We start from the raw sequence: 54299 nt of genomic DNA, 5'->3' as shown, positions 1-54299 counted from the left end.
TAAATGATAAATGTGTTTATTCGATTTGTCGAGGAGCTTGTGGATTTATTGACCTCATATTGAGTTTGATACTATATTATGGAAAACATGTTCTGAATTTTGATATGGATTGCGTTGGCTTGCGTCAGCGCCGGACGGGAGGGAGTTGCATGCCCAGCGCTGCAGGAACGATAGATAGGACCGCATTATTCGGATCGTTGGACCTTGGCGAGATCAAGCTGCCGAACCGCATCATCATGGCCCCGATGTCCCGTATGCGGGCACAGGCCGATGGAGTGCCGTCCGAGCTCAACGTCGTCTACTATGCGCAGCGGGCGTCGGCGGGGCTGATCATCGCGGAGGCGTCCTGTGTGTCGCGGCAGGGGCGCGGCTATGCGAATTCCACTGCCATATACAGCGACGAGCACACCGGGGGATGGCGCAAAGTCTGCGATGCGGTTCACGCGGCGGGCGGCCGGATTGTGCTGCAGCTATGGCACGTTGGCCGCATCTCGCATTCCTCTCTGCAGGACGGAGGCGCGCTGCCGGTTGCGCCGTCGCCGATAGCGCGCAGCGGAGAGATACTGACGCCGAACGGTCCGATGCCCTACGAAACGCCGCATGCGCTTTCAGTGGACGAAATCCACGCAGTGGCCGAAGACTATCGGCGAGCGGCGGCCCGCGCCAAAGACGCTGGTTTCGATGGTGTCGAGGTGCAGTGCGCCAACGGATTTCTGCTCGAGCAGTTCCTGAATGACGGCACCAATCACCGCACAGACCAATATGGCGGAAGCATGGAAAACCGCTCGCGCATTTTGTTCGAAACCCTCGAGGCTGTATGCTCGATCTGGCCGTCGGGGCGTGTCGGAGTACGCCTCTCCCCGTTCAGCACTTCTCACGAATGCACTGATAGTAATCCCGAAGCGCTGCATAGCCATGTCGTTTCACGCTTGGCCGCCCTTAACTTGGCATATCTGCATTTCTACGAGCCGCGAGCCGGCGGCGCGGGTCGCAGCGACGAGTTCACTGCGGGCGTGCCTTTTGTGTCGAAGCTGATGCGTAAGCACTACTCCGGTCCGATCATCGCCGCCGGCGGCTTCGACCCCGACTCGGCGGCCGTGGCGGTCGAGCAGGGCTCTGTGGACGCCGTGGTGTTCGGGCGCCACTTCGTATCGAATCCCGATCTGCCGGCGCGCATCCGCCATGGCCTTACGCTGACTCCTTACCATCGGCCCACTTTCTACTCGGGCGGCGTGTCGGGTTATACAGACTATCCATACGCTCAATGTTCGCAGTCGTAGCCGGGATGCGCTCCTGGGTCCAGCACTAACATGCTTCCATAACGGCTGGCTTGTCAACCAGGAAGCCCCGTTGCGCTCCACGCCCGCAGTTCCTCTTCTTCCAAGCCATACAGCCAGGCCAGGCGAGGCACGGTCAGCAGGGCGGCGGGAGCATCGGTGGCGTGCAAAGTGCCGTCTTTGAACAGCGCGACGCGGTCGGCCAGGCGGGCCGCGTGCTCGGGCTGGTGGGTGCACAGCAGGATGGCAAGCCCTTCCTGCTTGAGCCGGCGGATTTTTTCCAGCACGCGGAGCTGGTTGCCGAAGTCCAGGCTGGCCGTGGGTTCGTCCATGATCAGGATGGACGGCTGCTGGGCCAGGGCGCGGGCGATCAGGGCAAGCTGGCGTTCGCCGCCGCTGATGTGCGTGAACGGCTCGGGGGCGAGCGCGCGGATGCCCAGGGTGTCCAGGCTTTCGTGGGCGATGCGGCGGTCTTCGGCTCCGGGGACGGCATATCGCGGCATATGCGCCGTGCGGCCCATCAGCACGATCTCTTCCACGGTAAACGGAAATTCGCCGCTGTGGGCCTGGGGCACGTAGCCCAGCTGGCGGGCCAGCTCGCGGCGCGGCCATTGGGCCAGCGGGCGGCCCAGCACGTCGACGCTTCCGGCATGCGCCGGCAGCAGGCCCAGCAGGGTCTTGAGCAGGGTGCTTTTGCCGCTGCCGTTGGGGCCCAGCAGGCAAAGAATCTCGCCTTCGGCAAGCCGCAGCGTGATGTTGTGCCCGACCTGTTTCTGGCCATAGCCTATGCCCAGGCCATCGGTTGCGATGGCCGCGATGCGAACATTGCCCGCATCGGCTTCGGTGGCGGCGAATGAGGCCTGGCTCATGTCAGCTGCTCTGGGTCCATGCCGTTGATGCCATCCAGGAAGATGCGCACGATCATGCCCGACAGTTCACTGGCATTGATGGAGCCCGAGGGCTTGTACCAGACGTGGATCCAGTTGGTCATGCCGAAATACAGCATGGCCATGGCGGTGAGCTTCTTGCGCGTGACTTCGACGTCGGGGCGCAGCGCCTGCACCAGCAGCACCATGCGGTTGATGATGCGGTGCTGGATCTGCGATATGGAGCTTTTCGCTGCCGCGTTCAGGTGGCGCGGCATGGTCAGCAGCACCGTGATCTCGTCGGGAACGCGCAGATATTCGTTCACCAGCGTGGCCGTCATGGCATGGAACTGCTCTTCGGGCGTGCCGGCGGCTTCGACCGCGGCGTCCACTTTCCAGGCCAGGTCCTCGATCTTCCATTTGATCAGGCCATACAGAATGGCGTGCTTGGAGCGGTGGTAGTGATACAGCGATGACTTGCCGATGCCGCATTGCTCGGCGATGTCTTCGAGCAGCGTCTCGTTGTAGCCTTTCTTGGCGAACATGACGGCCGCGGCGCGCAAGATATCCTGCTTGCGGACTTCATAGTCCAGGGCCTTGGGACGCGCCATGTCAGCCGCCTTTCGCCGCGGCGCGTTCGGCCTTGATGCGGCGCGAAGTTTCGCGGCGGTCGGCTTCGGTCCGCGCGACGCTGGGGCGTTCGGCCAGGCGCTGCAGGTAGGGGGCGAGTTCGGGCGCCTGCTCTTGCAGAAAGGTCTTGTGTCCCGCGATGGCCACGGCCCACTGAATGGTACTGAGGTGAACCCAGGCCGCGCTGTCGGCGTGGGTGAATTCGTCGCCGCAAAGCCAGGGGTTCAGGCTGGCGCGCCGCAGGAGGATGCACAGGCCTTTCTTCAGATCTTCCAGGGTGCGCTCGAGCAGGCCCTCCGGCATTTCCTTGCCCCAGAACACCGACTGATAAATGGGCCGCATCGGGGCGTCCAGATACAGCTCGAGGTACAGGATGAGCTCGCGGCACCGGGCGCGCTGCAGAGGGCCGGAGGGAAACAGCGAAGGCATCCCGCCTGCGCGGATGTCCTCGAGATATTCGACGATGGCCTGGGATTCGTAGACGTACTCGCTGCCGCGGCGCAGGAAGGGAATCTTGCCGCTAGGGCTGCCCGAATCGGGCCACTGCCCCGCCCCGGGCAGGACTTCGATTTCTTCGAAGGGCAGGTCCAGTTCGATCAAGGCGATCTTGACCTTGTTGTAATAAGTGCTGATGGGCGAACCATACAGATGTAGCGAATCAGGCATGCCGGGTCTCTACTTGGAGTCTCGTCTGGAATCGAACACGAGGCAATCATTGCCGTCTGCATCCGCGCAGTATAGACGCTGCAGGGCCTCGCTGCGCAGCGTGAGCACGCCGCGCTGGTTGATGTGCCCCTTGTCGGTGATCTCGCCGGCATCGATGCTGGGCGGGCTGTCCAGCAGCATGGCGCGCGCGATGCGCGTGCTGCTGCCGGGAAAGCGCGCGTTGTAGTCCCGAATGCCCTGTGCGATGAGCTGCTTGAGCGGCTCGTGGCAGGCGATGTCCTGTTCGGACAGCGGCGCGCAATCGGGCAACTGCTTGCGGACCCGATTGAAATCGATGAACAGCATGGCACCCAGCTCGTGCTGGTTGGGCGCCGCCAGCACGGCGTCGGCCACCCAGGGGCGCAGATGTTCCAGCAATTCCGTGCGCACCGTCGCCACCGAGACCCAGGTGCCGGTCGACAGTTTGAAATTCTCGGCCAGCCGTCCCGCGTAGATCAGCCCGTGCTCCGGCCGGTCCGGATCGGCCCAGGCGACGGCGTCGCCGGTCTTGAGGAAGCCCTCTTCGTCGAAAGTGTCCTGGTTGGCCTGGGGGTCGCGATGGTAGCCGGGAGTGATGTTGTCGCCGCGGAAACGGATCTCGAAGCGCTCGCCGTCGGGCACCAGCTTGGCCTCGACCCCGGGCGCGGGCAGCCCCAGCGTGCCCAGGGCATGCGGCGGCCACCAGATCAGCGTGGCGGGCATGGTGGTTTCGGTCGAGCCCAGAGACGAGCTGATGGGGATGCGCCGTCCCGTCGCTTGCACACTGAAATGCTCGAGCTTGTGCAGAGTGGCGGGGGACAGCGCCGCGCCGCCGTAGACGATGACCTCGAGATTGGGAAACAGGTCGTCTGCGATGGCGGGGTCGGCCTCCATGCTGGCCACCAGCATGTCCAGGCCGCGCGGCACGTTGACCATGACGTTGGGACGCAGTTCGCGCAAGTGGGCGATGCTGCGGTCCATCAATTGGGGCACGGGCTTGCCGTCGTCGATGTACAGGCTGCCTCCATGCCTCAAGGCCATGCTGAAAGTGCCGTGGGCGCCGGCTGTATGGTTCCAGGGCAGCCAGTCGAGCAGGACGAGCGGCTGCTCGGCCAGGAAGGGCCATACCTGGTCCCACAGCACGCCCGACGAGATGATGTTGCGCTGGGTCATGATGACGGCCTTGGGGTTGCCGGTGGAGCCCGAGGTGAGCAGCAGGCGGGCGGTGTCGTCCAGGCCGATGCGATCGTAGCGCGCTTCGAGTTCGGGCGTGGGCGCGGTGCCCAGCCCGTCCTCGAAGACCATGTCGATCAAGCCTGCTTCGGGCGCATCGGCCAGCAGCAGGGCGTCTCCCAGCGTCTTGGCCAGGCGCAGGGCGTTGCCGTAGCGGCCGGGGTCCGAGGCGTAGATCAGCGAAGGCTGAAAGCGGCGCACCAGGTCGCCCACTTTGCCGCAGGTGCGCGACATCAGGCTGTAGGCGGTGGAAACCGGCATGACCGGAATACCGATCTGCATGGCGGCCAATTGCAGCAATGCGTGGTGGATGCTGTTTTCGCTCAGCACCATGATGGGCCGATCGTCCGGCAAACCCAGGTTCAGCATCCATTGCGACAGTGCGTCGGCCTTCCGGCGCGCCTGGGCATAGCTGAGCCGCGTCCAGCGGCCGCGGCCGTCGGGTTCGGCCAGGAACGTCTGTTCTGGCCGTTCGCGGGCGTGGCGCCGCAGATAGTCGCCGAGCTGGCGCACGGGCAGCGCGCCCAGAGGCTGCCGGTTGCTGACCAGGACGACCCCGTCGGGCCGCTGCTGCACGTCGATCTCGACGGGCGCGAAGTGGACGGGGCGGAAAGGCGCGGTGGAGCGCTCCGGGGAAAGGACGGCGGGCGCTTGCTGTACGGTGGTGCTCATGACGCGAACTCGGTTTGAAAAATGATTGCGTTGATCAGGCAAAACTCAATACGACCTTGGTGCCGCGCGGGGCCGATGAGAATCGGCTCCATGCCTGCTGAAAGTCATGGGCGGGCACCAGCTCGTGCGGCGAAGCGGTCAGCACCCCCGAACCCATGAGTTCGAGCATGGCTGCCAGCTGCCTGGTGAAGGCGTCTGTTTCCTGGATGAGGAGGCCGCCGCAATACACGCCCAGAATGCCGCAGCCCTTGAGCAGAAGCAGGTTGGTGGGTATGTGTGGAATGTCGCCGGCGGCAAATCCCACCACCAATAGCCGGCCGCGCCAGGCCAGGTTGCGCACCGCGGCCTCGGTGAAGCGGTCGCCCACGGGGTCGACCACGACGTCCGCGCCCTGTCGGCCCAGCAGTTCGCGCAGGCCCTGCTTGAGTTCGCCGGCCGGAACGGTTCGGCCGTGGTCGCCGCCCTGTCGAGCCAGGCGAAAGGTATCGCCGTCGCCGCGGACGACGGTATAGACCTCGGCGCCGGCATGCCCCGCGATCTGGACGCAGGCCTTGCCGACGGCGCCGTTGGCGCCCAGCACCAGCACGCGCTCGCCGGCTTGCAGCCGGGCGCGGTCGAGCAGCCCGTGGTAGGCGGTGAGATGGGAATTGATCGAGCCCACGGCGTCGGCCAGGCCGACCCGGTCCGGCACCGGGACCAGCCGATGTTCGGGCGCGGCCAGGCGGGTGGACCAGGCGCCCACCACGCCGCTGGAAATGACTTTGTCGCCCGGCTTGAAGCGGGCCGCCCGGGGGCCGGCCGAACGCACCACGCCGGCGGCGTCCAGGCCCGGCACGAAGGGTGTGGGCGGCCGTTCCTGATAGCGACCCTGCACCAGCAGGTGGTCGGTGAAGTTGAAGGCCGCGCAATGGACGTCGATCAGGACTTCATCGGCCTCGAGCGGGGCGGACGGCTCCAGTGCCTGGCGCTGGATGTCGGGGGGATTGCCGTATTCGCGGCATACGAGGGCGAAAGCCTCCCCGTCCGGAACGGATGCTGTGGTGTTCATGTGCTGCCGGGAAGAGAGCCATGGCCGCCCAGGGCCTGTTAACAGGTCCTGGGCCATGGCTTGAGGGTGGAATGCGGGCGGATTACTGGATCAATTGCCAGTTGCCGTCCTTGACGGTGAGCAGCTCGACGCCGCGCTCGTCGAAGCCGCTGTGGTCTTCGGGGGTCATGTTGTAGATGCCCTGGGTGCCGGCCAGGTCCTTGACCTTCTCGAGCGCGTCGCGCAAAGCCACGCGGAACTCTTCCGTGCCCGGCTTGGCGCTCTTGAGCGCTTCGGGGATGGCCTGTTGAAGCAGCAGGCCGGCGTCATACATATTGCCGCCGAAAGTGGCCGGTTCGCTGCCGTGCATGGCTTTGTAGGCATTGATGTATTCCAGCGCCACCTTCTTGGCGGGGTTGCTGTCGGGCGCCTGGTCGGGCACGAGCATGACGCTGCCGGCCACGATGGTGCCTTCGACCTTCTTGCCGCCCAGCTTCAGGAACTCGTTCAGGGCCGCGCCGTGCGTCTGATAGAAGGTGCCCTTGTAGTTCATGTCCTTGAGCGTGGCCTCGGGCAGCACGGAGGGACCGCCGGGCGCGGCGATGAGGACGGCGTCGGGCTTGGCGCTGAGCACGCGCAGGGCCTGGCCGGTGACCGAGGTATCGGGCCGCTTGAAGCGTTCGTTGGCCACGATCTCGATGCCCGTGCCCTTGAGCTTGTCCTGCATGACCCCGTACCAGGTTTCGCCGAAGGTGTCGCCGGTGCCGATGAAGCCCAGTGTCTTGACGCCGTTCTTGACCATGTGGCCGACGAGCTTGTCGGCGACCAACCCGTCGTTCTGAGTGGTCTTGAACACCCATTTGCGCTTGTCGTCCATGGGCAGCACGATGGCGATGGTGCCCACCGGCGCGAGCAGGGGCATCTTGGCCTCGGCCACGAAGTCGAGCGCCGCCATGGCGTTGGGCGAGCTCGAGGGGCCGACGATGGCATCGACCTTGTCCTCGGTGATGAGCTTCTTGACCAGGGTGACGGTGTTGGAAGGGTCGCTGCCGTCGTCATAGGCGATGTACTGGACCTGCTGGCCGCCGATTTCCTTGGGCAGCAGCGGTACCGTGTTTTTCTGGGGAATGCCGATCAGCGCCACCGGGCCGGTATTGGACGATATGACGCCGATCTTGACTTGGGCCTGGGCCGCCGCCGAAGTCGCCGCCAGGGCCAGGCCCGCGGCCAGAGTCGAGAACAGTTTTCGGTAGTTCATGCTTGTCTCCGATTTTTATACTGAAATGAAGGAACTTCGATCAAGTACTGCTTTAAAAGGGTGTCCTAGTGATCGGCGTCGCAGGCCATGGCGGTGGCGTAGCCGCCCCGCCAGTAGACCAGCGGCCGGCCGTCACGGTGTTCGAACTGCTTGACCGTACCCAGGACGATATCATGGTCGCCCGCCGCGATCATCGAATGCGTCTCGCATTCGAAGGTCGCCAGCGTGTCGCTGATGATGGGCAGACCCGACGAAGATGCATGATACGGCACGCCGGCGAAGCGGTGTTCGATCGGCCCCGTCATTTGCTGGGCGACGTCGCGCTGGTGCTTGGCCAGGATGTTGACGATGAAGCGGCCGGCCCGGCTGATGGTGGCATGGGCGGTCGAGCCGCGGATGACGTTCCAGCTGATCATGGGCGGCGCCATGGACACGCTCGAAAACGAATTGACGGTGAGGCCGTAGGGCCTGCCGTGCTCGTCCAGCGTGGTGATGACGGCAATGCCGGTGGCGAAGCGCCCGAAGGCGTGGCGCAGCTCGGGCTTGGGCTGTGCCGCGGGCGCGGGCATGGCGGTCTGGGCTTGTAGCATGATGGTCGTCTCTCGCCGTGGCGAGCCTCCTTCGGTTCGTGGCCGGCGGCCGCTCAGTCGCGTTCGCCTTCGTTGTAGAGCAGGCCGTGGCCCAGCCTGTCGATGCAGATTTCCGACGTCCAGGGCAGCATCAGCGCGCCGCAGCGGCTGTCGCGGAACATGCGCTCGAGCGGAAAGGTCTTGAGCATGGCCTGGCCGCCGCAGACGCGCACGGCGGCCGAGGCGATTTCGGCGCAGTATTCCATGATGGTGTGCTGGCAGGCATAGGCGCGCATGCGCTCGCCGCGCGATGGGTTGGCCTTGAACTCGGACGTCACGCGATGGAACAGCGCCCAGGCCTGCTGCAGCTTAATGTACATCTGGGCGATGCCCACCTGCTTGGTGGGGTACATGCGTCGCTTCACGTTCACGCCCTCGACTTCGCCGCGCAGGTAGGCGACGGAAAAGTCGTAGGCGGCCTGGGCCAGCCCGATATAGCAGGGCGTAAGCGTCATGAACATGTGCGGATACCGGGCGGCGGCCTTGATGTACACGCCCCGGGGCATCATTTCGGCGGTGTCGGGCACGAATACGTCCTTGAACAGCAGCGAGCGCGAAACGGTGCCGCGCATGCCCAGCGGATCCCAGTCGCCCACGATGGACACGCCCTGGGCGTCGGCCGGCACGGCGATGAACATCGTGTTGGCATAGGTGGGCTCGGACACGTCCTCGGTGCACAGCACGCCATAGTAGTCGGCCGACCCCGACAGCGAGGCGAAGATCTTCTTGCCGTTGATCAGCCAGCCGCCGTCCTGGCGCTTGGCGATGGTGCCGAAGGGATGCTTGCCGGCCGCGGCGCCGCTGCCTTCGGAGAAGGGCTGAGAGTAGATCTTGCCCTGCAGCATGTTGCCGTAGTGCAGAGCGCGGTTGCGCTCATGGCTGGCGCGTTGCTCGTCGGTCAGCCTCATGTCGTCGACCATGTCGGCGGTCCACAGCGAGTTCGCATTGTGCATGTTGAAGGTGTTGGCCGTGGAGCCGCAGTAGTAGGCGATGCGCGAGGCGACCAGCATGTAGGTCCGGTAGTCGGCGCCCAGGCCGCCCAGCCGTTCGGGTACGCACAGCCCCAGAAACCCCATTTCATGCAGGTCTTTGTAATTGTCCATGGGGAAGCTGGCTTCGCGATCGTGCTTGAAGGCGCGCTCGGCCCAGGCGATGCCGTACTCGTCCACCTTGGCGATCAGCGCTCTTTGCTTGTCGGTAAGCGCGGCGCCGTCGAACAGGGTGCTGTCGTCGGCGGACTTGGCATATTGCTGGAGGTAGCTGCTGTCCATGAAGGGCTCTTTTTGAATATTCATGACTCGGTGACCTGATGTTGCGCTGCCAGGAATGCGTCGACAGCTTGGTTGAATGTGCCCGGCGACTCGATGTTCGCCATGTGGCGCAGGGCGGGCAGTTCCTGGAAGCGCGCGTTGGCGCCGCTTTGCGCCAGCCGCTGCATGCCTTTGGGCGGCGCCTGGGTGTCGTGTTCGCCCGCCAGCAGCAGCACGGGAACGTCGATGCGCTGGAAGTCGGCCCGGCGGTCGAAGGTGACCAGAAGCCGCATGGCGTCGAGGTAGCGCTGTTTGTCGATGCCGCTGGCGGAAAGTTCGGCCAGCGCGCGCAGGGCGGACGGCGTGGCGGGGTTCATGAAGCCGTCCAGGAGCGTGGGGGCGGCATCGGCAAAGTGCTCGTAGGGCTGCATGGCGTCGGTGCGCTGGCGCAGAAACGCTTCTTTCCAGGCGGCGTCGGTGCTGCCGAATGCGGAACTGGTGGCCGAAAGAACGAGGCTTTGCACGCGTTGCGGATGGCGGTGGTAGAACTCCTGCGCGATCATGCCGCCGATGGAATGGCCCAGGATGTGGGCCCGGCCGATCTCCAGGGCATCCAGCATTGCGCGCAGCGCGTCGGCCAGGCCTTCCCAGCTTGGCGCCGCGGATGCGGGCTCGGGTCCGTAGCCGGGCATGGTCCAGGCCACCGTCAGGCGCGTGCGGCCGAAGTGTTCGAGCTGGGGCAGCCAGATGCTGGCGGTCGACCCCATGCCGTGCAGCATGACCAGCGGGATGCCGCCCCGGCCGCTGGCCAGCCAGGCGGGCAGGGCGTTCACTCGAACACCTCGCACAGCTTGCCCGCATCGACCAGGGTCAGCCCGTCCAGGGCGACGGTGCAGCGCCGCAGGGGCAGGTCGAAATGCCCCTGCGTGTGGCGTCCCGCCATGTCGTTGGCGCCGGTCGAATACAGGAAATTGCCTGCGAAGGCGCGCAGTTCCGTGCCGTTGGTGTCGTTCTTGTCGAACATCTGCAGGGCGTCCCAGCGCGCCATCGGGTTCATGCCCCAGCCGACGTGGCTGACGGCATAGGCGTCCCGGTCGTTCCAGGCTTCCAGATAGCTGCGCATGAGTTCGGCGTCCAGATTCCTGCCCTCGATGCGGGTGATGTAGTCGTTCTCGATATGCAGGGTGATGGGGTTTTCGAGGTAGCGCTTGAAGGTGAGGTTCACATCGCCGACGTCCATGACCAGCGTGCCGTTTACGGCTCCCGCCTTGGGAAAGGCCAGGCACAGGCCGCCGGGCCAGTGCTGCACCAGCCCGGGCCGGTCGGCGCCGCCCCATACCCCGCCCACCCTTGCGCCTTCGAGCCGGATGTCGAGCCGGGTGCCCGCCTCGGAAGCGACGGTCATGGCCTTGGCGCCGGCCAGCATCCGCACGCCGTTCTTGACCTTGCGGGTCATGTCCAGGTCGGTGGTGAGGCGCTCGAGGATCTCGGGATGTTCGTTGCTGATCATGATGAGCCGGGCGCCCGACTCCAGGATGGCGGGCAGCTCGGGCGCATGCAGCAGCCCCTCGACGGTCAGGTCGACCACCAGGCCGGGCCCCGACAGCGCCTGCATCACCGGCGCCATGTTGCGGATGACGTGCGACGCCCCGGTGGAGCGTACCGGCACAGGGGTATCGACGGGCAGCGAAGGCACGGTGATGCGCACCGGCACGGCGCCCAGCCGCGCCAGGGCCAGTTCGGCCAGATGCAGGTTGATGGCGCGGCTGTCGGTCTCGGCCAGAATGCGCACGACCTCGTTCGCTTCCACCTTGCAGCGGCGGAAAATCGTTTCGAAGGTCTTGATCCACTTCTCCTGCGCGTTCATGTTCTCTCCGGGCTGCGCCGATCTCATTTAATTAATAGACTCATTGGTCGAATAATAGTTGCGGGGAGTATGCCGGGTCAAGAGGAAAATAGCGATATTCCATGGTATTAGGGGAAATACTAGGGTGATTCCAGAATCTTTGCTGGGTAAAGGTGTTTCTCCTTAAGCGATCGATGAGTCGGCTAATTGCGGCTCGCCCAAGCGGGAAACGGGCGAAGCGGGCGGCCCGGAGCCGGAAAAGAACGGAAAGGGCCTGTTTATGGCGTCTATTCACCGTGGTCCTGAGGTTGCAGCCCGTAGTATCTTGTGTCTTTTGCAGCGATTGGCTTTCATTACGCGCTTTGGGGGGTAGGGATGAGGATACGGGCACGCAACGTCACGGCCTGGGCGATGGCGGGCATGGTCATGTTCGGCGCCGCCGCCGCGCACGAAACATCGCAGCCCGCCGGCGAACCCGATGCATCCGCCGCGCAGGCCGCCGCCGGCGCTACAGCGCCGGCGGCGTCGGGCATCCAGGTCGAAACGCTGCTCAAGGCCGACTCCTCGTGGGACGGCGTCGCTTACGCGGCTTATCCCGAAGGCCGGCCCGAACTCACGGTGGTCAGGCTTACCATCCCGCCGCACACCACCTTGCCCTGGCACACCCACCCCATGCCCAATGCCGCTTACGTGGTGTCGGGCCAGATCGTCGTCGAGAAGCAGGCCGATGGCCGGAAGCAGACCCTGGGCGCCGGACAAGTGCTGGCCGAAATGGTCGACACGCCTCATCGCGGCATCACCGGCGACGAGCCCGTCGTATTGATGGTCTTTTATGCGGGTGCGCCCGATATGCCGCTGTCCGTAGGACATTGAAGGGCGAGCCCGGGCGCGTCGTTCGGGCACGGCGGCAGCGGGGCAAGCGGCGCTAGACGCTGGCGGCGCCTCCTCGGCACAGGCCGCAGCCGGGTGTATAGTGTTCCCAAGGAGGTCCAGCCATGCAGCTACAAGGTTCATGCCATTGCGGCGCGGTGCGGTTCAGCCTGGAAAGCACCACGCCCCATCCCTATCAGCGCTGCTATTGCTCCATCTGCCGCAAGACGCAGGGCGGCGGAGGCTACGCCGTCAATCTGGGCGGCGACGCCCGATCGCTCAGCGTCAGCGGCCGCGACCACATCAGTGTCTATCATGCGAAGATGGGCCCGCCGGGGCAGGCAGACGCCAAGATCAGCACCGGCGAGCGCCACTTTTGCAAGCTGTGCGGCAGCGCGCTGTGGCTGTACGACCCCAGCTGGCCCGAGCTGATACATCCTTTCGCCTCGGCCATCGACACGCCCCTGCCCGTCCCGCCCGAGCACACGCACCTGATGCTGGAGTTCAAGGCGCCCTGGGTCGAGGTGGACGAGCGCGCCGGCGACCAGTATTTCGACGGCTATCCCGAGGAGTCCATCGCCCAGTGGCACCAGCGCCTGGGCTTGGGCGGGAAATAGCGCATTGCCCCGGCCGGCCGGGCCGCGGCGAGGCGGCGCAGCCGGCACCGTGCTTCAGGACATCACCTTGCCCGGCAGCCAGGTGGCGATGGCGGGTACTTCGTAGATCAACCAGGCGACCAGCAGGATCAGCACCCAGTAGGGCGCCGCGCCCTTGAATATCTCGCCGATGCGTATGTTGCGGTCGGGGATGGCCGCCTTGACGACAAAGACGCCTATGCCGAAGGGCGGAGTAAGTACACCGGCCTCGATGACCAGGATGCCGATCAGCGCGAACACGATGGGATCGAAGCCCAGGGCGGTGGCGATGGGCCAGAAGATGGGCACGGTCAGCAGCATGATGGAAATACTGTCCAGCAGGGCGCCGAGAACGAACCAGACCACCGCCATGAACAGCATCGTGCCGGCGGGCCCCAGCCCCATTTCCTCGAGCAGGTACTGCACTTCCTGCGGCACGCCGTTGAGCGCCATGAGCTTGCTGTAGATGACGGCGCTCATCAGCAGCAGCATGATGGGCGTGACGGTCTGGCCGGCGGTGATGCAGGCATGGAACAGGCCGCGCACCCGCATGCCCTTGGCGACGGCGAGCACCGCCGCGCCCAGCAGCCCCACGGCGCTGCCTTCCGTGGGCGTGAAATAGCCCCACCAGATGCCGCCCAGGGTGACCACGATCAGTACGCCCACGCCAAGCGAGCCCAGCACATTGGAGCGGGTCAGCGGCGAATTGTCCTGGTCGCCGGACCCTTCGCCGGCCGCGGCGGGGAACATCTTGGCGTAGACGATGCAGTACAGCGCGTAGAGCAGGGCCAGCACGATGCCCGGAAATACCCCCGCGGCGAACAGGATGCCGACGGACTGTTCGGTAAGAATGGCCCACACGATCATGAACACCGACGGCGGTATCAGCAGGCCCAGCACGGAGCTTCCTGCTATGCATCCCACCGCGAAGCTGGGCTGATAGCGATGGTCGCGCATGACGGGATAGGCGACGTGGCTGAAGGCGGCGGCCGCGGCCACGCCTACGCCCGTCACGGCGGCGAAGACGGCGTTTCCGCCCACTGTCGCGACTGCAAGCCGCCCCGGTATGCCCTTGAGCAGGCGGTTCACGACCCGGAACAGGTCGGTGGCCGCCCCGCAGTGCGCGATGAGCATGCCCATTACGGTAAAGAGAGGGATGACGACGAAGTTGTACTCCCTGATGCCGGAGATCGCCGTGCGCTCTAGCAGGCTGATCGTCGGCTCGAAGCCGCCCAGCACGAAATACAGGCCGAAGCCCGCCGCGGCGGCGAAAGAAAACACAACGGGTATGCCGATCAGCACGCAGACGAACAGCGCGATCAGACCTCCCCACATTCCCATATCCATCGTTGTTCCTTATTCTGGTAGAGCGTCGTCGTCTTTCCGGGTGAGCCTGCCGCGCAGGCCTTCGGCCACGAAGCCGATGCAGACCAGGCCGCTGATGATCCACAGGATCAGCGTGCCGAAGCGCAGCGGCCATGCCGGGACCCGGAAGGCATCGTTGCCGTAGAACTCGCCGGACGCCCAGCCGACGAGGGCGGGCTCCCACGACACGAGGGCCATGCCGATGAAGAACACGCCGCCGAACAGGTAGGCGAGCGCATTGAGCTGGCTGCGCAGCGCCGCCGGCACGCGGTCGATGAAGAAGGTGACCCGCAGCAGCTTGCGATGGCGGATGACGTAAGGCGTCTGCAGATAGGTGAGCAGCACCAGCCCCACGCCCGCCACTTCGGCCGTGCCGGCGAACGGCCGGTTGAAGAACAGGCGGCCCGCCACGTCATAGAAGATGAGCAGCGTCAGCGCGATGAGCAGGCATGCGCCCGCCACGTGCAGCCCGAGCAGGGCGCGATCGATCCATTGCTTCATGTGTACCCCTGTTGACCCGTTGATGGCGCCGCCCCGGCTCAGAGCTGGTAGTCGACGGGGAAGGTGTAGCCGGCCTCTTCCAGAAAGCGGATGTAGGTCTTGAACACCTCGGTGGCGGGAAAGCCCTTGCCGTCGAGTTCTTTGGCCGCCCGGACGGGAAGGTCCTTGACCGCTTCAGCCCATTTGCGGCGCTCTTCGAGCGGCAGCGTGTTGACGGTGATGCCTTCGCTCTTCAGCTTGGCCTCAACGTCCTGATCGCGCTGCTTGCTGAGCTCGCCCACCTTGACGGCGGCCTCGAGCGCGACTTCGTCGATGATGGCCACCACTTCATCGGGCAGCTTCTCGCGCGTGCTCAGGCTCATGAAGGCGACCAGGGTGCTCAGCGAGCCGAAGCCGGACTTGTTGAAGTACTTGGCCACTTCCTTCAGCTTGAAGGCTTCCATGCCCGAGATGTAGAACAGGCTGCCGTCGGCCAGACCGGTCTGCATGGCCTGGTAGTGCTCGCCGATGCCCAGCGTGACCGGCACGGCGTCCACCGCCATGAACAGCGGCGCATTGGTGCCCGCCAGCGCGATGCGCTTGCCTTTCAGGCCTTCCACCGTGTTCCAGTCGAAGGTCGTCGCCGTGCCGTAGGCCTCGGACACCATGGCGCCCAGCACGTAGCTGTTGTAGCGCTTCATGCTTTCCTGCAGGGCGGGGACCTCTTTGATCATCCGGTTGGACACTGCCGCCTGCACGGTGGGGTCGGGCGTGGTGAAGGGGATATAGGCGCTGTAGTTGAGCAGGCCGGCGCGCGATTGCTCGAAACCGATGGGCGAGAGGCCGATGTCCAGGGTGCCGTTCTGCACCGCCTCGATCGCGCCGTCCACCTTGGCGACGCTGCCGCCCCAGGCCTTGATGAAGCGGACCTGGTGCCCGGTGCGTTCCTTGACCCGCTTGCTGACTTCATCGGCGAAGAAGGTGTCGTACACCTTCACGTAGGTAAGGCCGGTGGTGTGCCCGCCGCCCATGCGCAGGCGGAAAGTGTCGGCATGGGCGCTGGACATTGCGACAGAGAGGGCGGCGGCCGCCAGACAGTAAAAGGCTTTCATCGATGTGTCTCCAGTAGTGTTCGCGTACTTGTGTACTTGTGTTTATGTTTGCTTTCAGCTTGCGCAGCGCAAGAGCACTGCTTCGTATCCCTCTGGATTGAGCAGGTGGGGATAGTGCCCGCCCCGTTCGAGCGTCGTGTGCCGGGCTTCGGGATAGTTCGAACGCAGCCGGGCGCGCGCGGCCGGCGGAATCAGCGGGTCGTCTTCGCAGTCGAGCACGGTGATGCGCGAGGCCGGAATCGGCAGCGCCGGGCTAGGCGTGGACCGTACCACGCCCAGAAAGCGGGCGTGCAGATTCTCGGCGCTTTGCCGTTGAGCCAGCATGACCTCCTGCAGCAGCGCCAGTTCGGAGGCGGGGGCGCTGCGGATGCGTTCGAGCCATTGCGCATGCAGCTCGCCAGGCGCAACATGCTCGACGTACTGGCGATCGAAGAGCGGATTCTCGGCCAGGTCCGAGCCGTCGGTGAAGCCGTTGCCGATGACCAGGGAGCGCACCCGCTGCGGATGACGGAGCGCGAAATGCTGCGCCCAGTAGGCGGCGAACGAAGAGCCGACGATGACGGCGGCGGGCAGGTCGATGTGGTCCATCACCTGTGCCAGGCCGTCGGCCAGCGCGGCCGGATCGGCTTCGGCCGGATAGGTGACGGCCACCAGCCGCAGCCGCTCGCCCAGCGACAGCAGGGTCGAGACGAACATGGCCCCGTCGCCCACTGAACCGGGCAGCAGCACCACGGCATTGCCGGCGCCGCCCGTATCCAGCCAGCGCCATTCATGGCCATCGACCGTGAGCGTGTTCCATGCGTAGCGGGACTCCAGGTCGGCGAGCTTGTCGAGCAAGGTGGCGCTCATCGGCCCGATTCCTCTTGAAGATAGCCCTTGTCGCGCAGCTCTTCCATGGAGCCGGGCGAGAACTCGGCCTTGGGCGCATTGCCGCTGACGATGACGAGCAGCCAATGGGTGTTGTCCGGCTCTTCGTGCGTAATGTTCTCGAACCGGCGGTTGACGCCGGCGGGGAAGGAGATGGTGTCGCGGGGACCCAGTTCGAACGACTCGGTCCGTCCGTCGACCTCCCATGAACAGCGCCAGCGGCCGGAGAAGGGCATGAAGGTTTCGTTGGTGTCGTGGTTGTGCATCATCGGGCCCTTGCCGGGCGCCGCTTCGACGAAGCCGAGGTTGAATCCTTCGTTCACCTTGATGGCCGCGCTCTTGGCGGCTTCGTCTCCCAGCGGCGAGGTGACGCTGTGATTGTCCGCCTCGGGCGGCTGGAAGCCGAGAATGTTGTACAGAGTGCGCTTGGCGCTGGGATAGGTGCTGTCCGGCAACCCTCCGTCGAACCCCTTGAGCTCGCTGAACAGCGCGACGCGCTTGCGCATTTCTTCACGGGTGACGCGAATGGTCGGAATACTCATGAGTGGCTTGCTCCTGAAAAAAAATGACTGTCCATCGGTCATCCGGCTCGGGTGCTCGATGTCCTGGACTGCAGGGTGCGGGGGAAACAGCGGCGGTCGCCGCTGTGCTTGTCTCCGCGATCGTTATCTTTATGCGCCGCTTTGAGCGGCCTGAGAAAATTAAACCCCAGCACCGGGCTTGCTACAATTCGTCCCGCCGATAGTCGATATCGATTCCTCGTTGGTGCGGCGCACAAGCGTCCTGCCGCCTGACGGCCGCGAGGGCATCAGGAGACCGACAGTGAACCTTCGGGGTACCGATCTGAATCTGCTCGTGGCGTTCGATGCGCTCATGCGCGAATGCCACGTCACGCGCGCCGCCTACCGCCTGGACATCAGCCAGTCGTCGATGAGCCTGGCCTTGTCAAAGCTGCGCGTGATGTTCCATGACCCCTTGCTGGTCAAGTCGGCCAAGGGCCTGGTGCCCACGGAACGGGCGCGCTACCTGATGCCTCAGATCGAAGAGATACTGCGCAGCCTGGACATGCTGATCCACGAACAGCAGCCCTTCGATCCGGCGCTGGCGCGCGAAACCATCACCATGATCGTGATCGACTACATCGATTTCGTCGTCATGCAGCGGCTGATGAACGAGCTGCAGCGGCAGGCCCCGAATGTGTCGCTCAGCATCGTCGGCCCCAATCCCCGCCGGCTGGCCGAAGTCATGAGCAGCGGCGAGATAGACATGGCGCTGACCTACTTTCCCGCGCCGCCCGACAATGTGCGTACCCGGCCCCTGTTTTCGGACCGTATGGTGGGCATTGCGCGCGCCGAACATCCGCTTTTCGAGCGGCCCTTGTCGCTCGAACGCTATTGCGAATGCGCCCACGTGGCGGTCAAGCCCGCCGAAGGCGCCGACATGTACAACGCCCTGATCGACGGCGCCATGCGCAATGCGGGCTGCCAGCGCCGCATCGTGCTTTCCAAGCCCACCTTCATGGGCGTGCCTTTCCTGATCGCCCAGTCGGACATGATCGCGACCTTGCCCGAACGCATTGCGCAGAAGTTCATCGACCTGGCGGCCATACGCATCTTCGAGCCGCCGCTCAAGCTGGCGCCGATCAATGTGGTGCTGATGTGGCACGACCGCACCCACAACAATCCTCTGCATCGCTGGTTGCGCGACCTGATCGCCGACGTGTGCGAGCACAGGATCAGCGCGCCGCTGGTAAGGCCCGTCCCGTCCGGCTCTTGAGCGTTGCTTTATTGCTTGTCGATAGTTTCTTTGGGTCCTTGAGCGCCCCGATCCAGCGGCTCATGTTTGGGCAAGCCCTACAGGCCGGCAAGCCGGCCCCCTGCGATCAGGGCGTATCGAAAGCATATCGGCTTTCCGTTGCGTTCGTGGTGAGCCGTCAATGCAAGCTGCTGGAGGCGATGCTGTTTAGGCCAGGCGTTGGAGGGCGCTGCCTCGGACCGCCCGACCGCCTGGCCTAAACAGCATCGCCTCCGGCAGCGCTTAAAGAACCAAATGCCCCGGGCGAGCAGGAGTTGACGGCCCTAGTAGCCGCCCTTCCGATCAAGTGGCCGGCTGTGGCGGAAGATGGGCGTCGACCAGTTCTATCCAGTGGCGCACCGGCACATGGGCCGCGCCCGCCAGATGCGTCTGGCAGCCGATGTTGGCCGTGGCGATGAGTTCGGGGCCGCCGCTTTCCAGCGCATCGACCTTGTTGCGGCGCAAAGTGTTGGAAAGCTCCGGCTCCGTAATGGAGTAGGTGCCGGCCGAACCGCAGCACAGATGCGCATTCGGCACCGGCGTCAGATCGAAGCCGAAGCGGCTCAGGATGTCTTCCACCGCGCCGCCCAGCTTCTGCGCATGCTGCAGCGTGCAGGGACAGTGGAAGGCGATCCTGGCTGTGCCCGAACCCAGGTCTTGGGTCGGCTCGGCGCGCAGCACCTCGGCCACGTCCCGGGCCAGTTCGCTGACCCGCCTGGCCTTGTCCGCATAGGCGGGGTCGTGGCGCAGCAGATGGCCGTATTCCTTCACGAAGGCGCCACAGCCGCTGGCGGTCTGCACGATGGCCTCGGCCCCGGCCTCGATGGCCGGCCACCAGGCATCGATGTTGCGGCGTGCGCGGTCCAGGCCTTTTTGCTGGTCGTTCAGGTGATAGTCGGTGGCGCCGCAGCAGCCTGCGCGATCCGCATCGACGATGCTGATGCCGAGGCGGTCGAGCACCCGGGCCGTGGCCGCGTTGGTGTTCGGTGAAAGCGAAGGCTGGACGCAGCCCTCCAGCATGAGCATGCGGCGGGCGTGGCGCGGCGCGGGCCGGTGTCCCGGCGCGGGCGCCTGCGCGGGCACCTTGGCCCGGATAGCGTCCGGCAGCAGCCCTCGCACGGCCTGGCCGAGCCGCAGCAGCGCGCCGAATACCCGGCGGCGCGGCACGACCTGGCGCAGGCCTTCGCGCAGCAGGCGCTGGGGCAGGGGCCGCCGCACGCGCCGCTCGATTTCCTCGCGGCCGATGTCCAGCAGCGTGTGATACTCCACGCCCGAGGGACAGGTGGTTTCGCAGTTGCGGCAGGTCAGGCAGCGGTCCAGATGCTGTTGCGTGCGGGCCGTCGCCTCGCCACCCTCCAGCAGGCTCTTGATCAGATAGATGCGTCCGCGCGGGCCGTCCAGCTCGTCGCCCAGCACCTGGTAGGTGGGACAGGTGGCGTTGCAGAAGCCGCAGTGAACGCAGCTTCGCAAGATGCGTTCCGCTTCGTCGGCGCGCGGCAGTTTCTTCGACCGTTCACTCAGATTGGTTTGCATGGTGGTTTCTACAGGCCGGCGTACATGCGGCCGTGGTTGAATATGCCGTGAGGGTCCACCTGGGCTTTCAATCGCCGATGAAAGCGCACGAGGACCTCGGGCAGTGGCTGGAACGGGGTGTCGTCGATGCCGGGCGTGTAGCAGGTGGCGTGGCCGCCGAGCGCGGCGGCGACCCGCCGGATGCTTTGGGCCGGCGCATCGCTGGCCAGCCATCGCTGCGCGCCCGCCCAGTCGAGCAGCGTGTCGCCGGGAAGCGGCTCCAGTCTTGTCTGCCAGGGCACGGAAAGACGCCAGAGCGGAAGGCTCGTGTCGAAAAAAGCAAGCTTGCGTTCGCGCAGATCGGTCCATATGGCGGGGTCGATTTCATCGCCGCCCAGGCGCGCGCGGGCGGCGTCCACGGTCGCCTCGCCGCCTTCCAGGCGGACATGCAGGCGCTGCTTCCAGTGGAAAGCGCCGCTGACGGGCAGGTCGTCGCGGCGCCACCGCGTCAGCATGTCCATTGCCGTTGCGGCATCCACGTCCAGGGCCAGGCTGCATGCCCGGCGCGGCAGGGGCAGCACTTTGAGCGATACTTCGGTGATCAGCCCCAGGCAGCCGTGGCTGCCGGCCAGCAGCCGCGAAAAGTCGTATCCCGCCACGTTCTTCATGACTTCACCGCCAAAGCGCAGGTGCCGGCCCTGCCCGGTGATGACGCGGGTTCCGAGCACAAAGTCGCGTACCGAGCCGGCCCAGGGGCGGCGCGGCCCGGCCAGCGCACTGGCGACCATGCCGCCGACCGTGGCGCGGCCGTCGAAATCGGGCGCTTCGGGCGGCAGGTTCTGGCCTTCGGCGGCCAGCAGCGCATTCAAGTCGCTGACGCGGGTGCCGGCCCGCACGGTGACGACCAGCTCGGTGGGATCGTAGTGGACGACGCCGCTGTGCGAGCGGGTGTCGAGCTCTTCGGCGTCGACCCGCCGGCCCAGGAAGGCCTTGCTGTCCGCGCCGCGGATGCGCAGGGCTCGGCCGCATTGCATGGCGCTGCGTACCTGCTCGAGCAGATGCGCCGTGTCGTCGTGCTGGGGGATGGCGCTGGACATCAGAATCGCTCCAGTTCGGGGTGGGGCAACTGACCCGCGTGGATGTGCATGGAACCGAATTCGGCGCAGCGGTTCAAGGTGGGCACGTTCTTGCCCGGGTTGAGCAGCGTGTCGGGGTCGAACGCGGCTTTGAGGCTGTGGAAGAACTCCAGCTCCTCGCTGTTGAACTGGGCGCACATCTGGTTGATCTTCTCGCGGCCCACTCCGTGCTCGCCCGTGATGGTGCCGCCCACCTCGACGCATAGCTCCAGGATCTTGGCGCCGATCTTCTCGGCGCGGTCCATCTCGCCGGGGGTGTTGGCATCGAACAGAATGAGCGGATGCAGGTTGCCGTCGCCGGCGTGGAAGACATTGGCCACGCGCAGGCCGTAGGTCTCCGACAGTTCGGCGATGCGCGTCAGCACCGTGGGCAGGGCGCGGCGCGGAATCGTGCCGTCCATGCAGTAGTAGTCGGGCGATATCCGGCCCACTGCGGGAAATGCATTCTTGCGGCCCGCCCAGAAGCGCTGGCGCTCGGCTTCGTTCTGCGCCACCCGTACTTCGACGGCGCCCGAGTCGCGCAGCATCTGCTCGACCCGCGCAACGTCCTCGTCGACGTCCAGTTCGGCGCCGTCCAGCTCGCACAGCAGCATGGCCTGCGCATCCACGGGGTAGCCCGCGCCGATGAAGTCCTCGGCGGCCCGGATGGAAAGGTTGTCCATCATTTCCAGGCCGGCGGGGATGATGCCTGCGCCGATGAGGCGGGCCACCGTGGCGCCCGCCTTCTCAACGCTGTCGAAGCTGGCCAGCAGCACTTTGGCGCACTGGGGCTTGGAAAGCAGCCTGACCGTCACCTCGGTGATGACGCCCAGCAGCCCCTCCGACCCCGTGAACAGAGCGACCAGATCGAAGCCCGGCGCATCGAAAGCCTCGGAGCCCAGGACGAGTTCTTCGCCATCGATCGTCAGCACGGTGACCTGCAGGATGTTGTGCAGGGTGAGTCCGTACTTCAGGCAGTGCACGCCGCCGGCGTTCTCCGCCACATTGCCGCCGATGGAACAGGCGATCTGCGAAGAAGGATCGGGCGCGTAATACAGGCCGTATGCGGCGGCCGCCTCGGAAATGGCCAGGTTGCGCACGCCCGGCTGGACGCGTGCGATGCCGGCGTCGGGGTCGATCGACAAGATGCGATTGAAGCGCGACATGACGAGCAGAATGCCTTTTTCGAGCGGCATCGCCCCGCCCGACAGGCCGGTGCCCGCGCCCCGCGTGACGATGGGAACACCGTGCTCGGAGGCGAAGCGCAGTACGCCCCGGACCTGCTCTATGGTGTCGGGCAGCACGACCAGCATGGGGGTGCTGCGATAGGCCGACAGGCCGTCGCACTCGAAAGGGCGCAAGGCCTCGGGCTCATGCAGTATCTTCAGGCCCGAAACCGCGCTGCGCAGGTCTTCCAGGACACGCTGCTTGTCGACATGGGGAAGTGCGCCGTCCACGCGCTCATCGTAAAGATAGCTCATTGCCAAACCTGGTGGAAAAGCCTTGCGGAAAGCGGCGGCTGCCGCAAGACTCATTCAGTGTTGTAAACCTGAATCGTCGTGCATGGCGGGGTAAAAGTCTATCGACAAATATACTGGTCAGACCAGTTTTTATGAGAGCGGGAAGCGGTCTATACTAATTTAAACGCTTAATATCAAGGATAATAGACCTGTGCAGATTGCAGATATCTGCGTTGCATCGAACTTGTCATACCAGTTATGAATACTACGAAACAGCCGGGCTCGCCCGAGGGAAGCCGCGTCGCCGACAGGGTGGCCGAACGCATCGAGCGCCTGATCAGCGACAGCGTCCTGAAGCCCGGCCAACCGCTGCCTTCCGAGCGTTATCTGACAGAAAGATTGGCCGTATCGCGTTCGGCCCTGCGCGAGGGCCTCAAGCTGCTGCGCGGCCGCGGGCTGATCCGCACAGCCCAGGGCAAGCGCTCGGTGGTGGCCAATCTGCTGGCCGAGAACGGCCAGACCCCCATGCTGCACCTTTTGACGACTCAGCCCCGCACCTTGTACGACTTGCTCGAAGTCAGGGAATTCCTCGAGGCCGAATCCGCCGCCCTGGCTGCGGAGCGCGGCACGCAGGCGGATCATGTGCTGATCAAGCGCCGCTACGAAGAACTCAACGCCGCGGGCGACCAGGATACCGACGCCGCCGAGCATGCGCGGCTGGACCACGCATTTCACCTGGCTATCTGCGAGGCCTCGCACAACCCGGTGCTGGTGCACACGCTGGGCTCCTTGAACGATCTGATGCTCAGTTCGGTGTTTGCGTCGATCAGCAACCTCTATCATCGTTCGGCCCACAAACGGCAGATCGATCGCCATCACGCCCGCTTGTTCAAGGCGGTGACGGGCAGGCTGCCCGACGCCGCCCGGCGCGCCGCGCGTGAACACATCCGCGGCATACGCCATAGCCTGCTGGAAATCGAGCAGGAAGAGCAGCGCCTGTTCCGGGCTACCTTGCGACTGCGCAGCGACGAAATATTGTGAGCCGGCGCCCGGCGGCGCCGAAGTCGGCGGGTACAAAGCCGTTTGTATGAAGGCGCTATGGCCGCTTGAAGCGCTTGCGGGCCTGGTCGACTTGGGCCCTGACCACGCAGTCGTGGGCATGGTCATTGACCAAGCCCATCGCCTGCATGAAGGCATAGACCGTCGTGGGGCCGACGAACTTCCAGCCCAGTTTCTTGAGCTCTTTCGACAGCGCCACCGACTCGGCTGACGTGGACACGGTTTGCGGCTCGGCCACGCCGGCGGCCGCGGGTTCGTAGCGCCAGAGGAACGCCGCCAGGGAACCCTCGCGCCGGACCATCTCCTGGGCGCGGCCCGCATTGTGGATGGCGGCCTCTATCTTGCCGCGATGGCGGACAATGCCGGCGTCCTGCAGCAATCGCGTCACGTCGCGTTCGCCAAACCGGGCCACCCGGTCGAAATCGAAGCCGTGAAAAGCCGCACGGAAATTCTCTCGCTTGGCCAGAATGGTGCGCCAGCTAAGCCCCGACTGAAACCCCTCCAGGCACAGCTTTTCGAACAGGCGCCGGTCGTCGTCCACGGGGAAGCCCCATTCGGTATCGTGATAGTGGAAGAATTCCGGTGCCGCCGCGCACCAGCGGCAGCGCGGCCGGCCATCGGGGCCCGGAACAGTCGTGCTCATGGTTTCTGCCTTCAGGGATCAGCCGGGCAGGACGGGAAATCGTCCTGCTGGATGCTGGATCATAGGGCAAGCGGCATGTGCGATCAAGAGAGCGGCCTTATCCCGACGAGGACACCCGCTGCGCCCTCCATGCCTGTTTCCCATCGACCGTGCCCCGCATTTCGTCGCCTCGGACCTCGCCTTCGTAGTGCTGGCCGTTCATATCGAACGCCACCTTTTCGCCGTCCATGCGCGCGTCGCTGAGGGGCATGGAGCGATCGCCGTCGCGCAACTCGCCTTCCAGTTGCTGGAAGGTCTGGGCCAGCACGAGCTCTTTGCCGTCCATATTCCAGGTGCCCGCCACTTTGGCGGGGACGACCCATTTGTAGGCGATGCAGCGGCCGGTGCAGTCTTCGTTGACCTTGCGCGTTTCATCGGGCGTCCAGTCTTCCATCGTGAAAGAATTGGATATGACGCGGGTGCCCGGCGGCATGTCGAGCAGGGTGGGGCGCAGGCGCATGTTCAGCCTGGGCAGCAGAAAGAGCGTGACGACCGTCGCTTCGGAAAAATCGGACTCGAAGATGTCGGCCTGCTCGAACGAGGCGCGGTCCGCTACGCCTTCTTGCTTGGCCGCGCGCTGCGCCAAGGTGACCAGCTCGGGGTTGTATTCGATGCCGCGGGCCGTAATCCCCCGTTTCGCGGCCGAGATGACGGTGCGCCCGTCGCCCGCGCCGAGGTCGACCAGTTTGTCACCGGGCTTGAGTTCGGCCATATCGAGCATGGTGTCGACGAGGTCCTGAGGCGTGGGCACCCAGACGACGTCCTTGCCGACCTGCCCCACCGTGGGCGTGTAGCTGGACGCTTCGGCATCGGGGGACTGCGCCCATGCGGGCTCGCCGGCAAGGAAAGCGCTCAATGAAGCGCATGCCAGATAGTCGAGTAGACGTCTTCTCATTGCGGATCTCCTGGAACGGGTTTCAGTGTCTGAGATGGGCGGCCGTGTTGTTGCGATCGGCCGTTTCGCCGGTGGGCGCGGCGTCGTTCTTGCGTTTGAGCAGAAGAATGGGCAGGCCGGCCAGCAGCACGGCAAGCCCGACCCAGGCCGAGGCGCCCGTGTGCCGCAGGCTGGCATGCAGCATGTACAGGCAGGTCAGGCAGAACAGGGCGGGTGTCAGGGGATAGAGCGGCACCCGGAACGGCAGCGTCTGCCCGGGGTAGCGCCAGCGCAGAATGAACAGGCCCAGCCCCACCATCAGCAGAAAGCCCCAGAATACCGGCGCCGTGTAGTCCACCATGGCTTTGAAGCCGTTGGGCGTGGCCGCCCCCATGCCGATCAGGGCGAGCGCGAACGCGGCCTGGGCAAGCTGCCCGTTGACCGGGGCCTTGCCGCGGCCGTCCCATTTGCCCAGCCAGCGCATGACCGCGAGGTCGCGCCCCATGGCATAGAACACACGGGCGCCGGTGAAGATCGTTGCATTCAGGGTGGAGACGGCCGCGACTACGATGGCCAGGGTGACGAGGATCTCGCCGGGCGGCCCGGCCACGCTGCGCATCATGTCCGCGGCCACCGCGTCGGAGCCTTGCAGCCCTTCCAGGCCGAGTATCTTGAGCATGGCCAGATTGGCCAGCGTATACAGAACGACGAGGATCAGGGTGCCCAGGGCAAGCACCTTGACGATGTTGCGCGGCGCATCGTGAAGCTCTCCCGCCAGGTAGGCGGCTTCGTTCCAGCCGCCGTAGGTCAGCAGGACGAAGATCATGGCCATGCCCAGCGCGGCGGTTTCGGAGGGAATGTGGGATGCCGGCGGACCGGCTTCTCCGGGGGAGCCCAGGAGGCCGAACAGAATGATGGCGGCGATGGCCGCGATCTCGATGAAGGTGACCGCTACCTGCAGGTTCTTGCCCTGGGTGGTGCCGATGACGTTGACGCCGGTGAACAGGATGACGGCAATGGCCGCATACAGCGCCGAGCTGTGCGGGCCCAGGGGGGCGACCTGGGTGAGATAGTCGCCCAGCATGAAGGCCACCCCGGCGATGGCGCCGGTTTGAATGACGGTGCAGCGGGCCCAGCCGAACATCATGGCCACCGACCTGCCGTAGGCGCGTGAAAGGAAGTGGTATTCACCGCCGGCGTTGGGGTGGGCTGCGGACAGTTCGGCATAGCAGAGGGCGCCGATCAGCGTCACCAGCCCGCCCACCACCCAGACCGCGATGAACATCCATTCTGTATCGACGCTGCCCGCCACGATGGAGGGCGCGCGGAATATGCCGATGCCCACGACCAGGCCGACCATGATCGTGACTGCGTCGAAAACGGACAACTGGGCCTGCGGCTGGGATAGGTCGCGGACGGTCATGCATTCCTTGCAAGGACGAGGAGCATCGATCGCATGAGCGCGGCGAGCGGGCCCATGGGCGAGAGGCTGGACGTGAACGATTCAGCTGCTGCAACCTTTGGGACTGCACGCCGGCGAGAAAGTTCAGCAAGGCGTCAGCTTGACGGTCCCATTACGCAGCCATCGTTGCGCCAGCAACCTACGTGCCTCGACGAGAGAGCATGGGCGCCGGCGTCCGGTCGGCTCCCGAACCGCTCCGGACGCGCGCATCGCTCAAGGCTTCACGAAACGCCATTTTCCGTCCCGGACCTCGATGAGGACGCGGCCGCGCTCATCCAGTCCGATGTGATCGCTGGGGCTCATGTTATACACGCCGTTCACGCCCACCATGTCGCGGGTGTTCTCCAGGCTGTCGCGCAGGGCGGTGCGAAACTCGACGGTGCCGGGCCGGCCCTTCTGAAGCGCCGCGGGGATGGCGTTTTGCAGCAGCAGCCAGGCGTCCCAAGTGGAGCCGGCAAAAGTCGAGCGGGACCCCGGCCCGTACTTGTCCTCGTAGGCCGTGTTCAGATCGACGCCCACCTTCTTGCTGGCCATGTCGTCCGGCAGCTGGTCGGCCACCAATACCGGCCCGACGGGAATGAGGGCGCCTTCGACGTTCTGGCCGCCGACCCGCAGAAAGTCCTTGCTGGTGACACCATGGGACTGGTAGATGGGGCCCTTGTAGCCGCGCTGCCGAAGCTGGGCCTGGGGCAGCGCCGCCGGTGCGCCCGAAGCGCCGACGAAGACCGCGTCCGGCTTGGCGGCCAGGATTTTCAGCACTTGTGCCGTGACGCTGGTGTCCGGACGCTGGTAGCGTTCGTTGGCGACTATCTCGATGCCGGCCGTGTCCGCGGACTTCTTCAGTTCGTTGTAGGCGGTGTCGCCCCAACTGTCGGAAAAGCCGATGTAGCCCACGGTTCTGGCTTTCCGGTCGGCCATGTCCTCGACGATGCGCGCCACCATCAGGCCGGCGTCCTGCGTGGATTGAAAGACCCAGTGGCGCTTGTCTTGCGGAGGAGCATAGGGCGCAATCAATACGAGGGGGGTCTTGTTTTCGGCCGCCACGGGCGCCATGGCGGCCGAGTTGGGCACGGTGTTGGGCCCGATCACGGCATCGACCTTGTTTTCGTTGATCAGCTTGTGAATGTTCTTGACCGCTGTGGTCGGGTCGGTGGCATCGTCCAGAAAAGTGTAGTTCACCTTCTGGCCGGCGACTTCCGCGGGCATCAGCCCGACGGTGCGCTGGATGTCCGTGCCCAGGGCCGCGGCGGGCCCCGTCGCGGAGGCCACGATGCCGATATTGATGTCCGCCCGGGCGGCGTGCGCAAGGACTGCGCAGAACGCCAGCGCCAGGTATCTGCTGGATGCCTTCATGGTTCGTCTCCTTTGGTTTGTTTATATGCACATCAACGACATACTGCGCCTTGCAGTGTGGCAAAGCCGGCTATCCATTCAGGAATCGCCCGATAATATTCCGGGCGCACGCGGTATTGGCCGCCGGTCCCCGCGGCCATTGCCGAGTTGGCCGCTATCCAGGATTTGACTTCATGCCCCGAGTTGCCCGCTTTGGCCGTGATCTCCGCGTTAGACAGGGCGTCCAGTGCGGCCATGTCCCGCTGCGCCAGGATGTCGAGGAAGTCCCTGTCCCATTCGGGGTTGATGGGGAGCAGGTCCGACTGGCCCGCCGCGAACCGCCGCGCCGCGTCGATCGTCCGCGCTTCGCGTTCGCCGCGCTGTTCCGGGGTGATGTGGCGCCCGTCTATCAGCCGTTCTGCGATGTCCGGGGGCGCCGTCGCAAGGGTGGGCACAGGCGGGTTGTGCGACAGCCCGCCCGAGGCCATGAACACGGCGCGCCGGTCGAGCGAGGCGGCGAAGCGGCCCACGGCTTCGCCCAGAAGCCGTGCCCTGTGCGCCGAGGGAAGCGGGGCCGCTACCGAGTTGATGAAGATGGGCACCACGGGGTAGCGGTCCAACCCGCCCGTCAGCAGCTGCAGCGGCTGGGCGAAACCGTGGTCGACGCGCATGCGGTGGGAGATCGCGCAGTCCACGCCATGGGCCAGCACGGCTTCCGCGCACTGCACGGCGACATCGGCCGGCACGTTCAACGGCCCCTTCGGGCATCCATAGTCGCCGATGGACGAGGCGCTCGCGCCGATGCAGAACGGCGGCATCAGGTCGTAGAAGAAACCGTTGAAGTGATCCGGCCCGAACAGGAATATGACCTCGGGCTCGAACTGTGCCAAGGACTCGCGCAGGCGCTGTATGGCCTGCTTCACCTCGTCCTCGATGTCCCGGCCGGGATGCAGGCGGCCCATCAGGGGCGTATGCGACAGGCATTGCAGAAGCATGGGGTTCATGGGCGTCCTCCCTCGTCGAGTTTCAACGCCGCCCGAAGGGCCTGGGTCGTCGCGTCGATCTGCTGGGGTCCGCACAGGGCGGCGATGAAACGGTCCGGGCGCAGGAAGACCACGCCGCGGCCATGCCGGTCGAACCAGGCTTTCAGGCGGCCGGAAACATCGGCGACGGGCTGCACGCCGGGGCCCTCGCGCGCAAGCTGGTAGCCAAGCTGGGTGGCGGGCCAGACCGAGATCAGGCGGGCGTCCAGCTTCTTCCATAGCGTCCGCGTCTGCTCCGACATCCAGTACGACGGATCGATGCCCCAGCACAGTATGGCGAAAGAATCGCCCAGCACCTCGTCCAGAAGCACCGGCTCCTCCGCGGGCGCCGGCGCGACGCGGGGCTGAATGAACAGGGTGCCCACCGGCGAGTTCATGTCGACGCCGTTCGGGTAGACCAGGGCGCCATGGCGATACCTGGGCATGGGCTTGAACCGCATGCCCACGATGTAGCGCTTGACCGGCGGAATGATGTTCAGCATGAGGAAAAAGGCGTCTCGCAGCGCGGCGGCCGCAGGGTTGGTGATGGACAGGACCTTGCCCGCCATTACCGAGAGGCCGATCATCGCGTTCGCGTGCGCCCTGCGTTCGTCCTCGTAGCTGTCCAGCAGGCTGTCGCCGGCGATGCCCTTCAGCACCAGCGCCAGCTTCCACGACAGATTGGTGGCGTCGCGTATGCCGCTGTTGTAGCCCTGGCCCTGCCAGACGGGCATGATGTGGGCCGCGTCGCCCGCCAGCAGAATGCGGCGGTCGCGAAAGCGCGCGGCCAGCCGGCCGCTGTGCGTATAGACGCGCGCGCGGATGATGTCGACCCGGTCCGGATCGCAGCCGGCCTCGGCCAGCATGGCGCGCAGAATGGGTTCGGGCACCGTGTCGCCCTCGGCTTCCTTGTCGAAGAGCATGAACTCGAAGCGCCGCACACCATGGGGCAGGGCGATCGAGACGTAGGGACGCGACGGCTTGCAATAGACCCAGGCATGGGGCGTGGCGAGTGGGTCGTTGTTCAGGTCGACCACGATCCAGCGGTTCGGCTCGGTCTTGCCCTCGAAGGGTATGCCCAGCGCTTTTCTGACTGTGCTGCGTCCGCCGTCGCAACCCACGGCGTAGCGGGCGCTGAAGCGGTGCCGGACGCCGTCGGCTTGCGTGGTAATGGCCACGCCGTTCTCGTCCTGCTGCACTGCTTCGACTTCGTGCCCGAAATGCACGCTCACGCCGGGGTAGCGCGCAAGCCCGTCGAACAGGACGCGGTCCACCAGCGGCTGGATGAAGCCGTTGCGCCGGGACCAGCCGAATTCATCCGTGCCCGGCTCGAGGGCGGCCAGGGTGCGGCCCCTGCCCGTCACGAACCGCAGCCAGTGCAGCGGCGTCGTATGCGGCAGCACGGCCTCGGCCAAGCCCACCGCCTGGAAGGAGCGCAGGCATTCGTCGTCCATGCCGACGCCGCGCGGATAATCGATCAATTCGCGCATGCGCTCCAGCACCGCCACCCGCAGGCCCTGCCCGCCCAGGTAATTGGCGATCAGCAGGCCCACGGGGCCGGCGCCGACGATGATCACGTCCCATGTGTCCTCTTGCCGAGCCGCTTCCATGGCTGCCGCCTCCGGGATGATCAGGCGACCGTCCGGGCGATGCCGTCCAGCGGCCTGCCCAGCAGAAAGTCGATATGGATGCGGTCGAAGGTGGGCGTGTCCTCGAACTGGGGCCAATGGCCGCAGCCGTCCATGACGGTGAACAGCGCGCCCGGAATCATGGACGCTATCCTGCGCCCTTCGCTGACGTCGGCGGTGGGGTCGTCCGACGTCCACAGCACCAGGGTGGGCGCCTGGATGCGCGCATAGTCCTCGGCGCGGATGATGTTGCGCTGGCGCACCTCCATTTCCTGAAGAATCATGTTGTGGCGCATGCCTGCTTCCATGCCGCCGCGGCTGTACATCGCCTGGCGCGTCGCCACCAGATCGTCGTACACCTTGGACTTGTCGGCCATCAGCCATTCCAGGCGGGCGCGTATGAATTCCCAGCTGGGATCGGTGGCCGCGCGCATGGACAGCTCTTTGATCTTCGCCATCACGGCCGGGTCCGCCTGCGAGCCGCCGGCCGTGTTGAGCACCAGCCGCTGGATGCGGTCGGGATGGTCGATGGCGAAGCGGGCTGCGACCCACCCGCCCAGCGACTCGCCGCTGAGGCTGGCTTTTTCGATGCCTGCGGCGTCCATGAAGCGCAGCAGGTGGTCGATGTAATGGCGTATTTCCAGGTCCGCGGTGGCCAGGTCGCTCCAGCCGTGCCCCACCATGTCGATGGCCCAGGTCGAGAAATGCCCGGCATGCGCCTTGAGATTGCGCACATAGGCTTCTGCATGGCCGCCGACGCCATGCAGAAGGATGAGGGCCGGCTGGTCCTCAGAGCCCGAGTGCAGATAGCGCGTGGAGATGCCGCCCGCATCGAGCCAGCCCTGCCGGAACGACACGCCGCGCAGATCCGCCCAGATACTTTGGTAAGCCGGCTTCCGGTCCGTCGTCATCTTGCCTTCTCCTTTTATCTTTATTCACGTCATGGCAAAAAATAAAACAAGGCTGGCGGCGTTACAAAAATAAATGCAATATGTGCAAGGAGTGCACATCATCCGCGGTTTCGACGCCATGAGGGGATAGTCATGCAGCAGCCCGAGCATCATTCGAGTTATCCGAAGGTCCGGGGCCTGGCGCGCGGCCTGCAGGTGCTGGGCGCCCTGAACCTGTGCGTCAAGGGACGCGCATCGAGCGGCGAACTGGCAAACATGACCGGCCTGCATCGCACCACTGTGCGCCGGTTGCTCGAGACGCTGGTTTCCCAGGGTTATGTGTGGCGCAGCGATTCGGACGACAGCTTCCAGCTGAGCCTGAGGGTGCGGGAATTGAGCGAGGGCTTTACCGATACGGAATGGATTTCCACGGTGGCCAGCCCGGTGATGGGCACCCTGCTGCCCAAAGTGGTCTGGCCGTCGGACCTGAGCCTGCCCAGCGGCGAAGCCATGCAGGTCCGCGAGACCACCCATCGGTTCAGCCCGCTTTCCTTCCATCGCGTCATGGTCGGCAGGCGCCTGCCCATGCTGCTGACGGCCGCGGGCCGGGCCTATATCGGGCACTGCGCCGACGAAGAGCGCGAGCAGATCCTGAAGCTATTGCGCGCCGGGGAAGACGAACAGGCCCGGCTGGCTTCCGATCCGGCCTACCTGAAGAACCTGCTGGCCCGCGTGCGGGCCGACGGATACGGCACCAACGACGGCGAATGGAACCACAACCTGGAAAAGGGCAAGATCGGCGCCGTCGCGGTGCCGATCGTCCAGCATGGCCATGCCGTGGCCTGCCTCAGCGTCATCTACCTGCTGCGCGCCGTCAGGCGCGAGGACGCCGTCGCCCGGTACGTCCCCGCGCTGCGCGAGGCGGTCGCCCGCATCGAAGCGGGGTTGCAGGGCTAGGAAGCTGCGCCGATTGCAACTTTGGCCCCGCGAACTGGCCGGCCGCTCATTGATCCGGCGAAATCAATCTTATCCCCGGATAATAATTTTTATAGCGCCGGATATCGCGGGTAAGAATAGACAAGCCGCTTACCGCTGCGTGGGCTCCGATAAAGAAATCGGCAAGCACATTGTTCTTGATTCCTCCGCTGCGTCGATATCTGGCGAATGCTTTGCCCGCCAGGAACAAGGCCGGCCGGGGTATTTCAATGAATTGCAATCCCATATCGGCAATTGTCTCGTCCAGCGACTCGACAGAGGAAAATGTCAGCGACAGTTCGGCGTAGATGACGGGGTTGATGGCAAGTTGGTGTACTTGGGACTGCGTCTGAAGCTGTTCAATCGACCAGTCGGCCCAGTCGGGATCGTCCGCCAGCACGTCTACGAGGACGTTGGTGTCGACCAGCATCAGGATTCGCCGCGCAGCAAAGTCATTAGCGCGTCAGTGCGCCATTTGATATCAGCTTTTCCGCGTACCTTATCGAAACGGCTTTGGACGGTCTTTGCTGCTTTCTCGGTGTGCCGCACCACGATTTCGCCATCGCGGTTGACGGTGAAGTCGAGGCGCGAGCCGGGCTTCAAGCCAAGCTCGTCCCGGATGTGTTTTGGAATGGTTACCTGACCTTTGACGGTGAGCGTGGTTGACATATGGGCTCCAGGTGTTACCAGTTTATTTATGGTAATACCGAAACGGGAGTTGTGCAAATGTCGCTGCGCCTTTTAATCATCCCCTCAGCGGGCTTCGCGCGGCACGATCATCTTGGGGTCGATGAGCCGGCCTGCCTCCACCACGCGGTTGCCGTCCAGTTCGATGGTGCACTCGCGCATGGGCAGGTCGTAATGGCCGCGGGTGGTGCGCTTGCCGCCGCCCTGCGTGTTGGGGCCGGTGGAGAACAGGAAATTGCCGGGGAAGCAGCGCGAGGCGGCCCGGCTGCGCTCGGGCCCATCGCCGTACAGCGCGATGGAATCCCAGCGGCACTGCGGGTTGAGGCCCCAGCCCAGGTGGGAAAGCGCGTAGGGGTCTTTGTCGTCCTCGTGCACCTTGCCGTCGGCCAGCCATTCGCGCATCAGCGCGGCGTCCAGGCCGCCTTCGATGCTTTGGATGTGGCCGTCGCGCACTTCGATCTCGATGTGGTCCTGCACATAGCGGCAGTAGGGCAGAATCACCACGTCGCCCGGCTGCACGACGACCCGGCCCGAGGCGCTGCCTTCATTGGGAAAGGTGTGGATCAGCCCCACGCCCCAGTGGTCGAAGCGGCCCGGCTCATCGGCAAAGCCGTACTGGCTCATCACCGGGTACTCGCCGCAGGAATAGGTGAGGTCCGTGCCCGCCTTGCTGGTCACCCGCACATGCCGGGTCTTCTCGTACAGGCGGTGCGCGTGCATGACGGCTTCCTTCAGGCCCGGCGGCGCCTGCAGGGCGTAGAGGTCGTCGGGCGCATCGATGATCATCTGCACTCGCACGCCGGCGTTCATCACCTCGCGCAGCCAGGCGGCGAACAGCGGCACGTGGAAGATCAGGATCATGTCGCAGGCCTTGAGCGCCTCGAGCGTGCCCTTGCACTTGCCGATGGTGGGCGTGCCCACATTGGTCCAGCCGGGAATGGCATTGACGCGCATCTCGTAGATGTCGGCGCCCAGCATGTCGGCGGCCGCGAAGGCGGCTTCGATGTATTCGCTGCGCGTGCCCAGGTCGCTGACGATGGCGATAGTGTCGCCGGACTTGATCCGGCACAGCTCGAATTGCTTCCTGAAGAGTTCCGGCAGCTTTCCGGGGTTGGTCGATCGGGTCCTGAGGTCTGCGGGCATCATGGCTTGGGCTCTCTCTGAAATTGAGGGATCGGAGCGCCGCTAGGGCGGTTGTTCAATACCGAACATTATTCGTTTTTAGTATTATGAAGAGATGCCGCTAGGCCGCATATCGTGGTTTACCCGGAATTTTGGCCGCAGCCGGAATCGGGCTGCGGGCGCGGGTCAGGGCGAAGGATTCGGATAGCGCTGATGGATGGCCTGAATGGCGTCCAGCACGTCTTCCGATAGTGAAACGTCGGCGCTGTCGATGTTTTCCTTCAATTGGTCGAGGCGGGTTGCGCCCATCAGGTTGCTGACGACGAAAGGTTGGTGGTTCACGAACGCCAGCGCCATGGTGGCGGGCGACAGCCCGGAGTCGCGTGCCAGCTGCACATACTCGGCCGTCGCGAGTTCGGCCTGGGGCTTCATGTAGCGGTCAAACCGCGTGAACAGTGTCATGCGGGCGCCTTCGGGCCGCGCGCCGTTCAGGTATTTGCCGGCCAGCACGCCCATGCCCAAGGGCGAATACGCCAGCAGCCCCACGCCCTCCAGGTGGCTGAACTCCGACAGGCCGTTCTCGTAGCTGCGATTGAGCAGGCTGTAGGGGTTCTGGATGGACGCGATGCGGGGCAGCTTCTTCGTTTCGGCAAACTTCAGGTATTGCGCTACGCCCCAGGGCGTTTCGTTCGACACCCCGATATGGCGCACCTTGCCGGCTCTGATGAAATCCTGCAGCACCTCCAGGGTTTCCTCGATGGGCACCGTGTAGGCGTCCTCTTTCCACGGATAGCCGGGACGGCCGAAGGTGGTGGTGGTGCGGTCGGGCCAGTGCAGCTGGTAAAGGTCGAGGTAATCGGTCTGCAGCCGCTTCAGGCTGGCGTCCAGCGCCTCGGTCATGTTCTTGCGGTCCAGATGCGTCTGGCCGGTACGGATATGGCCGGGGCGTTTCGGGTCGGTGGGCGGGCCTGACACCTTGCTGGTCAGCACGATGTCCTTGCGACGCCCCGTTCTGGCCAGCCACGTGCCAATATACGCTTCGGTGCGGCCCTGCGTTTCGGGCTTGGGCGGCACAGGATACATTTCTGCGGCATCCACCAGGTTCACCCCGCGCGACAAGGCGTAATCGAGCTGCTCGTGGGCTTCGGATTCGGTGTTCTGCTCGCCCCAGGTCATGGTGCCCAGGCCGATCAGGCTGACCTCGAGGTCGGTGTGGCCAAGTTTGCGGTATTTCAAGTGTGGCGCTCCGGATGAAGGGTTTCCAGCCATGCCGCGCGGCATGCCGACGATGGAATCGATGTTAACACTGCGATTGCCTGATTCGAGAAGTGCCGATACCCATTGCCGCCCGGTGAATTGACCCTGCCCTGTATCCGTGCCCTAATAAATACCGCCTATGAAGAGGAACCGACTTTGAGACTCAGAATTGAATCGCTGGATCCGCTGCGCAAGGTCTTCGCCGCATCAGCCCGGTGGCTCGCCGCGCGCCATGGCGCGCCGTTGCAAGGCCTTAGGACATGAAACGCCTGATCGGCGCCGCGCTTCTGGCTTTTGCCGCTGCGCTGTGCATTACCAGCCTGTATCGGCCCGCCGCCCTGGAGCAGCAACTGCTGCACTTGCAGGTCGAGCAGGCCATGCCCGAGTTCGCCCATGTCCTTTCCACCGAGCCGGCCGCCCTTCAGGCGCTTTTCCTGGTCTATGCGGACGACCCCGTGCTATTGGCCAAAGCGCGTCTGGCCCTGCTGCGCTACCCGGACATCGCCCGGCCCATCTTCCTCTTGTATGGCGATACGCCGGACTTTCAGAAAGTGCTGCGCACTTATGGCGAAGACGTCGTCCTGCCCATTCATTATTTCCTGGCGAACGAAGTCTTTACCCTGGAACTGATGCAAAAACTGAACGACACGGCGCGGTCGGCGCTGAACGCCGTCCGAGGGTTGTGGTCCGGCAGCGAGCCGGCCGGCGGCACGGGCCGCGCTCCCCTGTCAGCCGAAGACCGCGGCCGCTACGCCATCCATTTCATCCAGGAAGAAGGCTACGACTTTCTTGGGCAGTTCGTCATGGCGCCCAATGGCCAGGTTGCCTGGGTGCAGACCGAACGGGTGCTTGAAGGCATCAACAGCTTCTTCGCCGGGGGCATCAAAGGGCTGGAGACCAAATTGCGTCTCGAAGAACCTGTCGGCGCGGGCGACGTGGGCTGGGCTGCCCTGGACGTCGCCATTGGCGTCAGCGCTTTCAAGATACTTCGCATGGGCGCCGCCACCTCCGCCGGCGGCCGCACCCTTACGTTTTCGCAGCGTTCCGCCGCGCTGGGCGCCGGCCTGTGGCGCGGCACCGCGATCGGCGCGCGGCTGGTCAAGTATGGCGCCCCGGCCGTGCTGGCTTATATGGCCGTCCGCCATCCCAGCCTCGTCAACTCGCTGTTGGGAAGCGCCGCCGAAAAGCTCGGCCTGCCGGTCGCCCTGGTGCAGGTGGTGGGCTGGACCTTTATATTGCTTCCCATTCTGCTGGTCCTGCGTTTTGTGGTGGGGCCGCTTGCGTGGATGATGGCGGGCCTGGCCGGCTTGCTGCGGTGGGGCGATCGGGCGCTGGGCCGAAGACGGGGCCATCAAGCATGACTGCTTCCCGATTCATCGTTTCGAAAGACGAGATGGACTTCAGCGCCATCCGCGCCCAAGGCGCCGGCGGCCAGAACGTGAACAAGGTGTCCAGCGCCATCCATCTGCGCTATTCGATCCCTGATTCGTCGCTGCCGCCCGAGATCAAGGAACGCCTCCTCGCCCTCCGTGATCAGCGCATTACCGATGAGGGCGTGGTGGTCATCAAGGCGCAAGGCAGCCGCAGCCAGGAAACGAACAAGCAGCAAGCCATCGAACGCCTGCAGGAACTGGTCGACAGCGTGTCGCAGCCGCCCAAGCGGCGCAAGGCCACCCGTCCCACCCTGGGCTCGCAGCGCCGGCGGCTGGAGGGAAAGTCCGCCCGGGGCGAGGTAAAGAAGCTGCGGGGAAAAGTGCTGCCGTGATAATAAAAACGGCCTTCGTGCAGAAGGCCGTTTCTTGCGGAAAGCCGCATGAATCTGGTGCCGGCTAGAGGAGTCGAACCCCTGACCTTCGCATTACAAGTGCGCTGCTCTACCAACTGAGCTAAGCCGGCCAAAGGCGGTATTCTACTCTATTTGACGATGGTCAGACGCGGCCGCTTCGGGTCGTCGTCGTCCGGCGGAGAGGGGGTTTCAACCTGGTTGCTTTCGTTCGATTCCACGGCGGGCTCGGTGCCGGGATAGGCTTGCGATTCTTGCACTTCGAAGCCCATGCCGGCACCGGTCTCGCGGGCGTAGATGGCCGAGACCGCGGCCACCGGAACGAAGATGTGCTCGGTGACGCCGCTGAAGCGGGCCTGGAACTCGATGTATTCATTGCCCAGAACCAGGCGGTTGGTGGCCAGCGAACCGATATTCAGTGTGATCTGCCCGTCGTGTATGTGAGCGCGGGGTACGACGGTATTGGCGTCGACGGTGACGACGATATGGGGGGTGTAGCCGTTGTCGGTGCACCACTCGTGCAGGGCGCGGATCAGATAAGGCTTGGTAGAGGATTCGGGCATGGACATAGGCAGTGGGCCGGGGCGCAGGCCCCGGCGGGCAAGGGCTTAGCGACGCATGACCTTCTCGGAAGGCGTCAGCGCCTCGATGTAGGCGGGGCGCGAGAAAATGCGTTCGGCGTATTTCTGGATGGGCGCTGCGTTCTTGGGCAGCTCGATGCCGTAGTGGTCGAGGCGCCACAGCAGCGGCGCAATGGCCACGTCCAGCATGGAGAATTCTTCGCCCAGCATGAACTTGCTCTTGAGCAGCATGGGCGCCAGCTGGGACAGCCGGTCGCGGATGCTGTTGCGCGCGTGTTCAAGGGCTTTTTCGTCGGGCGTGGCGCGGTTCTCGAGCACCGAGACGTGGACGAAGAGCTCTTTCTCGAAGTTGTACAGGAAGAGGCGGGTGCGCGCGCGCATGACCGGGTCGGCCGGCATGAGCTGCGGATGCGGGAAGCGCTCGTCGATGTACTCGTTGATGATGTTGGACTCGTACAGGATCAGGTCGCGTTCGACGAGGATGGGCACCTGCCCATAGGGGTTCATGACAGCGATGTCTTCGGGCTTGTTGTAGAGATCGATGTCGCGGATTTCGAAGTCCATGCCCTTTTCGAACAACACGAAGCGGCAGCGCTGCGAAAAAGGGCAGGTCGTTCCAGAGTAGAGAACCATCATGTCGAGGCATCCCGTCCAAAAAAATACATGAGCAAAAGCATGCTCAAAAAAATGAAATAGGCGTATTACTTTACGCCTATTTTAGAATCGTCGCCCCGGCCGGACAGGCCGGCCGGGGCTGCGCCGGTAAGCCGGATTTACTTGACGTGCTTCCAGTAGGCGGCGTTCAGGCGCCATGCCACGACCAGGAACAGGCCCAGGAACAGCAGGACCCAGACGCCCAGGCGCTTGCGGAACAACTGGTCGGGCTCGGCCATCCATCCGAGGAAGTTCGCCAGGTCGGCCACGTTGTTGTCGAAGGCGACGGTCTGGGCCTGGTTTTCGGCCTGGAAGGTATGCCGGGCACTTTCGCCGCCGCGGTGGTTTTGCAGGGTTTCGGTCTTGGTTTCTACGTAGCCCAGCGGGTCGTAAATGGTGGAGCTGCGCTGCCAGACGGTCTTGCCGTCTTGCTCGACCTCGTGGATGTGGCTGTGCGTATGGGTGACCGGACCCTGCAGCTGCCACAGCACGTTGGGCATGCCCACGCTTGGGAATACCGCGTTGTCCCAGCCGGTTTTCTTGGTGGTGTCGCGGTAGAAGGTGCGCAGGAAGGTGTAGACGTAGTCGACGCCGGTGGGGCCCAGGTTGGTCGACTTGGCGCGGGCGATGACGGAAAGGTCGGGCGGCGCGGCGCCGAACCATTTGGCGCCGTCCTGGCGGGTCATGGCGATCTTCATGAGGTCGCCGATCTTGTCGGACGTGAAAAGCAGGTTCTTCTTGATGTCGTCGTCGGTCAGGCCCAGCTCGGTGAGCTTGTTGTAGCGCATGGAGTTGGCGCTATGGCAGCCCAGACAGTAGTTGACGAAGAGCTTGGCCCCGTTTTGCAGCGAAGCCATGTTGTTGATGCGGTCGGGGGCGCGGTCGAGCTGGTAACCGCCCTCGGCGGCAACCGCCACCGAGCAGGTCAGGGTTAGGGCAAGGACGCCAAGCAACTTTTTGATCATGTTCATTCCGTAAGTGTTATGGGCCTTAGTGAGCGCTGAACGTGATGCGTTCAGGAACCGGCTTGAACGTACCCAGGCGGCTCCACACGGGCATCAGCAGGAAGAAGCCGAGATAGATCAGGGTTCCGATCTGGCTCATCAGGTTGAAGGCTGGGCTTGGCGGCTGAGTGCCAAGATAGCCCAACACCAGGAAGGTGACGATGAAGATGGCGTACAGATACTTGTGCCAGGTGGGACGGTAGCGGATCGAGCGCACCGGCGAGTGGTCGAGCCAGGGCAGGAAGAACAGGATGACCACCGAGCCGCCCATGGCCACCACGCCCCAGAACTTGGCGTCGATGACGCGCAGCAGGACGGCCAGGACCAGCAGAATGACCGGCACGACGATGCGCCATACGCCGCGCAGGTTGCCGCGCAGGAACAGCGCCACGGCGCCCAGCACCGAAGCGGCTGCCAGCACCCAGGTGAAGTCGGCCGTGATGGCGCGCAGCATGGAGTAGAACGGCGTGAAATACCAGACCGGCGCGATGTGCGGAGGCGTCTTGAGCGAATCGGCCGGGATGAAGTTGTTGAACTCCAGGAAGTACCCGCCCATTTCGGGGGCGAAGAACACGATGGCGGCAAAGACGATCAAGAAGCCCGCCACGCCCACCAGGTCATGCACCGAGTAGTACGGGTGGAAGGGGATGCCGTCGATGGGACGGCCCTTGCTGTCTTTGGGGCCGTCTTTGATTTCGACGCCGTCGGGGTTGTTGGAGCCGACTTCATGCAGGGCGATGATGTGCGCCACGACCAGGCCGATGAGGACCAGCGGGATGGCGATGACGTGGAAGGCGAAGAAGCGGTTGAGCGTGGCGTCGGACACGACGTAGTCGCCGCGGATCCACAGCGACAGCTCGGGCCCGATGAAGGGAATGGCCGAGAACAGGTTCACGATGACCTGAGCGCCCCAGTAGGACATCTGGCCCCAGGGCAGCAGGTAGCCCATGAAGGCTTCGCCCATGAGACAGAGGAAGATGGCCATGCCGAAGATCCAGACCAGCTCGCGCGGCTTGCGGTACGATCCGTAGAACAGGCCCCGCAGCATGTGCAGGTAGACCACCACGAAGAACATCGAGGCGCCCGTGGAGTGCATGTAGCGGATCAACCAGCCCCAGGGCACTTCGCGCATGATGAATTCGACGGAGTCGAAGGCGAGATTGCCATCGGGCTTGTAGTTCATGACCAGGAAGATTCCGGTCACGATCTGAATTACCAGCACCAGCAGCGCCAGTGAACCGAAGAAGTACCAAAAGTTGAAGTTCTTCGGAGCGTAGTATTCCGACATGTGCTCTTTGAACAGCTTGGACGCGGGAAAGCGCCTGTCTATCCATCCTAAGAGCCCAGTCGTTTCGACGGTTTTCTCGCCAGCCATGGAAACGGTTCCTTTCTATCTTTCTATCTTACGAGCGTAATGGTTCAATGCGGGGTCAGGCCTTGTTATTTTCGTCGACACCAATGGTGACGTGCGTGCCGTCGGCCGAAAACTCGTAAGGCGGCACCTCGAGGTTGTCGGGTGCGGGTTTGTTTTTGTAGACGCGGCCGGCCAGGTCGAAGGCGGAGCCATGGCAGGGGCAGAAGAAGCCGCCTTCCCAGCCGGCGGGCAGGCCCGGGCCGGGGCCCGCGGCCAGGTGAGGGGTCGGCGAGCAGCCCAGGTGGGTGCAGATGCCCACGGCGACGAAGAACTTGGGGTCGCGCGAGCGGTACTCGTTCTTGGCGTATTCGGGCGTGAAGCCGGGACGGTCGGATTGCGGGTCGGCCAGGGCGTCGTCGTTCTTGGGCAGTTCGTCGATCTGCTGCTGGGTGCGGTGCAGAACCCACACGGGCTTGCCGCGCCATTCGACGGTGCGCATCTGGCCTTCGGGGATGGAGCTCAGGTCGACTTCGACCGGAGCGCCCGCCGCGCGAGCCTTTTCCGACGGCGCAAACGAACCCACGAAAGGAACGGCCGTTGCGACGCCGGCGGCACCGCCGACTGCACAGGCGGTCGCCACCCATAAGCGTCGCGACGGATCGGGCGGAAGGTTTGCATCGATGGCAACCGTTCCGTCCGCGGAAACGCCGTCGAACTGTGACTTGTCCTGACTCATGCTTGTATCCTTGTTCGTGCCCCTCATCGGGCAGCGCGATTCAGTGTATTTTGGAGTGTTGGATATTCTCTCAACCGCGTATTATAGCGTTAGCCCGCAGTCGGGTGAAATTACTAGGGGATATCTCATATGAGCACTGCACGAGGTTTTTTGGCTGAGTTTCGCGAGTTCGCGGTCAAGGGCAACATGATCGACCTTGCCGTCGGTGTGATCATCGGCGCGGCTTTCGGCAAGATCATCGATTCGCTGGTGAAAGATGTGGTGATGCCCATCGTCAGTTTCATCCTGGGCGGGCAGGTCGATTTCACGAACCTCTTCTGGGTGCTGAAAGAGCCCGAGAACTACACCGGTCCCCGCACCGCCGAAGCCATCGTCGAGGCGGGCGGCAATGTGCTGGCCTGGGGTAATTTCATCACGATTTTCATTAACTTCCTGCTGCTGGCGCTGGTCGTGTTCCTGATGGTCAAGGCGGTCAATCGCGCCCGCCGCCGCTTCGAGCACGAAGAAGCCGTGGCCGAAGCTCAGCCCGAACCCACTCCCGACGACATTCTTCTGCTGCGCGAGATCCGCGACCTGCTCAAGCGGTAAGCGGGCGTTCCGGGCCCGCCGGCGGCGCAAGAAGGCATTGAATGCCGCCGGGCGAGGCGGCCGGCTAGACCGGATTGACCAGGTCGACGAATTCGACCCGGATGCCGAATCTGGCCGCGATGGCGTCGCCTACGGCTTGCGCCCCGTAGCGTTCGGTGGCGTGGTGGCCCGCGGCGACGAAGCCCACGCCTGTTTCCCGGGCCTGATGGAAATTGGGTTCGGAGGCTTCGCCGGTCAGATAGGCCTGGGCGCCTGCGTCGATGGCTGCCTGCATCATGCCCTGTGCGCCCCCGGTACACCAGGCAATGCGTTCGGCAGGCTGTTCGGGGTCTCCGATGACCAGGGGCTCGCGCCCCAGTGCTTGCGCCACGTTCCGCCCCAGCGCCTGCAGGGTCGTGCCCTGCGAGCAGCGTCCCAGCCAGATCAGGCCGTCGGGGCCGCAGGTACGCGGATTGCCTTCGGCATCCCGGTCTGGGGTAAAACCCAGAACCCGCGCCAACTGGGCGTTGTTGCCCAGCTCGGGGTGAGCGTCCAGCGGCAAGTGGTAGGCAAAGACGTTCAAGCCGTGCTGCAGGGCCAGGGCGATGCGTTCGCGCTTGGTGCCGACGATGCGCGCATCTTCGTTCTTCCAGAACCAGCCGTGGTGCACGAAGACGGCGTCCGCTTTTCGGCGTATCGCTTCTTCGAGCAGAGCGCGCGAAGCTGTAACTCCGGTGATAATGTGACTGATCTTGCGCTTGCCCTCTACCTGCAGCCCGTTGGGACAGTAATCTCGGAAGCGCTGCGGCTGAAGCGTTTCGTCCAGCCAGGCGCTCAGTTCGGTCGTGTCGATTTGATTCATGCTTGATTCCAGCCTTATGCGTCGATTCTGGTTGCTCTTCGCCCAAACTGTGACGGTGTGTCTGGGTATTTTATTCATTGTGGCCACGCTTCGGCCCGATTGGCTGGATCGCACGCCGGTGCCCCAGGCGTCCGCGCCCGCCCAGCCGTCCGCAGGCCCGTCTGCGGCGCCCGCGACGGCGGGCCTGCCGGCCAGCTATGCCCAGGCGGTGGCGCGGGCCGCGCCGGCGGTGGTCAATGTCTACACCACCAAGCAGATCCGCGAGCCCATTTCGCCGCTGTTGAATGACCCCGAGCTGTCGCGGCTGCTGCGCGGCCTGCCCGGCTTCACCCGCAAGCGCGAGGCCACGGCGCTGGGTTCGGGCGTGATCGTGCGGCCCGATGGCTACATTCTGACCAACTATCACGTGATCGAAGCGGCCGATGCCATCGAGGTCGCCTTGAACGACGGGCGCGAGGCCCGCGCCAAACTGGTGGGCGCCGACCCCGAGAGCGATCTGGCGGTGCTCAAGATCGACCTGGAGGGGCTTTCCAGCATCACGTTCAACGGCACGCACGACATGCAGGTGGGCGACGTGGTGCTGGCCATCGGCAACCCGTTCGGCGTGGGCCAGACCACCACCATGGGCATCGTCTCGGCCCTGGGCCGCAATCGCCTGGGCATCAACATCTACGAGAACTTCATCCAGACCGATGCGGCGATCAACCCCGGCAACTCGGGCGGCGCGCTCATCGACACCCATGGCCGCCTGGTCGGCATCAATACGGCCATCTATTCCGAAACCGGCGGATCGCTGGGCATAGGCTTCGCCATACCGTCCATGGCCGCGCAGACCATACTCGAGCAGATCATCACCACCGGGCACGTCACCCGGGGCTGGCTGGGCGTCGAGCCCCAGGACATCACCGCCGACCTGGCCAAGGCGTTCGGGCTGGACAGCCGCGATGGCGTGATCGTGGCCGGCGTGCTGCGGGGCGGCCCGGCGGCCCGGGCGGGCCTGCGCGTGGGAGACATCGTGCTGAAGCTTAACGACGAACCCGTGGTCGATACGATCCGCTTCCTGAATCAGATTGCGCGGCTGACACCGCAAAGCAAGGCCGAGATCCAGGTGCTGCGCGCAGGAAAGAAGGCGAGTTTCTCGGTGCAGGTGGGTGCGCGCCCGCCCTTGCAGCTGGGCGCGAGGCGGCCTTAGCGCCGCCGGCCCGGCTTACTCGGCGGCTTCCTCGGCCGCTGTGTCGGTATGCTCGCGCGGCGTCAGGCGGGCGGCCACCAGCAGGCCCAGTTCGAACAGCAGGCACAGGGGCACGGCCAGCATGAACTGGCTCAGCACGTCGGGCGGCGTGACGACCGCCGCGATGATGAAGGCGCCCACGATGACGTAGCCGCGCGCGGCGCGCAGTTTGTCGACACTGACCACGCCGCCCTTGACCAGCAGAATCACGGCCACCGGCACCTCGAAGGTGATGCCGAAGGCCACGAACATGGTGATGACGAAGCTGACGTAGGCCTCGATGTCGGGCGCGGGCGTGATCGATTGCGGCGCGAAGCCGGCGATGAAGTGGAAGACCGTGCGAAAGACCACGAAGTAGCAGAAGGCCATGCCCATCAGGAAGAGCACGGTGCTGGAAAGAATGAGGGGCAGCGCCAGGCGCTGCTCGTGCTTGTACAGCCCCGGGGCGACGAAGGCCCAGGCCTGATACAGCACCACCGGCAGGGCGATGACGAAGGCCGCGAGGAGGGTGACCTTGATGGGCACCATGAAGGGCGTGATCACCCCCGTGGCGATCATGCGGGTGCCCTGCGGCAGGGCGGCCAGCATGGGCTGGGCCAGCACGTCGTAGATGGCCGAGGCGCCCGGATACAGGAACAGGGCGATGAAGACGACGAGAATGGCGCCCACGGCCTTGAGCAGCCGCGAGCGCAGCTCGACCAGGTGGGAGATGAAGCTGTCTTCCTGCGTCACGGCTGCGAACCTTTGGCGGGTTGGGTGGAATCCGCCGGGACGTTGTCCGCGGCGGCGGCCTTGCGCTCGAAGCCGGGCAGCGGCAGCGTCCGGGTATCGATGGCTTCGGAGTCCTGCACCTCTTGCTCAGAGGTGTGGGCCGGCGGTGAAGCGGGCGCCTGGTCCCCGGCCGCGGCCGGCGGCTGTGCGGATTGCCCCGGGGCCGTGGAGGGCTCCGCCGCGGCGGGTTCGCCGGGGCCGTCCTGAGAGGGCTCGGACCCGCCCTCGCGCAGATTGCGCGCCGAATCGGCCAGCGTCTTGACGGATTCAGAAGCCTGCTTGAGCGCATCCTGCGCCTCGTCGATGGGCTCGCGCCAGGACTTGCTGGTTTCGTCGACCGAGGCCTTGACCGACTTGGCCGCGTCCTGCATCTGGTCTTTCAGGTTTTTGAGGTCGCCTATCTCGGCCGCGTCCATTTCCTTGCGGATGTCGGTCTTGACATCGTTGACGTAGCGCTGGGCGCGGCCCAGCAGATGGCCCACCGTGCGCGCCACCTTGGGCAGCCGCTCGGGGCCGATCACGATCAGCGCGATGACGCCGATCAGCATGAGCTCGCTGAAGCTGATGTCGAACATGGAGCGGTGTCTTGAGGCCTATTGAGAGTTAAAAGGACGGCGGCGCCCGACGACTGCGCGCGGGCCGCGAAAGCGGGGCGCGGAGCGCATGTCGGCCGGGATGGTCAGGACCCGTTCTTTTCTTTGGCCTGCACGTCGATGGTTTCTTTGGTTTCCACCCGTTCGGTGGTGACGGACTCGGGCTTGTCGGGATCGTTGGCCGCATCGGCCATGCCCTTCTTGAAGCCCTTGACGGCGCCGCCCAGGTCTTCGCCCATGTTGCGCAGCTTCTTGGTGCCGAAGATGAGCGCCACGATGACGAGAACGATAAGCCAATGCCAGATGCTGAAACTACCCATGTTTATCTCCGTTGTGCGGCGGATGCCGCGTGTGTCGTCGCGGGGCCGATGCCCCTTTTATGACTCCATTCTACCCAACCATGGCTTCAAGAGCCGTCGCCGCGGCTGGCTTTCTCGGCCAAACCCGAGATACCCTCGCGGCGAGCCAGTTCGCGCAGGACGTCCTCGGGCCGCAGATTATAGTGGGTCAATGCGATAAGACTGTGAAACCAGAGGTCGGCCGTTTCGTACACGATGCGGTCGGGAGCGTTGTCCTTGGCGGCCATGACGAGTTCAGTGGCTTCTTCGCCGATTTTCTTCAGGAAGGCGTCGGGGCCGCGCGCCAGCAGCTTGGCCGAGTACGAGGCGGCGGGATCGCCGCCGCGGGCCGGCAGGCGGCTTTCCAGCGTATCGGCCAGCCGGGACAGGATGTCGGCGGAGGTGTCGTGGTTCATTTGTAGATGAGCTCGGGGTCTTTGAGCACGGGGTCGGTGATGTCCCAGCGGGGCTGGCTCGGCGCCCTGTCCAGCCGGCGGAAGAAGCAGCTTTCGCGGCCGGTATGGCAGGCGATGCCGCCCACCTGCTCGACCTTCAGCAGGATGACGTCGCCGTCGCAATCCAGGCGCAGCTCGCGCACCACCTGCCGGTGACCGGACTCTTCGCCCTTGCGCCACAGCTTGCCGCGCGAGCGCGACCAATACACGGCATGTCCGGTGGCGGCGGTTTCGGCCAGCGCGTCGCGGTTCATCCAGGCGACCATCAGCACGGTGCCCGATGCTGCGTCCTGGGCGATGGCCGGAATGAGGCCCGACTCGTCGAATACGACGTCGTCCAGCCAGGAGTTCGGGTCGGTGGCGGTATCCATGATCACAGTCGCATGTTGATGCCCTTGCGGGCCATGTATTCTTTGGCTTGGGGAATGGTGAATTCGCCGTAGTGGAAAATGCTGGCGGCCAGCACCGCGCTCGCGCGCCCCTTGATGACGCCGTCGGCGAGATGTTCGAGCTTGCCCACGCCGCCCGATGCGATGACCGGAACCGGCACGGCATCGGAGACGGCGCGCGTCAGGGCCAGGTCGAAGCCCGCCTTGGTGCCGTCGCGGTCCATGCTGGTCAGCAGGATCTCGCCCGCGCCGTAGCTGGCCATCTTGCGGGCCCACTCGATCGCGTCCAGGCCTGTGGCCTTGCGCCCGCCGTGGGTGAAGATTTCCCAGCGTGCGGATTCGCCGGTCTCGGACGTGCGGCGCGCGTCGATGGCCACCACGATGCACTGCGAGCCGTGGTAGTCGGCCGCGGCCTTGACCAGCTCGGGGTTGGCCACCGCCGCGCTGTTGATGGACACTTTGTCGGCGCCCGCATTGAGCAGGCGCTGGATGTCGGCCACCTGGCGCACGCCCCCGCCCACGGTAAGCGGAATGAACACCTCGGAGGCCACCGCCTCGATGATGGGCAGGATCAAGTCGCGGTTGTCGCTGGTGGCGGTGATGTCCAGAAAAGTGAGTTCGTCGGCGCCCTGCTCGTTATAGCGCCGCGCGATTTCGACCGGGTCGCCGGCATCGACGAGATCGACGAAGTTCACGCCCTTGACGACCCTTCCCGCCGTGACGTCCAGGCAGGGAATGATGCGCCGCGTAAGCGTGTTGTTCATCGGGATGTCGGCTGCGCTCATGATGCGCCCAGTTCGTCGGCCAGGTCCTGGGCCGCGGCGAAGTCGAGCGTGCCTTCGTAGATGCTGCGCCCGAGGATCGCGCCTTCGATGCCTTCGTCTTCAACCGCGCAAAGGGCCTCGATGTCGGTGAGGTTGGTGACGCCGCCCGAGGCGATGATGGGGATGGTGACGGCCTGGGCCAGCTTGACCGTGGATTCGATGTTGACGCCGGTGAGCATGCCGTCGCGCCCGATGTCGGTGTAGATGATGGCCTCGCAGCCGTAGTCCTCGAACTTGCGGGCGATGTCGATGACGTCGTGGCGGGTGAGCTTGCTCCAGCCGTCGGTGGCCACCTTGCCGTCGCGCGCGTCCAGGCCGACGATGATGTTGCCCGGGAAGGCGCTGCAGGCGTCGCGCAGGAAGCCCGGGTCTTTGATGGCGGCGGTGCCGATGATGACGTAGGACAGGCCGATGTCGAGGTAGCGCTCGATGGTGTTGAGGTCGCGGATGCCGCCGCCGATCTGGACCGGGACTTCGCCGTCGACTTCGTCGAGTATGGCCTTGATGGCCGTCTGATTCTTAGGCGTGCCGGACACGGCGCCGTTCAGGTCGACCAGGTGCAGGCGCCGCGCGCCTTGCTCGAGCCATTGCGCGGCCATCGAGGCCGGCTCTTCGGAGAAGATGGTGGCATCGCCCAAGTCGCCCTGGCGCAGCCGCACGCACTGGCCGTCTTTGAGATCGATAGCGGGAATCAAAAGCATGATCGGAGTTCGTTAAGCAAATAGAAGGGAAAGGCGCGCGAGCGCGGTTCAGGGATTCCAGTCGACGAAGTTGCGATACAGGCGCAAACCGGCGTCGGCGCTTTTTTCGGGATGGAACTGCACTGCGAAAATGTTATCCCGAGCCACCGCGCAGGTAAAGCTTACCCCGTAATGGGCCAGCCCGGCCGTCAGTGCGGGGTCGCTCGGCTGAACGTAGTAGCTGTGCACGAAATAAAAGTGGGTGTTGTCGGCGATGCCTTCCCAAAGGGGATGGTGCTGCACGTGTTTGACGCGGTTCCAGCCCATGTGCGGCACTTTGAGCAGTTCGGTTTCGTCGGTGGCGGCGGACGCCGAGGCGTAGCCGGGCCCCGAAAAGCGCTTGACGCGGCCCTGGAAGACGTCCAGGCAGGGCGTGTCGCCTTCTTCGCTGTGGGTGAACAGCATCTGTTCGCCCACGCATACGCCCAGCAAGGGCTTGCTGCGCGCGGCGCGCAGCACGGCCTCGCGCAGGCCGGATTCATTGAGGGTGCGCATGCAGTCGGGCATGGCGCCCTGGCCGGGAAACACCACCCGCGAGGCGTTGTCGATGTGGCTGGCCTCGCGGCAGATGCGGATGTCGGCGTCCGGGGCGGCCGCCTGCAGGGCGCGCGCCACCGAGTGGAAGTTGCCCATGCCGTAGTCGACGATGGCGATAGTATTCACGATAGGGGCTTGGTCTGAAGCGGGTTAAAGAACGCCCTTGGTGGACGGGACGGCGCCATTGGCGCGCGGGTCGACCTCGGTGGCCATGCGCAGCGCGCGGCCGAAAGCCTTGAAGATCGTCTCGCACTGATGGTGCGCGTTCTCGCCCTTGATGTTGTCGATGTGCAGCGTCACCAGGGCGTGGTTGACGAAGCCCTGGAAGAATTCGCGCGCCAGATCCACGTCGAAGCGCCCGATCAGGGCCCGCGTGAACGGAACGTCGTAATGCAGGCCCGGGCGGCCCGAGAAGTCGATGACGACGCGCGACAGCGCTTCATCCAGGGGCACGTAGGAGTGGCCGTAGCGGCGCAGGCCGGCCTTGTTGCCCACCGCGGCGGCGAAAGCCTGGCCCAGCGCGATGCCGACGTCCTCGACGGTGTGGTGGTCGTCGATATGCGTGTCGCCGTCACAGTGCACGTCCAGGTCGATCAGCCCGTGGCGGGCGATCTGGTCCAGCATGTGGTCCAGAAAAGGCACGCCGGTGTTGATGGTCTGGCGGCCCGTGCCGTCCAGGTTGATGGAAACGCGGATGCGCGTTTCGTTGGTGTTTCGGGTGATGTCGGCAGTACGCATGATCGAGGAAAATCGTCGGGTAAAGGTCGGTTCGGGCGCCGCCCGGCCAAAGGGCCGGCGGCGCGGCGGGTTCGGGGCGGCGCGGTATGCGCGGCGTCTGTATGTTTATATCAGGATTCGAGCCGGTATTGCGCGCTGCCCGCGTGCGCCTGCAGGCCTTCGCCGTGCGCCAGCGTTGCGGCGACGCGGCCCAGTGTCTGCGCGCCCTGGTGCGATACGTTGATGAGACTGCTGCGCTTCTGGAAGTCGTACACGCCCAAGGGGGAAGAAAAGCGCGCGGTGCGCGACGTGGGCAGCACGTGGTTGGGACCGGCGCAGTAATCGCCCAGCGATTCAGAGCTGTAGCGGCCCATGAAGATGGCGCCCGCGTGGCGGATCTCGTCGGCCCAGCGCTCGGGCTGCTCGGTGGATATCTCGAGGTGCTCGGGGGCGATTTCGTTGGCGATGGCACAGGCCTGGTCCAGGTCGTCGACCAGGATCAGCGCGCCGCGGCCCGAAAGGCTGGCCCGGATGATGTCGGCCCGCGGCATGGTGGGCAGCAGCCGTTCGATGGACGCCTGCACCTCGTCGAGGTAGGCCGCGTCGGGGCACAGCAGAATGGCCTGCGCCAGTTCGTCGTGCTCGGCCTGCGAGAACAGGTCCATGGCGATCCAGTCGGCGGGCGTGGCGCCGTCGGCGATGATCAGAATCTCGCTGGGGCCGGCGATCATGTCGATGCCCACGACGCCGAACACCCGGCGCTTGGCGGCGGCCACATAGGCGTTGCCGGGGCCGACGATCTTGTCGACCGGCGCAATGGTTTGCGTGCCGTAGGCCAGTGCGCCCACAGCCTGCGCGCCGCCGATCGCCCAGGCGCGGTCCACGCCCGCGATGGCCGCGGCGGCCAGCACGATGGGGTTGCGCGCGCCGTCCGGCGTGGGGGTGACCATGACGACCTCGGGCACGCCGGCCACTTTGGCCGGTATGGCGTTCATGAGCACCGATGACGGGTAGGCGGCCTTGCCGCCCGGCACGTACAGGCCGACGCGGTCGAGAGGGGTGATTTTTTGCCCCAGCGTGGTGCCGTCGCTTTCGGTGTAGGACCAGCTTTCCGCCTTCTGGCGCTCGTGATAGGCGCGTACCCGGCGGGCCGCTTCTTCGAGGGCGGCCCGCTGCTCGGACGGCAGGGCGTGCAAGGCGTCCTGCAGCGCTTGGCGCGGAATTTCCAGCGCCTGGACGGACGGCGCCTGCACCCGGTCGAAGCGGCGGGTGTATTCGAGCAGCGCCTCGTCGCCCCGATGCCGCAGGTCTTTGAGCACGTCGGCGACGACGTGCTCGATGCTGTCGTCCTGCTCGGCATCGAAGGCGAGCAGCGTACGCAGGGACTGGGCGAAGTCGGGATCTTGCGAGCGGAGGCGATTGATCAGCGGCATGAAAGAAGCAAAAAAAGAAATTCTTTATAAATCAAAAGTATATCGCATGCGCGACGCATTCATGGCTTCTCTATGCCGCGGACGCCTGGGCGAAGGCGTCGATCAGGGGCTGCAGCATTTTTGCGCGTGTCTTGAGCGAGGCCTGGTTGACGATCAGGCGCGAGGAAATGTCGACGATGTCCTCGACGGCGACCAGGTGATTGGCCTTGAGCGTGTTGCCGGTGGACACCAGGTCGACGATGGCGTCGGCCAGGCCGACCAGCGGGGCCAGCTCCATCGAGCCATAGAGCTTGATCAGGTCGACATAGACGCCCTTGCGCGCGAAATGCTCGCGCGCGGCGCGCACGTACTTGGTGGCCACGCGCAGCCGCGAACCCTGGGCCACGGCCGCCTGGTAGTCGAAGCCTTCGCGCACCGCCACGCACAGGCGGCACTTGGCGATGTTGAGGTCGATGGGCTGGTACAGCCCGCCGGCATTGCCGGCCGAATGCTCGAACAGCACGTCTTTCCCGGCGATGCCGAAGTCGGCCGCGCCGTACTGCACATAGGTGGGCACGTCGGAGGCGCGCACGATGATGAGCTGCAGGCCCGGGTCGCTGGTGGGCAGGATCAGCTTGCGCGAGGACTCGGGGTTTTCGCTGACCTGGATGCCGGCGGCCGCCAGCAGCGGCAGGGTCTCGTCGAAGATCCGGCCTTTGGACAGGGCCAGGGTCAGGGGTTTGTCCAGGGCTGCAGGGCTCATGAGGCCTCCGTGATGCGTACGATGTCGGCGCCGACCTGACGCAGCTTTTCTTCCATGCGCTCGTAGCCGCGGTCCAGGTGGTAGATGCGTTCGACCGTGGTCGCGCCCTCGGCCGCCAGGCCTGCGATGACCAGGCTGGCCGAGGCGCGCAGGTCGGTGGCCATCACCGTGGCGCCCGACAGGGCCTCGATGCCGGTGACCACCGCCGTGGGGCCGTCGATGTCGATCTGCGCCCCCATGCGGCGCAGTTCCTGGACGTGCATGAAGCGGTTCTCGAAAATATTCTCGACGATGACGGCGGTACCCCGGGCGACGGTGTTCATGGCCATCAGCTGGGCCTGCATGTCGGTGGGGAAGGCCGGGTATTCGTAGGTGCGAAAGCCCACGGCGGCGGGGCGGCGGTTCATCGCGCCCCGGATCCAGTCGGGGCCGGTCTCGATCGTGACGCCCGATTCGCTCAGCTTGTCGAGCACGGCGCCCAGGGTGTCGGGCGCCGCCCGGCGCAGCATGATGTCGCCGCCGGCCGCGCCCACCGCGCACAGGAAAGTGCCCGCCTCGATGCGGTCGGCCACGATGTGGTGGGAGGCGCCATGCAGGCGCTCGACGCCGTCGATGGCGATGCGGTCGGTGCCGTGCCCCTCGATGCGGGCGCCCATCTTGATGAGCAGCTCGGCCAGGTCGGTGATCTCGGGCTCGCGGGCGGCGTTTTCAAGAACGGTGCGGCCTTCGGCCAGCACGGCCGCCATCATCAGGTTCTCGGTGCCCGTGACGGTGACCATGTCGGTGCGGATGGAGGCCCCCTTGAGCCGCTTGGCGCGCGCGACGACGAAGCCGTGCTCGATGCGGATCTCGGCGCCCAGCGCGGCCAGGCCCTTGATGTGCTGGTCGACCGGCCGCTGCCCGATGGCGCAGCCGCCCGGCAGGCTCACGCGCGCTTCGCCGAAACGGGTCAGCAGCGGCCCGAGCACCAGGATGGAGGCCCGCATGGTCTTGACCAGTTCGTAGGGCGCTTCCAGGCTGTCCACCTGCGAGGCATTGAGGGTGACGGTGCCGGCTTCCGGCTGTTGCGACCTGACGCCCATCTGCTGCAGCAGCTTGAGCGTGGTGCCGATGTCCTTGAGCGCGGGCACGTTGTGCAGCGTGATGTCGTCGCTGCAAAGCAGGGATGCGCACAGGATGGGCAGGGCGGCGTTCTTGGCGCCCGACACGGTGATTTCGCCGTGCAGGCGCCTGCCGCCGGTGATGGACAGTTTATCCATTCGGGTTCGCTTTGTATTCGTCGGGCGTCAGGGTGCGCATCGAGAGGGCGTGGATTTCTTCCTTCATGCGCTCGCCCAGCGACGCGTAGACCAACTGGTGGCGGGCGATGCGCCGCTTGCCCTCGAAGGCGGGGCTGACGATGATGGCTTCGAAGTGCGAGCCGTCGCCGACGACTTCGATGTGTTCACAGGGAAGGTGGTCGGCGATGTACTGACGCACTTGTTCGGGAGTAGGCAGCATGATGTCGATTCCTAATTCCGCAGTTTGTAGCCGGAGGCCAGTAGGCGTAGCGTGCACAGGCACAGTACGGCGAAAACGCCAGCGACGACGGCCAGGCTGAGCCAGGGCGAGACGTCGGAGACCGAGAAGAATCCGTAGCGAAAGCCGTCGATGGTGTAGAAGATGGGGTTCCAGTGCGAGACCTTCTGCCAGAACGGCGGCAGGCTGTGTATGGAGTAGAACACGCCCGACAGGAAGGTGGCGGGCAGGATCAGGAAGTTCTGGAACGCGGCCATCTGATCGAATTTCTCGGACCACAGGCCGGCGATGATGCCCAGCGAAGCCATGATGCCGCAAGCCAGGATGGCGAACGCCAGCACCCACAGCAGGTTCTGGGGAGGCAGCGGCGTGAAGAACAGGGCCACCACCCATATGCTAAGGCCCACGCACAGTCCGCGCGCGATGCCGGCCAGCAGATAGGCGCTGAAAATCTGGCGGTGCGACAGCGGCGGCAGCAGCACGAACACCAGATTGCCCGTGATGCGGCTTTGTATCAGCGAGGACGATGGGTTGGCGAAGGCATTTTGCAGCATGCTCATCATCATCAGCCCCGGAATGAGGAAAGAGGTGTACGGGATGGAGCCGTACACCTGCACCCGGTCCTCGAGCACGTGGGCGAACACCAGCAGGTAGAGCAGGGCCGTCAGCACGGGGGCCGCGATGGTCTGGAAGCCGACCTTCCAGAAGCGCATGAGCTCTTTGCGCAGCAGGGTTGGAAAGCCCGAGCCGAGTCCCGGCTGGGGCTGCATGACGGGTGTGCTCATGCCAGCATCTCCAGGGCGTTGTCGCTGTGCATGATGCGCACGAACGCGTCTTCGAGGTCGTTGCCGCCCACCCGCGCCAGTAGCGATTGCGTCGTGTCCAGCGCCACGATGCG

60 protein-coding genes and 1 tRNA gene (1 of these 61 only partly in view) are annotated in these 54299 nt (G+C 64.9%); 10 read left to right on the top strand and 51 right to left on the bottom strand.

All coding sequences use genetic code 11. From position 1 onward, the window contains the following. Positions 1 to 149: 149 nt before the first annotated feature. A complete protein-coding gene (locus CSC67_RS03460) occupies positions 150 to 1280 on the top strand; it encodes an alkene reductase (RefSeq protein ID WP_118993098.1) in 1131 nt (376 codons plus the stop codon). A gap of 53 nt (positions 1281 to 1333) precedes the next feature. On the opposite strand, the gene CSC67_RS03455 is transcribed toward CSC67_RS03460, so the two are convergent. The 10 genes from CSC67_RS03455 to CSC67_RS03410 form a co-directional block, all read right to left on the bottom strand. Beyond that, positions 1334 to 2146: an ABC transporter ATP-binding protein gene (locus CSC67_RS03455; protein WP_118993097.1), complete on the bottom strand. Its 813-nt coding sequence runs from the start codon at positions 2144 to 2146 to the stop codon at positions 1334 to 1336. Then, positions 2143 to 2754 (bottom strand): TetR/AcrR family transcriptional regulator, encoded by a 612-nt coding sequence (locus CSC67_RS03450; protein WP_118993096.1) that lies wholly within the window; start codon positions 2752 to 2754, stop codon positions 2143 to 2145. Before CSC67_RS03450 ends, CSC67_RS03455 begins: the two co-directional genes overlap by 4 nt. A gap of 1 nt (position 2755) precedes the next feature. Further along, positions 2756 to 3439: a glutathione S-transferase family protein gene (locus CSC67_RS03445; protein ID WP_118993095.1), complete on the bottom strand. Its 684-nt coding sequence runs from the start codon at positions 3437 to 3439 to the stop codon at positions 2756 to 2758. Positions 3440 to 3448: 9 nt separating this feature from the next. After that, positions 3449 to 5362: an AMP-binding protein gene (locus CSC67_RS03440; protein WP_118993094.1), complete on the bottom strand. Its 1914-nt coding sequence runs from the start codon at positions 5360 to 5362 to the stop codon at positions 3449 to 3451. 34 nt (positions 5363 to 5396) lie between these two features. Next, positions 5397 to 6410 carry an NADPH:quinone oxidoreductase family protein gene (locus CSC67_RS03435; RefSeq protein WP_167752735.1) on the bottom strand — a complete coding sequence of 338 codons (1014 nt, stop codon included), beginning with the start codon at positions 6408 to 6410 and terminating at the stop codon, positions 5397 to 5399. A gap of 82 nt (positions 6411 to 6492) precedes the next feature. Next, complete coding sequence (locus tag CSC67_RS03430; protein ID WP_118993092.1) at positions 6493 to 7647, bottom strand: ABC transporter substrate-binding protein; 1155 nt, start codon at positions 7645 to 7647, stop codon at positions 6493 to 6495. A 65-nt stretch (positions 7648 to 7712) separates the two neighbouring features. After that, positions 7713 to 8237, bottom strand: a complete 525-nt coding sequence (locus CSC67_RS03425; protein ID WP_118993091.1) for a flavin reductase family protein — start codon at positions 8235 to 8237, stop codon at positions 7713 to 7715. 53 nt (positions 8238 to 8290) lie between these two features. Beyond that, positions 8291 to 9571: an acyl-CoA dehydrogenase family protein gene (locus CSC67_RS03420; RefSeq protein WP_118993090.1), complete on the bottom strand. Its 1281-nt coding sequence runs from the start codon at positions 9569 to 9571 to the stop codon at positions 8291 to 8293. After that, complete coding sequence (locus CSC67_RS03415; protein ID WP_118993089.1) at positions 9568 to 10359, bottom strand: alpha/beta fold hydrolase; 792 nt, start codon at positions 10357 to 10359, stop codon at positions 9568 to 9570. Before CSC67_RS03415 ends, CSC67_RS03420 begins: the two co-directional genes overlap by 4 nt. Next, entirely contained in the window at positions 10356 to 11393 is a 1038-nt protein-coding gene (locus CSC67_RS03410; protein ID WP_118993193.1) for a 2,5-dihydroxypyridine 5,6-dioxygenase NicX family protein, read from the bottom strand. Before CSC67_RS03410 ends, CSC67_RS03415 begins: the two co-directional genes overlap by 4 nt. A 354-nt stretch (positions 11394 to 11747) precedes the next feature. Between CSC67_RS03410 and CSC67_RS03405 the strand changes: the two genes are divergently transcribed. Together CSC67_RS03405 and CSC67_RS03400 are read left to right on the top strand one after the other, a co-directional pair. After that, positions 11748 to 12245 (top strand): cupin domain-containing protein, encoded by a 498-nt coding sequence (locus CSC67_RS03405; protein ID WP_245220103.1) that lies wholly within the window; start codon positions 11748 to 11750, stop codon positions 12243 to 12245. 122 nt (positions 12246 to 12367) lie between these two features. Continuing rightward, positions 12368 to 12859: a GFA family protein gene (locus CSC67_RS03400; protein ID WP_118993087.1), complete on the top strand. Its 492-nt coding sequence runs from the start codon at positions 12368 to 12370 to the stop codon at positions 12857 to 12859. Between the two features lie 54 nt (positions 12860 to 12913). Here the strand turns inward: CSC67_RS03400 and CSC67_RS03395 are convergent, their stop codons facing one another. From CSC67_RS03395 to CSC67_RS03375, 5 genes are read right to left on the bottom strand one after another with little or no spacing between them, the layout of a single operon-like run. Then, complete coding sequence (locus tag CSC67_RS03395) at positions 12914 to 14212, bottom strand: TRAP transporter large permease (protein WP_167752734.1); 1299 nt, start codon at positions 14210 to 14212, stop codon at positions 12914 to 12916. Between the two features lie 21 nt (positions 14213 to 14233). Then, positions 14234 to 14743 carry a TRAP transporter small permease gene (locus tag CSC67_RS03390; RefSeq protein ID WP_118993085.1) on the bottom strand — a complete coding sequence of 170 codons (510 nt, stop codon included), beginning with the start codon at positions 14741 to 14743 and terminating at the stop codon, positions 14234 to 14236. A gap of 38 nt (positions 14744 to 14781) precedes the next feature. Then, positions 14782 to 15834: a TRAP transporter substrate-binding protein DctP gene (dctP, locus tag CSC67_RS03385; RefSeq protein ID WP_118993084.1), complete on the bottom strand. Its 1053-nt coding sequence runs from the start codon at positions 15832 to 15834 to the stop codon at positions 14782 to 14784. Between the two features lie 54 nt (positions 15835 to 15888). Further along, positions 15889 to 16683 (bottom strand): alpha/beta fold hydrolase, encoded by a 795-nt coding sequence (locus tag CSC67_RS03380; protein ID WP_118993083.1) that lies wholly within the window; start codon positions 16681 to 16683, stop codon positions 15889 to 15891. Further along, entirely contained in the window at positions 16680 to 17243 is a 564-nt protein-coding gene (locus tag CSC67_RS03375; RefSeq protein WP_118993082.1) for a cupin domain-containing protein, read from the bottom strand. Before CSC67_RS03375 ends, CSC67_RS03380 begins: the two co-directional genes overlap by 4 nt. A gap of 280 nt (positions 17244 to 17523) precedes the next feature. On the opposite strand from CSC67_RS03375, the gene CSC67_RS03370 reads away from it, so the two are divergent. Beyond that, positions 17524 to 18477 carry a LysR family transcriptional regulator gene (locus CSC67_RS03370; RefSeq protein ID WP_118993081.1) on the top strand — a complete coding sequence of 318 codons (954 nt, stop codon included), beginning with the start codon at positions 17524 to 17526 and terminating at the stop codon, positions 18475 to 18477. 321 nt (positions 18478 to 18798) lie between these two features. Here the strand turns inward: CSC67_RS03370 and glcF are convergent, their stop codons facing one another. Genes glcF through glcD form a run of 3 tightly spaced genes read right to left on the bottom strand, consistent with a single transcriptional unit; the run spans position 18799 to position 22603 of the window. Further along, on the bottom strand, positions 18799 to 20028 hold the full coding sequence (glcF, locus tag CSC67_RS03360) for a glycolate oxidase subunit GlcF (RefSeq protein ID WP_118993079.1): 1230 nt from the start codon (positions 20026 to 20028) through the stop codon (positions 18799 to 18801). An 8-nt stretch (positions 20029 to 20036) separates the two neighbouring features. Next, on the bottom strand, positions 20037 to 21104 hold the full coding sequence (glcE, locus tag CSC67_RS03355; RefSeq protein ID WP_118993078.1) for a glycolate oxidase subunit GlcE: 1068 nt from the start codon (positions 21102 to 21104) through the stop codon (positions 20037 to 20039). Next, positions 21104 to 22603 carry a glycolate oxidase subunit GlcD gene (gene glcD, locus CSC67_RS03350; RefSeq protein ID WP_118993077.1) on the bottom strand — a complete coding sequence of 500 codons (1500 nt, stop codon included), beginning with the start codon at positions 22601 to 22603 and terminating at the stop codon, positions 21104 to 21106. Before glcD ends, glcE begins: the two co-directional genes overlap by 1 nt. 237 nt (positions 22604 to 22840) lie before the next feature. Here glcD and glcC point away from each other — a divergent pair, with 237 nt between their 5' ends. After that, positions 22841 to 23623, top strand: coding sequence for a transcriptional regulator GlcC (gene glcC, locus CSC67_RS03345; RefSeq protein WP_118993076.1), 783 nt, complete (start codon positions 22841 to 22843; stop codon positions 23621 to 23623). A gap of 55 nt (positions 23624 to 23678) precedes the next feature. Here glcC and CSC67_RS03340 read toward each other — a convergent pair whose 3' ends face one another. The 7 genes from CSC67_RS03340 to CSC67_RS03310 all read right to left on the bottom strand — a co-directional run bounded on the left by CSC67_RS03340 (position 23679) and on the right by CSC67_RS03310 (position 31552). Further along, complete coding sequence (locus tag CSC67_RS03340) at positions 23679 to 24284, bottom strand: DNA-3-methyladenine glycosylase I (RefSeq protein ID WP_118993075.1); 606 nt, start codon at positions 24282 to 24284, stop codon at positions 23679 to 23681. Between the two features lie 97 nt (positions 24285 to 24381). Beyond that, positions 24382 to 25218, bottom strand: coding sequence for an SAM-dependent methyltransferase (locus CSC67_RS03335; RefSeq protein WP_118993074.1), 837 nt, complete (start codon positions 25216 to 25218; stop codon positions 24382 to 24384). A 22-nt stretch (positions 25219 to 25240) separates the two neighbouring features. After that, positions 25241 to 26620: an APC family permease gene (locus tag CSC67_RS03330; RefSeq protein ID WP_118993073.1), complete on the bottom strand. Its 1380-nt coding sequence runs from the start codon at positions 26618 to 26620 to the stop codon at positions 25241 to 25243. 252 nt (positions 26621 to 26872) lie between these two features. Further along, positions 26873 to 28012, bottom strand: a complete 1140-nt coding sequence (locus CSC67_RS03325; RefSeq protein WP_118993072.1) for an ABC transporter substrate-binding protein — start codon at positions 28010 to 28012, stop codon at positions 26873 to 26875. 32 nt (positions 28013 to 28044) lie between these two features. After that, on the bottom strand, positions 28045 to 28995 hold the full coding sequence (locus CSC67_RS03320; protein WP_118993071.1) for a 3-carboxyethylcatechol 2,3-dioxygenase: 951 nt from the start codon (positions 28993 to 28995) through the stop codon (positions 28045 to 28047). Continuing rightward, positions 28992 to 30623, bottom strand: a complete 1632-nt coding sequence (locus CSC67_RS03315) for a bifunctional 3-(3-hydroxy-phenyl)propionate/3-hydroxycinnamic acid hydroxylase (RefSeq protein WP_118993070.1) — start codon at positions 30621 to 30623, stop codon at positions 28992 to 28994. Before CSC67_RS03315 ends, CSC67_RS03320 begins: the two co-directional genes overlap by 4 nt. Positions 30624 to 30643: 20 nt before the next feature. Continuing rightward, positions 30644 to 31552 carry an alpha/beta fold hydrolase gene (locus tag CSC67_RS03310; protein ID WP_118993069.1) on the bottom strand — a complete coding sequence of 303 codons (909 nt, stop codon included), beginning with the start codon at positions 31550 to 31552 and terminating at the stop codon, positions 30644 to 30646. Positions 31553 to 31684: 132 nt separating this feature from the next. Between CSC67_RS03310 and CSC67_RS03305 the strand changes: the two genes are divergently transcribed. Next, complete coding sequence (locus CSC67_RS03305) at positions 31685 to 32488, top strand: DNA-binding transcriptional regulator (protein WP_118993068.1); 804 nt, start codon at positions 31685 to 31687, stop codon at positions 32486 to 32488. 46 nt (positions 32489 to 32534) lie between these two features. Here CSC67_RS03305 and CSC67_RS03300 read toward each other — a convergent pair whose 3' ends face one another. From CSC67_RS03300 to CSC67_RS03285, 4 genes are all read right to left on the bottom strand, one after another. Then, a complete protein-coding gene (locus tag CSC67_RS03300) occupies positions 32535 to 32936 on the bottom strand; it encodes a type II toxin-antitoxin system VapC family toxin (protein WP_209304254.1) in 402 nt (133 codons plus the stop codon). Continuing rightward, positions 32936 to 33175 carry an AbrB/MazE/SpoVT family DNA-binding domain-containing protein gene (locus CSC67_RS03295; protein WP_118993066.1) on the bottom strand — a complete coding sequence of 80 codons (240 nt, stop codon included), beginning with the start codon at positions 33173 to 33175 and terminating at the stop codon, positions 32936 to 32938. Before CSC67_RS03295 ends, CSC67_RS03300 begins: the two co-directional genes overlap by 1 nt. Before the next feature lie 84 nt (positions 33176 to 33259). Next, a complete protein-coding gene (locus CSC67_RS03290) occupies positions 33260 to 34339 on the bottom strand; it encodes a 2,5-dihydroxypyridine 5,6-dioxygenase NicX family protein (protein ID WP_118993065.1) in 1080 nt (359 codons plus the stop codon). A 162-nt stretch (positions 34340 to 34501) separates the two neighbouring features. Continuing rightward, on the bottom strand, positions 34502 to 35551 hold the full coding sequence (locus CSC67_RS03285) for an NADP(H)-dependent aldo-keto reductase (RefSeq protein WP_118993064.1): 1050 nt from the start codon (positions 35549 to 35551) through the stop codon (positions 34502 to 34504). A 281-nt stretch (positions 35552 to 35832) separates the two neighbouring features. Here CSC67_RS03285 and CSC67_RS03280 point away from each other — a divergent pair, with 281 nt between their 5' ends. Beyond that, positions 35833 to 36933 (top strand): hypothetical protein, encoded by a 1101-nt coding sequence (locus CSC67_RS03280; RefSeq protein ID WP_118993063.1) that lies wholly within the window; start codon positions 35833 to 35835, stop codon positions 36931 to 36933. Beyond that, entirely contained in the window at positions 36930 to 37337 is a 408-nt protein-coding gene (arfB, locus tag CSC67_RS03275; protein WP_118993062.1) for an alternative ribosome rescue aminoacyl-tRNA hydrolase ArfB, read from the top strand. Before CSC67_RS03280 ends, arfB begins: the two co-directional genes overlap by 4 nt. A gap of 55 nt (positions 37338 to 37392) precedes the next feature. Here the strand turns inward: arfB and CSC67_RS03270 are convergent. The 6 genes from CSC67_RS03270 to petA form a co-directional block, all read right to left on the bottom strand. Then, a tRNA-Thr gene (locus CSC67_RS03270) sits at positions 37393 to 37468 on the bottom strand. Positions 37469 to 37486: 18 nt separating this feature from the next. Further along, entirely contained in the window at positions 37487 to 37918 is a 432-nt protein-coding gene (locus CSC67_RS03265; protein WP_118993192.1) for a ClpXP protease specificity-enhancing factor, read from the bottom strand. A 45-nt stretch (positions 37919 to 37963) separates the two neighbouring features. Beyond that, positions 37964 to 38572, bottom strand: a complete 609-nt coding sequence (locus tag CSC67_RS03260; protein WP_118993061.1) for a glutathione S-transferase N-terminal domain-containing protein — start codon at positions 38570 to 38572, stop codon at positions 37964 to 37966. 137 nt (positions 38573 to 38709) lie between these two features. Continuing rightward, positions 38710 to 39561, bottom strand: a complete 852-nt coding sequence (locus CSC67_RS03255; protein WP_209304253.1) for a cytochrome c1 — start codon at positions 39559 to 39561, stop codon at positions 38710 to 38712. 19 nt (positions 39562 to 39580) lie between these two features. After that, entirely contained in the window at positions 39581 to 40969 is a 1389-nt protein-coding gene (locus CSC67_RS03250; protein WP_118993059.1) for a cytochrome b, read from the bottom strand. 55 nt (positions 40970 to 41024) lie between these two features. After that, entirely contained in the window at positions 41025 to 41684 is a 660-nt protein-coding gene (gene petA, locus CSC67_RS03245) for a ubiquinol-cytochrome c reductase iron-sulfur subunit (protein ID WP_118993058.1), read from the bottom strand. Positions 41685 to 41813: 129 nt separating this feature from the next. On the opposite strand from petA, the gene mscL reads away from it, so the two are divergent. Beyond that, the gene (gene mscL, locus CSC67_RS03240) at positions 41814 to 42272 is read left to right on the top strand and encodes a large conductance mechanosensitive channel protein MscL (RefSeq protein WP_118993057.1); all 459 of its coding nucleotides are present in this window, start codon (positions 41814 to 41816) and stop codon (positions 42270 to 42272) included. Between the two features lie 64 nt (positions 42273 to 42336). On the opposite strand, the gene CSC67_RS03235 is transcribed toward mscL, so the two are convergent. After that, positions 42337 to 43113: a Nif3-like dinuclear metal center hexameric protein gene (locus tag CSC67_RS03235; RefSeq protein ID WP_118993056.1), complete on the bottom strand. Its 777-nt coding sequence runs from the start codon at positions 43111 to 43113 to the stop codon at positions 42337 to 42339. Positions 43114 to 43129: 16 nt separating this feature from the next. Between CSC67_RS03235 and CSC67_RS03230 the strand changes: the two genes are divergently transcribed. Then, positions 43130 to 44305 carry a S1C family serine protease gene (locus CSC67_RS03230; RefSeq protein WP_118993191.1) on the top strand — a complete coding sequence of 392 codons (1176 nt, stop codon included), beginning with the start codon at positions 43130 to 43132 and terminating at the stop codon, positions 44303 to 44305. A gap of 15 nt (positions 44306 to 44320) precedes the next feature. On the opposite strand, the gene tatC is transcribed toward CSC67_RS03230, so the two are convergent. From tatC to CSC67_RS03155, 15 genes are all read right to left on the bottom strand, one after another. After that, positions 44321 to 45076, bottom strand: a complete 756-nt coding sequence (gene tatC / locus CSC67_RS03225; RefSeq protein WP_118993055.1) for a twin-arginine translocase subunit TatC — start codon at positions 45074 to 45076, stop codon at positions 44321 to 44323. Beyond that, the gene (tatB, locus tag CSC67_RS03220) at positions 45073 to 45690 is read right to left on the bottom strand and encodes a Sec-independent protein translocase protein TatB (RefSeq protein WP_118993054.1); all 618 of its coding nucleotides are present in this window, start codon (positions 45688 to 45690) and stop codon (positions 45073 to 45075) included. Before tatB ends, tatC begins: the two co-directional genes overlap by 4 nt. A gap of 104 nt (positions 45691 to 45794) precedes the next feature. Beyond that, positions 45795 to 46028: a Sec-independent protein translocase subunit TatA gene (gene tatA / locus CSC67_RS03215; RefSeq protein WP_118993053.1), complete on the bottom strand. Its 234-nt coding sequence runs from the start codon at positions 46026 to 46028 to the stop codon at positions 45795 to 45797. 86 nt (positions 46029 to 46114) lie between these two features. Further along, a complete protein-coding gene (locus tag CSC67_RS03210; RefSeq protein ID WP_118993052.1) occupies positions 46115 to 46462 on the bottom strand; it encodes a phosphoribosyl-ATP diphosphatase in 348 nt (115 codons plus the stop codon). Beyond that, complete coding sequence (gene hisI / locus CSC67_RS03205; protein WP_118993051.1) at positions 46459 to 46872, bottom strand: phosphoribosyl-AMP cyclohydrolase; 414 nt, start codon at positions 46870 to 46872, stop codon at positions 46459 to 46461. The genes CSC67_RS03210 and hisI overlap by 4 nt, the downstream gene beginning before the upstream one ends. Positions 46873 to 46874: 2 nt before the next feature. Further along, complete coding sequence (hisF, locus tag CSC67_RS03200) at positions 46875 to 47675, bottom strand: imidazole glycerol phosphate synthase subunit HisF (RefSeq protein WP_118993050.1); 801 nt, start codon at positions 47673 to 47675, stop codon at positions 46875 to 46877. Next, positions 47672 to 48415, bottom strand: coding sequence for a 1-(5-phosphoribosyl)-5-[(5-phosphoribosylamino)methylideneamino]imidazole-4-carboxamide isomerase (gene hisA / locus CSC67_RS03195; protein WP_118993049.1), 744 nt, complete (start codon positions 48413 to 48415; stop codon positions 47672 to 47674). The genes hisF and hisA overlap by 4 nt, the downstream gene beginning before the upstream one ends. 48 nt (positions 48416 to 48463) lie before the next feature. After that, complete coding sequence (hisH, locus tag CSC67_RS03190) at positions 48464 to 49117, bottom strand: imidazole glycerol phosphate synthase subunit HisH (protein ID WP_118993048.1); 654 nt, start codon at positions 49115 to 49117, stop codon at positions 48464 to 48466. A 24-nt stretch (positions 49118 to 49141) separates the two neighbouring features. Next, positions 49142 to 49729 carry an imidazoleglycerol-phosphate dehydratase HisB gene (gene hisB, locus CSC67_RS03185; protein WP_118993047.1) on the bottom strand — a complete coding sequence of 196 codons (588 nt, stop codon included), beginning with the start codon at positions 49727 to 49729 and terminating at the stop codon, positions 49142 to 49144. A gap of 110 nt (positions 49730 to 49839) precedes the next feature. After that, the gene (hisD, locus tag CSC67_RS03180) at positions 49840 to 51141 is read right to left on the bottom strand and encodes a histidinol dehydrogenase (RefSeq protein WP_118993046.1); all 1302 of its coding nucleotides are present in this window, start codon (positions 51139 to 51141) and stop codon (positions 49840 to 49842) included. Between the two features lie 70 nt (positions 51142 to 51211). Further along, positions 51212 to 51883 carry an ATP phosphoribosyltransferase gene (gene hisG / locus CSC67_RS03175; protein WP_118993045.1) on the bottom strand — a complete coding sequence of 224 codons (672 nt, stop codon included), beginning with the start codon at positions 51881 to 51883 and terminating at the stop codon, positions 51212 to 51214. Continuing rightward, on the bottom strand, positions 51880 to 53142 hold the full coding sequence (murA, locus tag CSC67_RS03170; RefSeq protein ID WP_118993044.1) for a UDP-N-acetylglucosamine 1-carboxyvinyltransferase: 1263 nt from the start codon (positions 53140 to 53142) through the stop codon (positions 51880 to 51882). The genes hisG and murA overlap by 4 nt, the downstream gene beginning before the upstream one ends. Continuing rightward, positions 53135 to 53383 (bottom strand): BolA family protein, encoded by a 249-nt coding sequence (locus CSC67_RS03165; RefSeq protein WP_118993043.1) that lies wholly within the window; start codon positions 53381 to 53383, stop codon positions 53135 to 53137. Before CSC67_RS03165 ends, murA begins: the two co-directional genes overlap by 8 nt. Positions 53384 to 53394: 11 nt before the next feature. Then, positions 53395 to 54186, bottom strand: coding sequence for an ABC transporter permease (locus CSC67_RS03160; RefSeq protein ID WP_118993042.1), 792 nt, complete (start codon positions 54184 to 54186; stop codon positions 53395 to 53397). Beyond that, a protein-coding gene (locus CSC67_RS03155) for an ABC transporter ATP-binding protein (protein ID WP_118993041.1) crosses the window boundary here: on the bottom strand, positions 54183 to 54299 show its final stretch. The gene runs 678 nt beyond the window's last position; only the last 117 of its 795 coding nucleotides appear in the window; the start codon falls outside the window, past its right edge — the gene reads right to left on this strand; its stop codon occupies positions 54183 to 54185. The genes CSC67_RS03160 and CSC67_RS03155 overlap by 4 nt, the downstream gene beginning before the upstream one ends.

The sequence above is a fragment of the Pusillimonas caeni genome, assembly GCF_003545815.1.
Taxonomy (GTDB): domain Bacteria; phylum Pseudomonadota; class Gammaproteobacteria; order Burkholderiales; family Burkholderiaceae_B; genus Pusillimonas; species Pusillimonas caeni.
Note: the sequence above shows the minus strand (reverse complement) of the source record. Positions and strands in the feature narration are given on the sequence as shown.

Coding starts and splice junctions, on each gene's coding strand:
- CSC67_RS03460 (WP_118993098.1), top strand. CDS start 150: ATGCCCAGCGCTGCAGGAACGATAGATAGGACCGCATTATTCGGATCG.
- CSC67_RS03455 (WP_118993097.1), bottom strand. CDS start 2,146: ATGAGCCAGGCCTCATTCGCCGCCACCGAAGCCGATGCGGGCAATGTT.
- CSC67_RS03450 (WP_118993096.1), bottom strand. CDS start 2,754: ATGGCGCGTCCCAAGGCCCTGGACTATGAAGTCCGCAAGCAGGATATC.
- CSC67_RS03445 (WP_118993095.1), bottom strand. CDS start 3,439: ATGCCTGATTCGCTACATCTGTATGGTTCGCCCATCAGCACTTATTAC.
- CSC67_RS03440 (WP_118993094.1), bottom strand. CDS start 5,362: ATGAGCACCACCGTACAGCAAGCGCCCGCCGTCCTTTCCCCGGAGCGC.
- CSC67_RS03435 (WP_167752735.1), bottom strand. CDS start 6,410: ATGAACACCACAGCATCCGTTCCGGACGGGGAGGCTTTCGCCCTCGTA.
- CSC67_RS03430 (WP_118993092.1), bottom strand. CDS start 7,647: ATGAACTACCGAAAACTGTTCTCGACTCTGGCCGCGGGCCTGGCCCTG.
- CSC67_RS03425 (WP_118993091.1), bottom strand. CDS start 8,237: ATGCTACAAGCCCAGACCGCCATGCCCGCGCCCGCGGCACAGCCCAAG.
- CSC67_RS03420 (WP_118993090.1), bottom strand. CDS start 9,571: ATGAATATTCAAAAAGAGCCCTTCATGGACAGCAGCTACCTCCAGCAA.
- CSC67_RS03410 (WP_118993193.1), bottom strand. CDS start 11,393: ATGAACGCGCAGGAGAAGTGGATCAAGACCTTCGAAACGATTTTCCGC.
- CSC67_RS03405 (WP_245220103.1), top strand. CDS start 11,748: ATGAGGATACGGGCACGCAACGTCACGGCCTGGGCGATGGCGGGCATG.
- CSC67_RS03400 (WP_118993087.1), top strand. CDS start 12,368: ATGCAGCTACAAGGTTCATGCCATTGCGGCGCGGTGCGGTTCAGCCTG.
- CSC67_RS03395 (WP_167752734.1), bottom strand. CDS start 14,212: ATGTGGGGAGGTCTGATCGCGCTGTTCGTCTGCGTGCTGATCGGCATA.
- CSC67_RS03390 (WP_118993085.1), bottom strand. CDS start 14,743: ATGAAGCAATGGATCGATCGCGCCCTGCTCGGGCTGCACGTGGCGGGC.
- dctP (WP_118993084.1), bottom strand. CDS start 15,834: ATGAAAGCCTTTTACTGTCTGGCGGCCGCCGCCCTCTCTGTCGCAATG.
- CSC67_RS03380 (WP_118993083.1), bottom strand. CDS start 16,683: ATGAGCGCCACCTTGCTCGACAAGCTCGCCGACCTGGAGTCCCGCTAC.
- CSC67_RS03375 (WP_118993082.1), bottom strand. CDS start 17,243: ATGAGTATTCCGACCATTCGCGTCACCCGTGAAGAAATGCGCAAGCGC.
- glcF (WP_118993079.1), bottom strand. CDS start 20,028: ATGCAAACCAATCTGAGTGAACGGTCGAAGAAACTGCCGCGCGCCGAC.
- glcE (WP_118993078.1), bottom strand. CDS start 21,104: ATGTCCAGCGCCATCCCCCAGCACGACGACACGGCGCATCTGCTCGAG.
- glcD (WP_118993077.1), bottom strand. CDS start 22,603: ATGAGCTATCTTTACGATGAGCGCGTGGACGGCGCACTTCCCCATGTC.
- glcC (WP_118993076.1), top strand. CDS start 22,841: ATGAATACTACGAAACAGCCGGGCTCGCCCGAGGGAAGCCGCGTCGCC.
- CSC67_RS03340 (WP_118993075.1), bottom strand. CDS start 24,284: ATGAGCACGACTGTTCCGGGCCCCGATGGCCGGCCGCGCTGCCGCTGG.
- CSC67_RS03335 (WP_118993074.1), bottom strand. CDS start 25,218: ATGAGAAGACGTCTACTCGACTATCTGGCATGCGCTTCATTGAGCGCT.
- CSC67_RS03330 (WP_118993073.1), bottom strand. CDS start 26,620: ATGACCGTCCGCGACCTATCCCAGCCGCAGGCCCAGTTGTCCGTTTTC.
- CSC67_RS03325 (WP_118993072.1), bottom strand. CDS start 28,012: ATGAAGGCATCCAGCAGATACCTGGCGCTGGCGTTCTGCGCAGTCCTT.
- CSC67_RS03320 (WP_118993071.1), bottom strand. CDS start 28,995: ATGAACCCCATGCTTCTGCAATGCCTGTCGCATACGCCCCTGATGGGC.
- CSC67_RS03315 (WP_118993070.1), bottom strand. CDS start 30,623: ATGGAAGCGGCTCGGCAAGAGGACACATGGGACGTGATCATCGTCGGC.
- CSC67_RS03310 (WP_118993069.1), bottom strand. CDS start 31,552: ATGACGACGGACCGGAAGCCGGCTTACCAAAGTATCTGGGCGGATCTG.
- CSC67_RS03305 (WP_118993068.1), top strand. CDS start 31,685: ATGCAGCAGCCCGAGCATCATTCGAGTTATCCGAAGGTCCGGGGCCTG.
- CSC67_RS03300 (WP_209304254.1), bottom strand. CDS start 32,936: ATGCTGGTCGACACCAACGTCCTCGTAGACGTGCTGGCGGACGATCCC.
- CSC67_RS03295 (WP_118993066.1), bottom strand. CDS start 33,175: ATGTCAACCACGCTCACCGTCAAAGGTCAGGTAACCATTCCAAAACAC.
- CSC67_RS03290 (WP_118993065.1), bottom strand. CDS start 34,339: ATGATGCCCGCAGACCTCAGGACCCGATCGACCAACCCCGGAAAGCTG.
- CSC67_RS03280 (WP_118993063.1), top strand. CDS start 35,833: ATGAAACGCCTGATCGGCGCCGCGCTTCTGGCTTTTGCCGCTGCGCTG.
- arfB (WP_118993062.1), top strand. CDS start 36,930: ATGACTGCTTCCCGATTCATCGTTTCGAAAGACGAGATGGACTTCAGC.
- CSC67_RS03265 (WP_118993192.1), bottom strand. CDS start 37,918: ATGCCCGAATCCTCTACCAAGCCTTATCTGATCCGCGCCCTGCACGAG.
- CSC67_RS03260 (WP_118993061.1), bottom strand. CDS start 38,572: ATGATGGTTCTCTACTCTGGAACGACCTGCCCTTTTTCGCAGCGCTGC.
- CSC67_RS03255 (WP_209304253.1), bottom strand. CDS start 39,561: ATGAACATGATCAAAAAGTTGCTTGGCGTCCTTGCCCTAACCCTGACC.
- CSC67_RS03250 (WP_118993059.1), bottom strand. CDS start 40,969: ATGGCTGGCGAGAAAACCGTCGAAACGACTGGGCTCTTAGGATGGATA.
- petA (WP_118993058.1), bottom strand. CDS start 41,684: ATGAGTCAGGACAAGTCACAGTTCGACGGCGTTTCCGCGGACGGAACG.
- mscL (WP_118993057.1), top strand. CDS start 41,814: ATGAGCACTGCACGAGGTTTTTTGGCTGAGTTTCGCGAGTTCGCGGTC.
- CSC67_RS03235 (WP_118993056.1), bottom strand. CDS start 43,113: ATGAATCAAATCGACACGACCGAACTGAGCGCCTGGCTGGACGAAACG.
- CSC67_RS03230 (WP_118993191.1), top strand. CDS start 43,130: ATGCGTCGATTCTGGTTGCTCTTCGCCCAAACTGTGACGGTGTGTCTG.
- tatB (WP_118993054.1), bottom strand. CDS start 45,690: ATGTTCGACATCAGCTTCAGCGAGCTCATGCTGATCGGCGTCATCGCG.
- tatA (WP_118993053.1), bottom strand. CDS start 46,028: ATGGGTAGTTTCAGCATCTGGCATTGGCTTATCGTTCTCGTCATCGTG.
- CSC67_RS03210 (WP_118993052.1), bottom strand. CDS start 46,462: ATGAACCACGACACCTCCGCCGACATCCTGTCCCGGCTGGCCGATACG.
- hisI (WP_118993051.1), bottom strand. CDS start 46,872: ATGGATACCGCCACCGACCCGAACTCCTGGCTGGACGACGTCGTATTC.
- hisF (WP_118993050.1), bottom strand. CDS start 47,675: ATGAGCGCAGCCGACATCCCGATGAACAACACGCTTACGCGGCGCATC.
- hisA (WP_118993049.1), bottom strand. CDS start 48,415: ATGCTTTTGATTCCCGCTATCGATCTCAAAGACGGCCAGTGCGTGCGG.
- hisB (WP_118993047.1), bottom strand. CDS start 49,729: ATGCGTACTGCCGACATCACCCGAAACACCAACGAAACGCGCATCCGC.
- hisD (WP_118993046.1), bottom strand. CDS start 51,141: ATGCCGCTGATCAATCGCCTCCGCTCGCAAGATCCCGACTTCGCCCAG.
- hisG (WP_118993045.1), bottom strand. CDS start 51,883: ATGAGCCCTGCAGCCCTGGACAAACCCCTGACCCTGGCCCTGTCCAAA.
- murA (WP_118993044.1), bottom strand. CDS start 53,142: ATGGATAAACTGTCCATCACCGGCGGCAGGCGCCTGCACGGCGAAATC.
- CSC67_RS03165 (WP_118993043.1), bottom strand. CDS start 53,383: ATGCTGCCTACTCCCGAACAAGTGCGTCAGTACATCGCCGACCACCTT.
- CSC67_RS03160 (WP_118993042.1), bottom strand. CDS start 54,186: ATGAGCACACCCGTCATGCAGCCCCAGCCGGGACTCGGCTCGGGCTTT.